Genomic DNA, 56,542 nt, shown 5'->3' on the forward strand with positions numbered 1-56,542 from the left:
AGTAACAATGCGCCATCAGCGGTCACAGCACGTGGTCACCAATTCCCAATGGCGTTCTTAGCGCTAGTGGGTGGTCTAGACAAACACGGCTTAGACTCGGAGCAACCATTACCTTATGTGCACATGGACATTGCAGGTTCTGGTGTTGAAGGCGGTGATTGGCAGCACGGAAAGCCAACGGCTGCTACAGTCGCGAGTTTATTTGCTAGATACTGTTTATAGATTGATAAACGTGAAAAAGGCGCATCATGCGCCTTTTTTTGTTTTTGTATGAGAACTATAACCAGCGGAGCGCTTGTTGTACGTCTTCTTGATAGTCATTGACTGGTGAGTTTCTGTCAGCAACCAAGATCATATTGGCTTTATCTTCACTTGAGATCACACCTGTAAAACGCGCATCGTTAAACTTACCCAGTTGCTTGTCTTGAACGTCACCTGAGTGAGGAACAACAAATACAGTGACAGGGCCGTGATCAGATTGAAAAACCAAATGTAAACTGCGTTGTCCTTTAAAATGACAAAAAGTCGCGTAGGTCACTTTGCCAGGTAAGGACTCAAATTTTCCTCCTAACATAGCAAGCTTCTCGTTGACCGCTTGTAAGCCAACCTCTTTGTCACGCTCTAGCGCTTTTACTTCATAATAAACATGCGCTAAAGCATGTTCACCAGCTTGTAGGTCATTCGAGCCACCCACACTCAAGAAGTATAAGCTGACCGCTAATGTGATTGATGCTGCGGTCGCAAAAGGCTTGTTAAAACGGCCAAACCAGCCTTGCGTCACATTACTTGCAGGCGCCTCTTTGGTTTGCGTCATCAGCTTTTCAGTGAGATCTGGTGGCACAGGTATATCGAGTGCTAGGTTTATTTTGTCGTCTAACAACATCAACTCATCTAGCAGATTTTGATGTTCAGGGTTCTGTTGTGCAAACGCAATGACTTCTGGATCGTTGGGATCGGCAAATGCGCGACGACGAAATTCTAATTCATCCATCAGTTTGTGGCCCCCGTCATGGTTTGTGGTTGAGACATCAACGCCTCTTTTAATTGGTTACGAGCGCGATAAAGACGCGTCATTACTGTGTTTTTGTTCAGCTCTAAAATCTCAGCTATTTCATCACCAGAGCACCCCATGACAACCTGCAAAAGTAACGGCTCTCTGTATTCAATCGAGAGCTGACTTATGTGTCTTTGGATCACCGTTTGTTCCATCTCTGAATCTAACGTGGTGCTTTGGTTATCGACTATGGTGTCGTTGTCGACATCGGCATAATCGAATTGTTTACGTTCAAATCGTCTCGCATTTTCGCGACGCACTATGGTTAATAACCAAGGTTTTACCGCTTTCTCATCTTGTAAAGAATCTAAAGCTCGCCACGCACGCAAAAACGTCTCTTGTACTAAGTCTTCTGCTACAGTCGGATCTTTGCTAAGCCAGTAGGCAAAGCGATAAAGCTCCGTCTGATACTGCTTAACCAACTCTTCGTAGCGTTGTTGTTTTTTGGTCATACCCAATAGACCTTAGTAAGTAAGTTTTTCTTACACACTTTTTATAAAAATTTTCAGTACAGAGGCTGTAGCGAGCTACGTTTCTGATCTGCTTGGTTTTTCTCAATTTGAGATATGAGCTTAGCAATTTTCTCAAGATTTGCAGAAGCCGTCCCTTCACTATAAAGGGCTGCTTGTAAGTTTACAATTTCTGCTTTTAGCTCAGAGTTATCTAGCTCTTTTAGCCACTGGCTAAAAGAAGATGAAGTGAGCTCCGTAGTAACAAACTCACTCAATAACTGATAAAAGCGCGTTTTATCGTTCGCTTTAGCCGCTTGTGTAAGCAAACTCAAACTCATTCTTGGTTTGAATGTGTCATTGGTTTCAGTTTCAATTGCTTGGTTTTTTCGACCGATAAAACCAAGCCAAACAAAAATCAAAGTGAATATCCAAAGCACATAGCCCGATACCAAAATGCCCCAATCAAGCAGCGTCTTTTCAACGGGAACTTCAACAATCGTTGGCTCGATTGCCTGTTGATTTTGCAATGGTGCTGTCATGTTTGGTATTGCCGGCGCAGTTTGATTCGGATCGGCAATGACGGTCAGCGTTCGAGCTGGCAAGGTCGCATATTGCACACGGTTAATCACTGTATTAAACCAAGGCAACTTAACTTCGGGTAGGGTGTAAGTGCCTGGTGTTTGTGGCACCAGCGCATACGAGCTAACAAGTTGTGAGATCACTCGACCATCACGTGCCAGTTGGTTACGCTCGCTCTCATCAGGATAGCTTCTAAAGCCATCAACTTCTGGCAGGCGAATTTCAGGCAACTGCTCTTTGGTCACGCCTAAAGCGGTCAGGGTGATAGTACGCGTGATGGGTGTACCAACTACCACTTCATCAGAGATAGGCTGAAACTCTTCACTTAAATTGACTAATTCACTGGGTAACCACGGCCCATTATAATTCTCAGGGACGGGTTGCACATCAATTGTTTCAGCTTTGCCCATGGCAGAGACTGACATACGGCGATAATTCTCTCTAACTTGACCATTAAAAATTGGCGGCTCGATTGTATATTCACCACTTTTTTGAGGTTGAAGTAGATACTCTCGGCTAATGACCATATAACGGCGGCCATCAACCACTTCATAGTCTTCTTTTTGCTTACCAAGAAGTGTGACTTGCGCGTCTTCCATAGCGGGCGCTGACAGTTGTCCGTCTAATAGGTCTTTACCTAAATAAAGTTTAACCGTGTAAAGTCCTGCTTGTTGAACAAACAGCTTGCTTGGTTTTAACTCAGCTTTGATAAAGATGTCTTTTTGTTCATCGGCATCGTTACTGCGTGCAACCACTTTTAGTTTGATTGGGTCGCTACTTTTACCAGAAACCGTAAATGCTGGAATCTTAATGTCGCCCGCTTTACGAGACATGAGTTGCATTTGCCAAGTGGTTTCACTACTCGCCTGGCCATTGATGATGCGGGTGCTTGAGCCGGTATTGATTGGGCCCATCACAAATTGTCTCGCTAAAGCGCTGGTATCTGGCTGCTGGCCTGATACACGACCATCCGCTGAAATAGTTAGTGTAAAATATTCACCCACTAAAACAGGGTTTCTGTCGACCGATGCGGTTAACTTGTCAAAAGCGACGCTCGCTGTGCTAAACAGTAAAAATACACAGGCAATATAAAAACGGGTTACCATGATTGTTTAGATCCTCCAAGGCGACGTTGTTGGGCTCTTTTCTGGGCCTCTAGGCGCATTTTGTTTCGTAACAGAATGGCAGGGTCATCAGGTACTTTCCTGAGTAGCTGGTTTAACTGCTGCGCTTTTTCTTTTTCTTCAGGGGTCATTGGCTTCGCTTGAGCCGATTGCATCATTTGCTGCTGACCTTGTTGTTCATTGTTTTCTGTGGCTTGTTGCGGCTGAGGCTGGGCTTGTTGCTCAGATTGCTCGCCGCCTTTTTGCTCAGCTTGATTTTGCTGCTGTTGAGCATCAGCTTGCATATCAGGCTTGTTTTGCTGTCCCGAGTTTTGTTGTTCGGCATCTTGTTCAGATTGTTCGCCTTGTTGCTGGTCAGATTGCTCGCCAGACTCGCCTTGCTGCTGGTCTTGTTGACCTTGCTCAGATTTGTTTGATTGACCTTGTTGATCCGACTGTTCGCCTGATTGCTGATCTTGATCACTCTCACCATCTTGAGATTGATTTTGTTGTTGCTGCTGTTGCTTCATTTGCTCTAACAGGGCTTTGTTTTCTTTGGCTTGGTCAAAATCAGGATTTTGCTTTAGTGCTTGCTCATAGGCGGCAATGGCTTCATCCAGTTTGCCGAGCTGGGCAAGGGCATTACCATAATTGTACTGACCAATCGCCGAGGGGCTGTTCTTCAGTGCCGCGGCGGCTTGCTCATACTGACCTTGCTTATAAAGTGCTGCGCCTTTTAAGTCAGTGTTATCTGCGACAGCCGCTTTTTCAAACTCTTTAGATTGATATGCCGATAAGGCATTTTGGTCGGTATTTTTAAACCATGACTGCCAATCTGCTGCATAAACAGGTTGAGAAAGAGGCAGCATAAAGAACATTGCACATAATACCAAGGCTGATTTACGCAGAAGTAATAATGCCAATGGGATTAATACAATTAAGCCATATTTACCCGCATCAATGCGCCAAAGTATTTTATTTTCTTCATCGTTTAGATCGGCTTCGCTGGAGCTAGCCTTTGGCGCAAATACTTGAATATCTTCAGCACCGGGTGTGTAAGCTGAAAATTGACCACCACTGATGGCGGCTAGATTTCTAAGGGGCGCCACATTCAACCTTGGAATGACTATTTCACCGCTGCGACCTTTCATAAATCCGCCTTCTGGTAATGCAATCGGCGCACCTTGAGCGGTGCCGATGGCATAGATGCTTAATGTAAACTTACTGCTTTGCATGGCTTCTCGGACTTCGTCGACATCACTTTGATCCAGCCCATCAGTAATTAAAATAATCTCGCCTTGTAAGTAACCGGCCTGAGACAACAGTTGCATAGCCTGGTCGATACCTGCATACACATTTGAGCCTTTGCTAGGCATAATCTCAGGGCTAAGGCTTGGAATTAAATTACTTAATGTACTGGCGTCAGAAGTCAGTGGAGATACGGTAAACGCATCACCCGCGTAGGCAACCAATGCGGTTTCGCCTTCTTTAAACAGCTCGACCATGTCGAGTGCTTTGAAACGCGCTTGGGTGAGTCTGTCAGGTTTAATGTCGGTGGAGTACATCGAATAAGACATGTCCATCACAACCACACGCGCTTGCTTTGACTTAAATACCGGCACTTCTTGTTTTTCAAAGCTAGGGCCTGCAATAAAAATAATGCATAGCAAAGTAAATAGCGCCAGCAGCCACGGGTTTGTTTGTTTGCTTGCTTTACCTTCGGTTAGCATCGCATGGGCTAAATGCGGCGCAATTAATCCTGATTTATTGCTACGACTTTTATTTAGCACTTGTACCGTGGTTAAAATGGCCCAAGGGATAATCAAAAGTAACAGTAGGGGTCTTAAAAATTCAAATTCCATTATTAAGCCTCCTTACCAGAGCGTGAAAACAGTCGGGCAAGATTTACGTACAGTTGATTAAGCATGAGTAATGCCAGCGCCGCTGCCAGAGGCCAAAAGAATAAGGCGATTTGCGGTCTGAAGGTTTCGTTTTCGTCGCTGATAGGCTCTAGCTTATCGAGCTCTTGATAGATTTGCTGAAGCCCTGCGACGTCTTTTGCTCTAAAATATAAGCCGCCAGTTTCGGTGGCAATTTTATTTAACGTGGTTTCATCAATGCTGCTACCGCCAAGCCCTCCCATGCCAAACAGACTAAAGCCGCCACGGCCATCAGAGCCAACACCAACGGTGTAAACCTTAATGCCTTCTTCACGCGCCAAAATAAGTGCTTCATCAGGCTCAAGGTTACCCGCGGTATTTCGACCATCGGTCAGTAATATGAGAATACGGTTACTGTCTTGTTTTTGGCTAAAGCGTTTTACGGCTAGACCCAAAGCGTCACCGATTGCAGTGGCACGACCCACTAAGCCTATTTGTGATTCGCTGAGCATTTGACTCACCGTATCTAAGTCACGAGTAAGGGGAGTTTGTAAAAAGGCGGTATCGGCGAATAAAATCAATCCAAGGCGATCACCCTGACGCTGCTCGATAAAGTCACCTAAAACCGCTTTTACCACTGATAATCTGTCTACATAACGACCTTGGTATTCCATATCTTGTTCTGTCATTGAACCCGATAAATCCACGGCCAGCATAATATCGCGGCCTTCATTAGGTAAAGTAACTGGGTCATCTAAGTATTGCGGGTTAGCCGCTGCAATGATCAAACATACCCAAACGAGGGCTTCGAACCAGTTGGTTTTTTGTTTTGACTCTTTGAGGCTAGGCGCCAGTTTAGAAAACTGGGCAAACATAGGCATACGCAGCCTTTGTTTAGCTTGCTCAGTACTGGCGGTAAATCGCCTTAAAATCCAAGGCAGGGGTAACAGTAAAAACGCCCAAGGCCAGCTAAATTCAAACATCAATGGCCTCCTTGAGTTTTAGATTTTTGATGGCGTTAAAGAGTTGCTTGGCTAATTCTGGGTTGTTCTTTGGGCCATATAAGCTGTGTAACGCCTGCTCAGAAAACTGTTCGCCACTGAGTGTATTTAAAATGCTTTGCCACTTTTTAGTAGGCAATGAAGTCAAAGGCGCACCGTAATAATGTTTTACGAGGCGCTTTAAGATTATATGTAGTTGCTGCGCATCATCACTTTGTTGTTTAGCCAGCTCTATAGCGGCTTTTTTGGCTTTTAAAAACTGCTTACGCTTATAAAGCCACATGCCAAGGGCGATAAGCAAAATAAGTGAAGTGATTATCACCGCCCAAGTTGGCAGCGACAATGGCCACCAAGCCACTTGCTCGGGCGGTAAAACATCATGAAGTGCGTCGAGTGGTGAAGCTTGCATCGGTTAAAGTCTCACTACTTGCTGTTCAATAGGGTGGGCTGCTGAAAAGTTCAACATACTCATGCCTGTGCGTTGTAATCGTTGAAAGCGTTGGTTAAACACTTGCGCGGTTTGCTCAGCAAACTTGTCTCTAAATTGTTTGTTCATCAGTGGCAACGTCCAAGATTGGCCTTCGGCATCGACTTTGATGGCATCTTGGTAGGCAGGCAACTGATGTTCGAACGGATCACTTATCTGACAACCAATCAGTTCACAGTGGCGCGCTAGACGCTCAAGTTGTTTGAAGTCGGCTTCTTGTAGGTGATTAAAGTCAGAGATGAGGTAAATTAAGCTGCCCGGTTTGGCTAAGTGCGTTAAGCGTTTTAAGTTATCGGAAAAGCGATTCTCAGCGTTTTGTTCACGATTAGCAAAGGCGTGTTTGTGAATGTCGACCAATTGATGACTTAATGACAGCACGCCTTTGTCGCGCGCTGTGGGCTTTAATTCATGGTGGGCATATTCACTAAAGACAATACCACCTAAACGGTCGCCACGTTGACATGCTGACCAAGCCACAAGCGCACTTAAATGTGCCGCTTGCACAGACTTCAGTAAAAGCTGCGAGCCGAACAACATACTGTTTGATAAATCGGTGAACACAAACACTGGTCGCTCTTTTTCTTCTTGATAGAGCTTAGTGTGAGTGATGCCTGTACGGGCCGTGACACGCCAGTCGATGGCACGAATGTCGTCACCATATTGATATTGGCGAACTTCAGCAAACTCCATCCCGCGGCCTTTGTGTGGCGCAAGGTATTGGCCTGCTTGGCTGCTTTGAATGCGTTTTTTCGGTTTTAACGACAAAAGGTGTGCTTTAGATTTGTAGTAAAGCAATTCTTTTAAGTCGAGCTCGGCGCCATTACTGTGACACTGAGCTAACCATTGTGCGGTATCGAATACGGCTTGTTGCATCATTATGGCACTGGGACAAGTTCAAGAATACGGCTGATCACTTGGTCTTTACTGATACCATCAGCCTGCGCTTCGTAACTTAAAATAATGCGATGACGCAATACATTATGCAGTACAGCTTGAATATCATCTGGCGTCACAAAATCACGTTCATGTAACCATGCGTGTGCGCGGGCACATTTATCAAGGGCGATAGTGGCACGCGGGCTGGCGCCAAACTCAATCCAACGACCCAGTTGCTCATCAAGTTTTGCAGCTTCACGAGTTGCTATGATCAGTTGCACAAGATACTGCTCTAGCGGCTCAGCAAGATGCATCGATAACACTTTCTTACGTGCTTCAAATAAGGTGTTTTGACTAATGGCGGTGAAATCAGCTTGATGCTCTTCTAACGCTTCGCCTCGGGTTAAACGAAGGATGGCAAGTTCGTTTTCAGCACCCGGGTAGTCGATGTTTAAATGCAATAAGAAGCGGTCTAATTGTGCTTCCGGCAGCGGATATGTCCCTTCTTGCTCCAGCGGGTTTTGCGTTGCCATAACCATGAACAGATCTGATAGCGGATAGGTGTTCTTACCAACCGTCACTTGACGCTCAGCCATAGCTTCTAACAGCGCTGATTGTACTTTGGCTGGTGCACGGTTAATTTCGTCGGCCAAGATCAGGTTGTGAAACAGTGGACCACTTTCGAAAACGAATTCGTTGGTTTGCTGACGGTAAATGTCAGTACCTGTGACATCCGCTGGTAATAAGTCTGGGGTAAATTGCACACGTTGGAAGGTGCCTTCTATGCCTTTAGCGAGGGCGTTAACAGCACGGGTTTTTGCAAGTCCCGGCGGGCCTTCAACCAATAGGTGGCCGTCTGCAAGCATCGCAATAAGTAGCGCTTGGGTCAGTTCTGGTTGACCAATAATCTGCGTATCTAAATATTTTTTCAGAGCTGAGAATTCATTTACTGCCATGGTTTGTCCTTTGCTGACAAAATTTTTTGCTTAATTTATAAGGATTCTATCGTTACTTCTCAAGTGTTTGTTATGAATAAACACAAAATTTGAAGGAAAGAATGTTATAGGGCCTGTTTATCTTTGCTCTTCGAATTTGAAAAATTTACAGGCCCTAAATTAGACTGCGCTAAATCAAATAGTTCCCTTGTTTTGTAAAGATATTTTGCGTCTGGTTAAAAAAACATCTAGGGTTGAGTTTGGTGCTCAATTTATAGCCGAATTAAAATTTTTATTGGCATATTTTTGTTGGTTGTTTAGAATCGATGTAAATTCAACAGGTCAGACCTGTCAGCGGGAGAGCAAATTCAATGTCTGAACAAAACATACTAAAAACAAGAAAAGGCGATAGAATCGCGATTGTCAGCGGTCTTCGTACCCCATTTGCCAAGCAGGCAACAGCATTCCACCATGTTCCAGCGCTAGACCTAGGCAAACTTGTCGTTAATGAGATGCTTGAGCGTCTTAACTTTGATAAAAATGAAATTGACCAATTGGTTTTTGGTCAAGTAGTACAAATGCCTGAAGCGCCAAATATCGCACGTGAAATCGTATTAGGTACTGGTATGCCAGTATCGGTAGATGCTTATTCAGTATCTCGTGCGTGTGCGACCAGCTTCCAAGCCATTGCAAACGTTGCTGAGTCAATTGTGGCGGGTAACGCCCATGTTGGTATTGCAGGTGGTGCTGATTCTTCTTCTGTATTGCCAATTGGTGTAAGTAAAAAGCTAGCTGGTAGCTTAGTTGATTTAAACAAAGCGCGTACATTAGGCCAGCGCTTGAAAATCTTCAGCAAACTTCGTCTTAAAGATTTATTACCTGTACCGCCAGCTGTGGCTGAGTATTCAACTGGTTTATCTATGGGCCAAACGGCTGAACAGATGGCTAAAACGCATGGTATTAGCCGCGCGGATCAAGACGCATTAGCACACCGTTCTCACTCATTAGCAAGTAAAGCTTGGAACGACGGCCTACTAGCTGATGAAGTGATGGCGGCACATGTACCACCTTACAAGTCTTTCATCGATCAAGATAACAATATTCGCCATAACTCAACCATTGAAGGTTATGCAAAGCCTCGTCCTGTGTTTGATAGACAACACGGCTCTGTAACTGCTGCAAACGCAACACCATTAACAGATGGCGCAGCAGCCGTACTTATGATGAGTGAAAGCAAAGCCAAAGCGCTTGGCTATGAGATCCTTGGTTATGTTCGTAGTTTTGGTTTCTCAGCAATTGGCGTACACGAAGACATGCTAATGGGTCCTGCGCACTCAACGCCTATCGCGTTAGACAGAGCGGGGATCACCTTACAAGATTTAGATTTAATTGAAATGCACGAAGCATTTGCTGCGCAAGCACTTGCGAACATGAAGATGTTTGGCAGTGATAAGTTTGCGCAAGAAAAACTGGGTCGCTCTAAAGCGATCGGTGAAATTGATATGGATAAGTTTAACGTTAACGGTGGTTCACTGGCTTATGGTCACCCATTTGCAGCGACTGGCGCACGTCTTATCACACAGAGCTTAAATGAATTAAAACGCCGTGGTGGCGGGTTGGCACTGACAACTGCATGTGCTGCAGGTGGTCTTGGTGCGGCCTTCGTATTGGAGAGTGCATAATGTCAGTATTTAATTATGAGCTAACGGATAGCAAGGTTGCAGTTGTAACCATTGATGTTGCCGATGAGAAAATGAATACCTTGCGTGCAAGTTTTGCTGATGACCTATCGGCAATCTTAAAGCAAGGCCGTGATGATAACATTACAGGTATGGTGTTCATCAGTGGTAAAAAAGATAACTTTATCGCAGGTGCTGATATCAAGATGCTAGATAGTGCAAAAACGCGTAATGATGCGCTAGAGCTATCTGAAATGTGTCAGCAAGCTTTCTTCACTATGGCAAATCAAGCATACCCGACGGTTGCTGCAATCCATGGTGCAGCATTAGGCGGCGGTCTAGAGTTTGCACTTGCCTGTGATTACCGTGTATGTACAGACAGCGACATCACAAAACTAGGTTTACCAGAAGTACAGCTAGGTTTATTACCAGGTGGTGGCGGCACACAACGTTTACCAAAACTAGTGGGTATTCAAAAGTCGCTAGAGTGGATGCTTACAGGTAAGCAAGTACGTGCTAAGCAAGCTAAAAAAGCAGGCCTTGTGAATGACTGCGTACCACAAAGCATTCTGCTTGATGTGGCAACCAAGTTTGCTAAAAAAGGCAAAGCAAAACCATCTCAGCCTAAGTTAGATAAGTTAAGCTGGGCGCTTGAGTCAAACCCATTTGGTCGTAACATCATTTTCAAAAAAGCAGAAGAAGGTGTGTTAAAGAAAACCGGCGGACATTACCCTGCACCAATTAACATCATTAAAGCTGTGCGTGCCTCTGTTGAGCTTGATCCAATGAAAGCATACAAAACAGAAGCAGAAGGGTTTGCTGACCTAGTAATGACTGAAGTGTCAAAGTCACTACGTGGTATTTTCTTCGCGACCACTGAAATGAAAAAAGACTACCAAGACGATGTCGCAAAAGTGAAGCGTACAGCGGTACTTGGTGGTGGTTTAATGGGCGCAGGTATTGCCCATGTAAGTGCGGTTAAAGCGAAAGCCTTAGTGCGCGTAAAAGACGTTGCGCAGCAAGGTGTGAGCAATGCACTTAACTACAGCTACAAGATTTTATCTAAGCGTCAGAAGCGTCGCATCATGTCTCATGCCGATGTGCAGCAAACTATGAACCGCATTACGGGCACAACCGATTATTCGGGCTTTAAGCACGTTGATATGGTGATTGAAGCGGTGTTTGAAGACTTAAACCTTAAGCAAAGCATGGTGGCAGAAATTGAACAAAACTGTTCACCTGAGACTATTTTTGCTAGTAACACGTCGTCACTACCGATTGCGCAAATTGCTGAAAAAGCAGATCGCCCTGAGAACATCATTGGTTTGCATTACTTCTCACCGGTAGAAAAAATGCCATTGGTTGAGATCATTCCTCATGACGGCACATCTGAGCAAACTATTGCGCGTACGGTTCAATTTGCCCGTAAGCAAGGCAAAACACCTATCGTGGTAAAAGACAAAGCAGGTTTCTACGTAAACCGTATTTTAGCGCCTTACGTGAACGAAGCGGCAAATCTATTGCTAGCAGGTGAGCCAATCGAGAAGATTGATGCCGCACTGGTTGAATTTGGTTTCCCAGTTGGCCCACTGGCATTACTTGATGAAGTAGGTATCGACATCGGCTCTAAGATTGCACCAATTCTTGAAAAAGAGCTGGGCGATCGCTTCAAAGCACCAGATGCGTTTAATCGTTTAATCGACAGCAAACGTTTGGGTCGCAAGACTAGTCGTGGTTTTTACAAGTACGACAAAAAAGGCAAGAAAGTCGATGAGTCTGTATACGAGCTCCTTGGTGTAACGCCAAGCCCACGCTTGAATAAGAAAGAAATCGCAGATCGCTGTGTGTCTTTAATGCTAAATGAAGCAGCACGCTGTTTAGATGAAGGCATTATTGCTAACGAGCGCGATGGTGATATCGGCGCAATCTTTGGTATTGGTTTCCCGCCATTCTTAGGTGGTCCTTTTACTTACATGAACAAGATGGGGATTGAAAACCTATGTTCACAGTTAGCAACGTTTGCAAACGACAACCCGGTATTCATGCCTGCTGAGTGCTTAGTGCCAGCAGAGACTGCCAAGCCTGAGCTTGAAGTAGTTGCTGAAGCAGAAGAAGTTATCGAAACGCCAACTGAAGCAGTTAAGACTGAAGAAGAAAAAGTTGAAGCGGAGCCCGAGGCTATAAAAGCGGATGAATCTAGCGCTGATGACAACTTAAAGACGACAGAAAAACCAGCTTAATAGCAAGATAACTAAGTTATACAACCAGTTATTTCCCTACATTGTTTTGAATCTAAAGGCGTCGTCAGACGCCTTTTTTCGTATCAGCAGAAATGGGTGAGGCTCATTTTTACTTTCACGGTAAAAAACCTTACAATGCGGCGCAATTATCGACATCAGCATTTGGATCTCTAGCCCTTTTGATACACCCAATGACAAACCCAATATCACACCATATTTCGGATCTGACGCATATCTTTGATGACCTGTTTTCTGAGGCGTACAACACGCGCTTGATAAAAGGTGAGCATGAGCCGATTTATCTACCTGAAAATGCCGATACCTCATACAACCAAGTGGTTTTTGCCCATGGCTTTTATGCCAGTGCGCTGCACGAAATCGCCCATTGGTTAGTTGCAGGAGAGCGTCGCCGCGAGCTTGAAGATTATGGGTATTGGTATTGTCCTGATGGTCGAAGTGCAGAGCAACAACATGAGTTTGAAAAAGTAGAAATCAAACCACAAGCTATTGAATGGGCGTTAAGCGCAGCTGCCGGGTTTGATTTTAACGTGTCGGTCGACAATTTGAATGGTGAGCAAACCTGTCGTTTTAGCTTTCAAAAGCGCGTACAGGCACAAGTGTTCGAGCTATTAGAAAAGGGCTTTAACATTCGCACCGAACAATTATTAAAAGCACTGAGTGACTTTTATAAAACCCCATGGCCGTTAACTGAAGCACAGTTTGATTGGCAGTGCCCAGAGGAGTTTTTAGATGCAGTTTAAACTAGGATTGATCGTTAACCCAGTTGCAGGCTTGGGTGGTAGTGTGGCGCTAAAAGGCAGTGATGGCAGTGATACCGCAGCCAAGGCGATGGCACTAGGTGCTGAGCCAAAAGCCAATGCTCGTACGGCATTAGCCCTTGAACAATTAAAAGAAAACCAAGCAAACATCCATGTTTATACCGTCAATGGTGAAATGGGCGAGCGTCTGGCTAAAGAAATGGGATTTGAGACGTATGTGGCTTATCATAGTGCTACTCCGACAACCCCTGAAGACACTGAAGCAGCGGCAAAAGCGCTGTTAGCCGAAGGTGTTGATATGATCTTATTCGCAGGGGGCGATGGCACTGCGCGTAATATTTGTGCTGCCGTTGATGATTCAATTCCTGTATTAGGTGTACCAGCGGGCTGTAAAATTCACTCTGGCGTATATGCAATTACACCAAAAGCTGCGGGCCGAGTCGTCGATATGCTGGTAAAAGGCGAGCTTGTCACTTTGGGTGAAGCTGACGTAATGGACATTGACGAAGATGCATTTCGTCAAGGTACAGTAAAAGCGAAACGCTACGGTGAAATGCAAGTACCGAGCGAGTTGCGCTATGTGCAAAGCGTTAAAAATGGTGGTAAAGAAAGCGATGAATTGGTGCTTGCCGATATTGCCGCTTACGTGATCAGCGAAATGGAAGATGACGAGCAATATATCATGGGCTCAGGCTCAACGGTTGCAGCTGTTATGGAAGAGCTCGGCCTTGAGAATACCCTATTAGGCGTAGACCTTATCTGTGATCATGAGCTCATTGGTCAAGACATGATCGCCGCAGATTTATTGGCTGCTGCTGAAAAAATGCCAACCAAATTAGTGATCACCTTAATAGGTGGGCAAGGTCATATATTTGGTCGCGGTAACCAACAATTAAGCCCAGCGCTTATTCGCAAAATTGGCAAAGAGAATATTATGGTCATTGCTACAAAGACCAAGCTGCAAGCGCTAAATGGCAGACCGCTTATCGCTGATACAGGTGATGAAGCATTAGATAAAGAATTAAGTGGTTACATCAAAGTGATCACAGGCTATAACGACCATGTGATGTATGCCGTTGGCCACGAAGAATTAAACTAGGAGATAAGATGTTATTTCAACAATACGTAGAGTCAGCGCAGCAGTTTTTTGATGATTTAGTAGATAGAGCCAGTGACGATGAGCTATTCGCTGGTGGTTACCTACGTGGTCACTTTGATTTGGCTGTCGGTTACGCACAGGTTGAAGGTGAAGATTTAACACCGGAAGAGCTAAACGAGCAAATCGAAAAAAGCTTGGTCAAAGCGTATCGTAATGGCGAACTGACAGAAGATGACAAAACCCATGTAGTTAATATCTGGGAACAAGTTAAAGCCTTAGCTTGATCTGAGTTTTAACTGTCAGATTAAAATAAAAAACCGCGATCATTTCGCGGTTTTTTTGTTTTTGCGATAGGGTAGAGTCATTAATAGAGCTTAGTAGGGGACTAAATGGCAACTAAAATCACTTTGGCGCAGTTTGTAAAACTACGTAATGGCGTGCCCTTAGGCCATGCTGATTCTTTAAAAAACATGTTATCTCGCTCTCTCGGTGCAAGCTCTTTTGCTCAGTTCTGGCAATATTGGAATCCAGTGTGGGGCTACTACTTATCCCAATTTGTTTATCAGCCAATTAAACGCTTCTTTGGTAAATCAATTGCGGTTGTTATGACCTTCTTCGTTAGTGGCTTTTTACACGATTTGGCCATTATGCTGGTAAAACAACAAAGCAGTATTTTGCTGACGGCCTGGTTTACTATCATGGGGCTCAATGTCGTGCTGAGTGAAGCCGTAAAACTGAGATATGGCGCATTACCTTGGTTTGTCAGAGCACTAATAAATGCAGGCTTTATAGGTGCTAGTTTTTATGTCGCTAAGCAACTATTGAGTTGGGTGCTTTAAAAAGTAAAAAAAGGCCATCTACTTGCGAAGATGGCCTTGAATACACTGTAATGAACAATGTTAACTCAAAGGGAAATTGCTTAATCTTGCTGCTCAGCTTTTAGCGCATTTTCATGCCAGTACTGCCAATGCATATGTGCTTTGTCTTCAGCTAAATGTTTAGGTTGTAAGTAATCTTTGTACGTATAGCGATAAAACTGACGCGGCTTTTTCGGATCTGTTTTCGCTTCGTCTTTTGTTTGCTCTGCTTTGTGTGCTTGCAACCAAGTTTTGAATTCAGCGCCATATTTTTTACCAGACTCATCTAGCAGCTTTTTATAGCCATCGAAGAAGTCGGTGCGTAAGAAGTGCGCCAGCTTTAAATACTCTTCACGGTGCTTTTCAAACATAAAGCGCACCGCTAAATAACCCCATTTATACACGCGGTCTTGCCCATCTTTATATTCAGTGTCGAACACCTCTTGTAGGCTCGGCCAATCTTTCTCATCAAGCTCAAACGCTTTTTTAAATGCGCGCGGATTATTGTCGCCTTCAGCAATATATTCGGCTAAGCCCTCAGACCACCAAACCATGTTGCTTGGGAAATGGTTAAACGTGTCGTACTTATTGAAGCGGCCATCTAAATAATGCACAAACTCGTGATTTAGATTCCATACCGCAAACTTAGGGCGCACCCAAAAGTGCTCGAAAGTATAGAAGGTTGCGATGTTATCAGGGTCTTGGGTTGTACCTTCGATATACATGCCGCCATTGTCAGTGTGAATATCAAAGATAAGTTGGCCCCAGCGGTTGTACTCGGCGTGGTTGTCAAAGATCACGATACGAAGTTGGTCGTTGAAATCATTCGCTACAGGTTGGCGTTGCGTTGCGAGTTTCTCATGGAAGGTATCAACTTGCTCATTTAGACGCTGACATGAATTATTGAGCTCTTTGTTGCTCATCGCTTGCGCTAAGATGTAAGCACTTTTTGAGCACTCGTGCTTAATCGGTAATACATCGGCAATTTTAGGTTCAATACAACGTCCTTCTAAGGGCGCTTCACTGCACTCTGACTTACCTCTAAACGACGTTACCACATACGGAATGCTGTAAAGGGTCTGCTTTTCTAGCTCTGAAAGCGTGTTGTCTTTGCCAAGCGCTTGCCATACTTGGTTGTCGAGCTGCTCTAGTTTTGCTTCAACAGGTAAACTGGTTTTATCATCGTTGAGGCTCTTTTGGGCTTCTTCGTCTAAGGTGTAGTATTCGTTCCAATATTGTGTGACGTATAAGTTGTAATGCTGTGCCAATGCCCATAGTGCATGTTGCTTAGGCCAATCATCTCCCTCTCGCACTGCATTTTTGCTACTAATAAAATTAACCAATGTGGTTTGTAAAAGGCTTTGTTGTTGAACGGCAGCCGAAAATGTTTCTTTGTTTTTACGTCTTGCTTCATAAGGCAGTACTGCGCCGGCTCTAAGTACTTCCCACATCGCGTAATCGACAGCTTTGCCTTTAGATGTATTGCCTTGAGGTAACGCACTTTCACCATAAAGCGTTATTAGCTGAGAGAGTGGTTGAATATGTTCGGCAGTTTTACCTTGTAGCGCCTCATTGAAGTACAAGCGAAATAGCGCAGTGGCGTAGTTTTCATGAATGCGAGCAACCGTCTCGTCGATGGTGTAAAAGTCACTATGCTCAGCAATGGCAAGTAAAGCTTTGTTTAATGATTCAGCAGTGCCAGCTTGCCAGTCTTTGGCTGGGCCAAAACTACTAAAAATACGCAGGTAATAGGTTAAGCGTTCTAATTTTTGGCTTGTTAAGCCATATAGTTTTACTTCTTCACGAATGGCTTCTGAGACAGCAAGCAACAAACCTGCTTGGTGGTGATCAAATTGAGTACTCCATAAGTCATCAAGCTCGGCGTTAATAATGTTTTGCACCGCAACTTGGGCTTCATCACTTACGATGACAATAGGCGTTTTTGGTTCATCTGATGTGTTTTTGGTATCAAGGGTATTACAGCCAACAAGGCCAAGTGCGACACTGGTCGCTAATGCAAATGTTCTTATTTTCATTGTTATCTGCTCAATAATAAATATTGAATACAATATACATATTTTTGCTGTAGTAGGAAACCTTGTTGGGATAAATTGTCTAAAGTAACAGTTCAAAGAATATGTAATGCGGGAAGGTTGAGAATAGAGCTAACTTGATTGTCAGCTCTAACTTTCTGAAATATTAAGCATAGTAAAGAGGCTAGCCAAACTTCTCTTGAAAATAATCTTCAACATCTTCTTTGATGTCTTGGTAATCATCTTCATCCAGTTGCAGTGCGTTTAATACTTTGTCTTTAATAAACGGCCAATCTGGGTCGGCAATAAAGCGTTTTTGCGTATGTACAAGGTTTTCAGCCATTTTAAGTGTTGCCAAAGTCATGTGCTCTTCATCAGTGTGCTTTTCGGTGAAATACTCGGCATCGTGATGGCGCAAAATAAGCTGGCAGATACTTTTTGGCAAATGCCAACTACTCGCTAAAAAATAGCCAATCACTGCGTGGTTAGTTTTGTAGGCATCTTCTTCGTGTTGTACAAGGTTTTTATCATAATCACGGTTTGCTGCACCAAGCACTTTTACATAGTCATCATATTTTACTGCAAGCGCTGGAATACCCGCATCATGGAATAACCCCAGCATATGTAGGTTTTCGGTTGGTACCTTGGATTTTATTTTCTTGCCGATTAGGGTGGCAACATCCGCAATTTCAGTCGCTGTATCCCAAAAACGTTCAAGTTTGATACAACATCTTTTGTTATCGAACGCTTGTTTAAGTAAGAATCCCGTTACTAGCGTGGCGATACTATTTAAACCTAAAAACATCACCGCTTGGCGAATATCGGTAATGGTTCTAGCAAGGCCATAACTTGGTGAGTTAATGACTTTGAGTACCGCAGCTGACGTTGCGACATCGGTCGAAATAAGATTCGCAATGTGATTTAAATCTGGCTCTGGGTTTTTGAGTGTCTGTTGTAGCTCAGTCAAAAGCTCAGGTTTTGGGGGGAGGTTAAACCCAGCTTTAATATCTTTAAGCACTGAATCATCAATATCTATCATGGTAAGTCGGATCCCTTTAATGATTTGAGCTAAGTGTAGTGGAGTTTTTATTCTTAATTATTGCGATAACGCAAAAAAATAATTATATGGTCATTAACTAAGCGAACTGTGCTTCCTTTGGGGACGTTATCTTGCTTGAGAGTAGCAATCTAAGTTAAGGTTAAGTAATTTTGTTTTATTGGAAGAAAGCATGACTCAACAAGCGAATACGGCTCAGCCAACCGGTGCTGTGGCCAAGTTTCTTAATGGCATTGAGCGGGTAGGTAATAAACTGCCAGATCCAGCCATTATCTTTTTATCTGCCATGTTACTTATATGGTTACTCTCTTGGTTATTTTCAAGTACCACATTCGATGCAATCGATCCGCGCACAGGCGAAGCAATCGTTGTACATAACTTGCTAAGTGGTGATGCACTTGCAGGTTTCTTAGCTTCTATGGTTAAAACTTTCACAGGCTTCGCACCATTAGGTGTTGTGTTAGTGGCTATGTTAGGTGTGGGTGTTGCTGAGCACTCAGGTTATATTAATGCTGGTTTAAAAATGATGCTTAAGCGCACACCGCAGGCATTACTTACACCGTCAATTATTTTAATCGCTATTGTGAGTCACACAGCCACTGATGCAGGTTATGTATTGGTTATTCCAATTGCGGGTGTAATTTACTATGCCATGGGTCGTCACCCTCTAGCGGGTATTGCTGCGGCTTTTGCAGGCGTAAGTGGCGGCTTCAGTGCCAACTTCGTACCATCTGGTATTGACCCATTACTACAAAGCTTCACCCAAAGCTCTGCGCAAATCATCGACCCAACCATTGCGGTTAACCCACTAAATAACTGGTTCTTTACCTCTGCATCGAGCGTATTTATTATCCTACTAGGTTGGTACATTACTGATAAAATAATTGAGCCACGTTTACAAGCTACTAAAGTAGATGGCGATACTGACAACCTTCCTTCTTTTGATGAAGTAACTTCCAAAGAGCGTAAGGCATTCATGGTTGCGTCTTCTGTGATGATCGCAGGTCTTGCATTATTAGCCTATGCATCAAGTGGTGAAGACTCTGCACTGCGTAGCCCGAATGGGTCACTGACTGACTTTAGTGCACCGCTTATGCAATCAATTGTGCCACTTATCTTCTTACTATTTTGGATCCCTGGTGCCATCTTTGGTTTTATGGTCGGTACTTTCAAGTCATCGAAAGACATGATTGATGCCATGAGCAAAGCTATGGGTAGTATGGCTTACTATATTGTTATGGCGTTCTTCTGTGCGTTATTTATTGCAGCGTTTAGTCAATCAAACCTTGGTGCATTATTGGCAATTGAAGGTGCGGAAGTATTAAAAGCAATGGCACTGCCAAGTTATATCACAGTGATTGGTATTATCTTCTTAACGGCGTTTGTTAACTTATTTGTTGGCTCAAGTTCAGCGAAGTGGGCACTATTAGGTCCAATCTTTGTACCTATGTTAATGCAACTTGGTATTTCACCAGACTTAAGTCAAGCGGCTTACCGTGTTGGTGATTCAAGCTCAAACATCATTACACCGCTGATGCCTTACTTCCCGCTGGTGGTTGTATACTGTCAGAAGTATGTGAAAGACACAGGTATCGGTACGCTGATTGCGATGATGTTGCCTTATTCAATCGCTTTCTTAATCGGTTGGAGCTTATTCTTATTAGCTTACTGGGGTCTAGGTATTCCACTAGGTCTGCAATCAAGCTACACCTACCCAGGTTAAAGTTTAAGAGATATAAAAAACGCGCCAATAGGCGCGTTTTTTGTGGCAATAATACTTAGAAAGTTTCAGGGCTATGCTATGGTTATGCAAAGAGTGAGGGAAGGTGTATGTTTTATTGGATTGTGATTGTTATCAGCTGTATATTGTCATTTAAGGGTTTTGCAAGTGCTCATAAAGTTGATGTGATAGCGATTGATTATCCGCCTTTTATTACGCAGTCAGAACCAAGCCTCGGTATCACCTTTGAGCTTTTAGAAAAAAGACTGGCTGAACTTAAGCTACTTGAATTGCGCCCCAACATCCTCCCACCTGCAAGAGCACAAACTGAGCTGACTAAATCCGATTGGTGCCTAAGTTTTTACCCGCCAGCACCAAGCGAATTTATTGAACGCATTCCCCTCAGTGAAGATAAAGTTTTGCTCGGTTTTGTTAGCAAACAACAGTTGGTTGCTTGGCAGGATTTCAAATACTTTAAACAGAAACGCTTAGCCATGTTAAGAGCGATCATTACCGAAGGTATACAAGGGCAATTAAAACAAGCTGGTGCAGTTATTGTGCCTGTGGAAACCGTTGAACAGGGCATAAATCTGTTGCTAAAGGGACGTGTTGATTTTGCATTTACAGATAATATGAGTTTTTTGGAAAAGCAAAAGACCAATAAAGAATATACTCAGCTCGCTTTTGCACAAACGCCCTTGTTAGAAGTGCAATTAGGCGTGTATTTCAATACCCAATGTAAATATGCGGGGCTACTTGCCCCACATCTTCGTAAAGTAGAAATCAAATATTAGAAATGCCAAACAACATGGAGTTGCGGTGAAGACTCAGTGATATCTGTGCCGAGCTTGTTACGCCACCACTGCCACTCAACGCCAAGCATAAGCTGTTTTTCTTTGCCCATTAAAGCATGGCCTATATCCCAACGCACAGCAGGCTGAGCTAAGATCCAACCTTTTACATCATTGCCAAATTCATCTTCACGACTGGCAATGTATTCCACGTGACCGGTAAAATAAAACTTATGTTCAGCGATATTAAATGGCATGCCCCAAGCAATATCGAACATCCAGCTGTCACTTTGGGTAGGCGCGCCGCCTTTTGCAACGCCTTCACTGTCATCAATATACGCCGTAAAAGTCGTTGAAAGAAAATCAAATCCCGATGCCTTCCAGTTTAACTTTACGCCCGGTAAATACTTAATGACTTTAGCATCGCCAGACACATTAATACCTGCCACAAAGCTGGCACTTTGCATTGCTGAATTCGCATTTGGTTGCCACGCTTTTGGCATTAAGAAGCTTGAATACCACTCGCCATAAAAGTCGTTGTTATTAAAGCCGTCATCTAAATCATCTTTAGTAAAGTCGATAAAAAAGAAGTTATCACCATAGTCATATCCAGATGCATGCTGCACTGAATAAATTTGCGTTTGCGCACTTTGCTGGCTAAATGGGTTTTTTACATCGCCAGAGTTAAAGTGAAATTGCGTGTCGCTCCAATTCGCTGCAGCAGCAGAAAAAGAGCTACACAGCGCGAGAGAGGCTAATAAGCGGATGTTTTGATTCATGATAAATTATTCGCAGAGGGTAGATGATGTGAATTATATACCCAAATTACTTCAAGTGACGAGGTTCAGCGAGAATTGATTGGCTTTAAGACATGGTTCTAAATCGAAAATAGATGACGCAGTATGAAAGTCAGTCAAACTCGTCCAAGGAAGCGCTTATTTACTTATATTAAGTATAAAAAGAGCATTGAAATAGTAAGACATTGCATTTTATAGAGCTACTAAGAAGCGCTCTGAACATTGTTTTGAGGTATTTTGGGTATACATATAGCCCCAAAGAAATAGGGGCTATAAATCTAGAAAAGTGGTTTTATTGGTCTTTATGCTTTATTTCTGCGCAAGCAGATAACAGCTACTGCTGTGAATGCCAAAATGAAGCAATAGAAAGATGACGTTGAGACATCCCACGGACTGATCTTGAAGGTCGCGCCAAGTAATAATGCTTGCGCACCGTAAGGCAATGACCCTTGCATTACACAAGCAAAAATATCGAGTAAGCTTGCTGAGCGTTTCGCAGAAATTTTACCATCTTCAGCTAGCTTTTTAGCCACTGGGCCTGCAACAATGATACTTACTGTATTGTTAGCAATACACAGGTTAGAGGTAAGAACTAATGCAGCAATGCCTAATTGATCAGCTACTTTACGGTGAAACTTTGCAATAAACGCCGTTAAACCTTGGATTTTATGTGCAAGATAATCAAGACCGCCATTTACACGAATGAACTCAGACAGACCGCCAATGAACATAGATAGCAAGAAAATCTCTTGCATATCACTAAAGCCTTTATAAACGTCTTTCGCGAAACTGCCGACTTCATAATTAGCTGTAAAGCCCATCGCTGCGGCGAAAATAATGCCACTAAATAGCACTACGAATACATTTAGACCCGCAACAGCCAGCACTAAAATAAATGCATAAGGTAGTACTAACAACCAATCAAAGTCTTTGGTTTCTACAGCCTGTGGTTCAGGAGTTAGGAAAGTCAGTAGGGCGATAGTTAAAATAGCTGCTGGGATGGCAATCTTTAAGTTTTCTTTAAACTTATCTTTCATTTCACAGCCCTGCGTACGCGTTGCAGCAATGGTGGTGTCAGAAATAATAGATAAGTTATCACCAAACATCGCACCCGAAACTATGGTGCCCGCCATAAGCGCTGGGTCGATACCAGTTTTAAGTGATACGGCATACGCAATCGGACCGATGGCACCTATGGTACCCATTGATGTACCCATCGCCGTTGAAACTACGGCAGCAATTAAAAATAGACCTGGTAGTAACATTGAAGGTGGAATAAGCGACAAACCGGCATTGACAACCGCATCAACACCACCGGTTGCGCCAGCAACAGCAGAAAACGCACCTGCTAGTAGGTAAATTAAACACATGGTGATGATGTTTGAGTGACCTGCACCTTTTATAAAGGTTTCAACACTGTCATTGATTGGTTTGCGGTTAACCCAAAATGCGATAACGATGGCAGGTAAAATTGCTACAGGCGCAGGCAACTGGTAGAACGCATAATCTACGCCTTGCGATTGTAGGTATAAGCCTGCACCTAAAAAGAGTGCCACAAAGGTTAGTAAAGGCAGTAGCGACAACTTGGCTGCTACCTTGTTTACAGACGCCTGCATGTAAACCTCATATTAAGAAATAGTTATTTTTATTATGCAACCATTGTTCACACAATTGCGTGCATAATTCAAGCGATAAAAAGGATGTGTGAATGTATAGATGGCTAGATGTTTTGTCAAACTTAATCCATGAAAAAAGCCGCAGAGTGCGGCTTTTATCTCTTTCTCTCATTAAAATAGAGAAAATTTATGCTTAGAAATTATATTGGTACGTGAGAGCAAAGCTTCTGCCACGGCCTTTATGGTCATATAAGCTCTCAGGGCCATATTTCGGGCTATAGAAGTAAATTGCACGTTTACCCCATTGTGTCGTGTAAGTTTTGCTGAATAAGTTGTTAACAGCAAACTGCACTTTACCATTAGCCAGTGGGTAGTCGGCGGTTAAATCAAATAAGGTGTAACCATCGATTTCACCATCAGCATCGTCTTCTAAATCAAGCATGGTTTTGCTTTGTAAACGCACGTTTAAATCGTTACCTTGCCAAGCTAAATAACTAGTAAATTTAGAGCTTGAAGCTTGTGTTACGCCAACTTTTTTCCAATCACCTTCTTTGTCTTGTGCCTCTGAAGAAATTAAGTGTGTTGAAATACCCGCTCGCCAAGCGGCGTTAATATCGTAGTCAAGCTGTGCTTCGATACCTTGAGTACGAGTTTTTGAGTCTGTTACTGAAATAAGTAATGTTTTCTTATCATAAGAAATCTTGTGATCTGAGCTGCTGTAGTAAGCTGCAATTTGTGCGCTGAAAGCGCCTTCACTAAAACGCCAGCCTAGTTCCATTGAATCAGTTTTAATACCAGCAAGTGCGGAGTTATTCACATCAACTACCGTACCTTCAACTAAGGTTAGGCTGTTTGCGCCCTCTTTTTGCTCATAACTTCCTTTTCCATAGAATTTCGCTACATTAGGTAATTCAAAGGCTTCGGCTGAGTTGAACCAAATTTGCTGGCTGTCATTTAGGTCATACACTAAGCCAAGGTTGAACAAGTTAACACTATAATCTGTACTGCCTCCTTTAATGGCCTCAGCAGAAGGTACCGCACCTGTTGTCACTTTAATTGCTGCGCTAGTACCGACAAAATCATGGACTGTGTTATCCATATTTTGACGGCGGTAACCGGCCGAAACTGCAAGGTTGTCTAACGCTTGATATTGAAGTTGTGCAAATAAAGCACTGGCATCAACTTCAAAACCTGGATAACGGTCTACGGCATAAATAGACTTCATTACAAGGCCACCAGAGTTTTGTGCAATGTCAGTGTCGTAATACGTTTGCAATGCATCAAACTTTTCAGTGTCGTAATCAAAGCCATAAGCGAAACTTAATTTGTCAGCCTGACCTGATAATACAAATTTGAAACCGGATGCATCGGTGTTTTGCTCTGAGCTTGAGAAATTCGCAATCGTACCTTTACTTAAACGTGGGCGAGGATAGAAATCAAAAATCTCTTCACGATCAAATGCTTGAATATTCAGCGTCTGTGAGAAAAAGTCGCTGTTAACATAGTTAAGGTTGATTAAAGTACGTTCAGTTTTTGGCGTGTGTGCAGAGTCTAACCCTTTGCGGATCTCAACGCCTGTCATATCACCAAACAACGCATTGGCCTGTGGACCAAAATACAAGCCATGTTCGCCATCGCTTTCATTATTATACTTTTGCACCATGGCTGATACAGTTTGTGAGTCAGTAAATTTATGGGATATGGATGCCATCAAATCTAAACTATCTGTGTATTGCAAGCCGCTTTGTGTGGTGTCCATAACAATCGCGTCGCCGTCGCCATCGTAGAGTGCATTCACTTTAGTATAAGCAAGTGACACACGGGCTTTGGTTTGAGCGTTTGCAAAACCATAGGCGCCTGCAATTGACGTATCAAAATCATCACTGCCAGCAAAGCCTGAGTGAATACCCACTTTTAGAGCATTATCTTCATTACCTTGCTTGGTGATGATGTTGATAACACCACCGGTACTACCGCCACCGTAGATTGCTGTGGTACCAGAAAGTACTTCAATACGAGAGATATTAAATGGGTCAATGGCATCAAGATGACGACTAATACCGCGTGAAGAGTTCAGCGACACACCGTCGATCATCACGACCATCTTTCTGCCACGCATATTTTGGCCATAGTTGGTTCTTGTCGTACTTGCTAAGTCTAAGCTTGGGATCAATTGCGCCAACGAGGTTTTAAAGTCATGGCCTGAATTGATTTGTGATTGAAGTTCTTCAAGATCGACCAGCCATACTGTGCCTGCAATATCAGAGATTTTTTGCTCAGTACGGTTAGCTGTAACTAAGATACGCTCATGATCATGGGTAGCTTGGGCGTCATCCGCAAGTACCACATTAGAGTTAAGCGCACATAAAAGGCTAGAAGCGATAAGAGTTAAGGTCGTTTTTTTCATATCCATGTTTATTAAACTGCTGTAGTTAAGGTTAAAGGTTGGGTGGATTCGGGCAGTGTCCAATCAATGAAATTCTGCGTTTCACTTAAATCGAACACATTTTTCCCTGCTAAATGATTAATAATTTTGGCGCTACGCCATGCCATTAGACTGAGCTGTGGCTCGGCAATACCATGACTGCTCAAGCCCGCGTTTACGGCATAGATCTGGTTGCCAGCTTGGTGCTGCCATTGCACGTTAAAATGACGGTCAAGTTGTAGTCCGCCATCTTTACTTAAATGTAATAGAGGTTTTAGTGGCTCAAGATATTGCGGCAGCACTGACTCAAAACCGGTGGCTAAGATGACATAATCGGCATCAAGCACTTCTTCGCTTTGATTTAATGAGTTGTAGCATTGCACCGCATAGCCATCGTTATGAGGCGTTAATTGTTGAGCGGTACGATTCGGTAATAAATGCACCCATTTACGTTCACCATTTACTTCGAAATGCTGATACAAATATTGGTAAATCTGTTTTAAGCATTCTGTTGTGATGCCATCACTGGCCAGCTTTTGTGCTTTTACTTCACGCTTTTTACTCAACTCAGGAAGTTCGAAGAAGCACTCAGTATATTGTGGTGTGAAGAACTCATTGGTAAAAGTGGCTTCATCTAATGGCTGGTAGTTTGGTCTGCGAGAGATCCAATAAAGCGCTTTAGGTTGACCCCAATAGTGCTGCAAAGTATTAAGCACTATGTCAGCACCGGTTTGACCACCACCAATCACTGCAACGCGCTTGTTGGTTAAATCGAGCTCTTTGCCCATGATCTCGCAAGCATGAAACACTTTAGTACCAAGTTGGGTCTTAAACTTCTCAGGTACATGTGGTTTTTTACCAGTACCAAGACAAATGTTTTTAGCTTGATACTCACCTTGCTCTGTGGTGATAACAAAATGATCTTGATGGTAATGAATGCTTTGTACACCTTCATTAAAATTCAGATTCTGTAATTTGCTCGCCGCCCACGCCATGTAATCTGAAAACTCGGTACGGCTGATCATGCTGATGTCAGTAGATAAAAAACGATAAAAGCGTTTTTTATCTACCAAATAGGAGAGAAAGCCAACACGACTAGTCGGTACAACCGCAGTTACTAGGTCTTTGAGGTAACAAGTTTGCATATGTGCCTCCGGTAGGAGTAAACCTGGATGCCATGCAAATTCAGCTTTGTTATCAAAGAAGCGATACTCTAGCTCGTTGGTTTCATTGAGTAGGGCAGCAATACTTAAATTAAATGGACCAATTCCGATCCCAGCAAGATCTAACATTGAAAATTCTCCTTGTAGAATTTAACTTTTTCGATTGAAACAAGCGCTGCGCGCTTATGTGGAAACTCGAATTCATATTCCTTTATGAATCCCAGTTTTGTAATTTGATTAAGTAATCTTTGATTATCGTGTCTTGGCTCGAGCACAATTTTTTGTGTCTGAGAACAATCTAAAAATATGAAGTGACTGATAGCAGTGCACCAAGCCTTAAAGTAACGGCTGCCTCTAAAAGCTTCATTACCGACCAATAAGTGCAAACCTCTGTCGTGGGCTTGCCACGGATAATAAGGTGCGATTCGGTCTTCACCTGCCCAGTACACTTCAAAATAGCCAAAAGCTTGGTCGTCGAAGTAGCCGATTAATGGTAAGTTAAAGGGAGTATGAAGTTTATTAGCTAAATAACTTTGCAGTTTTTCTTTTGACCAGTCTTGCTCCCAAAATTTGCTGACTCTTGGGTTGTGCATCCAGGTGTGGAATACATCTAAATCAGCAAGGGGATCTACTACTTTAAAACTAATGAATTTGCCAATATCTTGATTAAAGCGGCGATACACCTCACCACTTAAATTTACTGGGCGAGTAGGGCAAGCTCTATCTTCAAAGCGCTCTGTAAATAGAGCTCTTGTTTGTACTTTTAAACCATTAATGGGGTTTGCGTAAAATTCAAAACGAGAAAAGCTTTCACTGTCGAATGCGTTAATCAACCCTTGCCAAGCTTGTGATACATGCCATTGAGACGTTGGCAACTGAATATGTTGAATACTCGGGTGGTGGTAAAACACACCATCGATTAAAAATATCAGTTGCTCTAAGCTATTAATTCGCTCATCGAATTGCGCCACAAAGCAATGGCCAAAGGTAATTTCACCTTGTAAGGCGAGTTTTTGGGCGTGACTTATGACACCCGACTCAGACTTTTCGAGCGGGAAACTATGTTCTAATAACATCTCAATTCACCTTTTGCTGAGTCTGGGCCAGTAAATTTGCTATGTCGAAATAAATCACAGCAGGATCTTCTATGGTGTTCTCGTTATCACCGGTGAGATAGCAATAGAAATTACCTTTGCACTGGAAAGCGGCTTGCTCGAGAATTTGTTGTAAACATTGCTTGTCTTTTGCTGTGCTTAAAATACCCGATAACGATGAATGCAACTTTTGGCACCAAGTATGTTCATCTTTAAAACCTAGTTGGCTTAAAGCGGCAATCACGGCATAGCCACTATTGATAATCACATAGTAAGGAAAGTATCGGGTGATCTGTGCTTGGCTCCAGTGGTGTTCAATATCACTGTGAATGTCTTTACACTGAGCAGAGAACTGCGCGATCCCAAGTTCAGAAAAACCAAAGCCTTGGCAATCACGAATGAAGGTTTTACTAGGTAAACCTTGTGCAAATTCAATGACAATATTTTGCTGGTGAGCCAGACAAACTAGGCCTAAATTGGCTTGCAGGTCACATAATGGCAAGACGACTTTTTGACTAAAATCTTTAAACCATAGTTCAGCGGCTTCTTCTAAAGTCACTTGATAATTCTTGCTTACACGTTTGAGTTGCTCGAGTAACAAGTGACTTTGATCATCAATAGGGAGCTGACCAAGCGTAGCAAGCACTAAGCTCTCGCTATTTTGATTCAGTTGTTGGTTTTCTCTAAATAAGAAAATGCTTTCTTCGATCACTTCATCATTAAAGCTCAGTGCGCACCAAGCCGGTTCTTGCAATACCACAAATTCAGGGTAGTGTGACTGCCAGTCTTTAAAGGTGTCAGTTTGGCAGGCATCAAAAACGCGTAGACCTCGTTTACACTCTTTGACTGATAAGGTTCTGACTGAATTAGTCAGCTTAATATTTAAAGAGTATTTCAGTTGGTAGTCGACTTCGGGTTGGCAGATAGCACGAACTGATGATGTCGCTGACCAGGCAAGGCCATGTTCACCTAATTCACTGATTAACTTATCGCTTAGCAGTGTTTGAATACTGCCTAGACCTTGCAGGTATTGCCATTGCCATGGGTGCATAGGAATGACAGCAAAATCGTTGTTTACGTTTGCAGCTAATTTAGGGGCGCTTTGTGTCACAAGGGTGTCTAAATAACTTTCAAGTGCTTGACCTTCAGCATCCCCCACTAATACAGCGCGAGAGACCTTTAACCAAACCAACTGAAATTTCGCACCAAACTCAGGGCTATATTTGGCCCATTCGTCATGTGCTAATTGCTGACGACTCTTTGCTGCCGGATGAAAGTTATGTCCAGCGAGCAGTCCTTGCTCAGCTTCTATAAAATTCAAAGGGCCAGTTGTTAAGTGCGAGATATTTGGGTGATTTTGCAATGAGGCCTCAATAAACTTTTGGCTTTGTAATACCTGCGCACTGAACTGTTCAATTTGAGGGCGTGAGAAGGCTGCAATTTTATCTGCATGAGGTAGCAGTAAATGCAGGGCTTTTTCAAATGAGATGGTTTCAATTGAAGCAGACTGAGCATCTTTTAATAGGATCTCTCCAGTAAAATGATGAATGCCAACTTCTGAAAAATAATGAATGGGTAGCAAGATGTCATGATGATCATCAAGCGAAATCGTAATAGCAGGATGCTGCTGAAATTGGGTGTGCGCCCAATTGGTATTTTCTCGTAAATAGGCGTTGGCAAAACTCGACCAACTAAAGCTTTTATTTAACACCGTTTCAATCCTTGGGTTATAAAACTGGTTGCGAATGATAACGGTTTGCATTATCGTGTCAACAAAAATTTGACCCTAAGTTAAGAACATAATGAATAAACAGATTTCATGGCTAGTTGTCGGAGGCGGTTTGCTTGGTGTCAGCCAGCAAATTGCGCTGGTGGTATTACCTTTACTAGCCGACATCATGTCGGTGCCTTACGAAACCTTGGTTAATTGGCAGGCAGCAGGGTCTTTTTTATTTTTATTCTCAAGTGTCTATTGGGCCAAAATGATGGCCAAGAAAGGCGTCTCACATGTGGTTAAACTGACAACTGCAGGCTTCTTATTAAGTAATCTTATACTGCTGTTTTTATGGCTTGAATATGACTGGCTATCAGTGGAAATAATGTTAGGGATATTTATTGTCAGTCGTATCGTGCACGGTATTTTTAGTAGTGGAATTGTGCCGCAGTTACAGATCAGTGCCCTGATGTTGTATCCACAAAATACAATTGGCGCACTTGCTAAAGTGAGTCTAGGGGGCACACTGGCAAGATGTTTGACGCCTTTAGCTTGTATTGGACTCCTTATGATTTCACCGACCTGGGTGTTTGCACTGCCTTTATTACTAGGTTTATACGTGCTTTTGATTACCCCAAGTTTGTCAAAAGGCAAAAGCAAAGAAAAAGTAAGTGGCTCACCACACCAGCATTGGGGTTTGCTTGTTGTGGCGTTTATCTGCGCATTTAGCTTGTGCTTTGGCCAGTTTAGCTTGGTTCAAGTGCTCACACGCTTCATTCCAGATAATAGCGCACAAGTCAGTCAATGGGTGGCGATTAACTTAGCGATCACAGCATGCCTCAGTACCATTAATCAGGTTTACTTTATTAAAAAACAAAAAGTAGATTCAGAACGTTTACTGGTACTGAGTTTAGCCGTTGCATTTGTCATGGCTGGGGCGAGTAGTATGGCAAGTCATATAGTGGTTATGTGTATCACAGTCTCTTTGATATTTGTTGCGCTTAATAGTGCAACCTTGGCGTATACCAATGTCATTGTGGCAAAAGCAGGTAAACAATATACCAATTACATTACTACCACACACACTTTAGGTTATGCATTAGGTGCTGTGTTTGTGAACTTTTCTCTTACTCTGCCTTATGCTTTAGTTTGTGCAGCCTTGTTTATTGCATTTAGTTTTATTGTTCGTCGATTTATCCGCTATGTATATCCAAAACAAGCTGAAACGGCATAAATGCATGAGATATGAAATTTTTAAAGATGATTTATGGCTACAAACTCTGTATAAACACAGAAAATTTGAATGGGGATGAATATGACTAACATCGCAATTTTTGGCGCCAATGGCCGAATGGGCAAAGTGTTGTGTGAAGCAGCGCTTATTTCAGGTAATACTTCACTCGCGGCGGCTTATGTACGTGACCAACATGATTTAATTGGCACTAAAGTGCAGCATTTTATTAATCAGGGTGAAACTGACGTTGCTTTCTCAACAGAAGCTGTGATTGCCGAAGGCGTCGATGTAGCCATTGATTTCACTTTACCTGCGGGTATGAAAAAGCACTTAGCGACAGCACTAGAGCGTAAAACGCCTTTAGTGATTGGCACAACAGGTTTAACCACTGAAGATATGGCTGAGCTTGAACAAGCGGCGAAACATATTCCTATCGTGTTCTCTCGTAATTTCTCTGTTGGTATCAACTTATTAGAAAACCTTGTAAAACAAGCTGCAAAAACGCTGAGCGATGACGTAGATATTGAAGTGTTTGAGTTGCACCACAGACATAAAATCGATGCCCCATCGGGTACTGCTTTAATGATTGGTGAAGCGATAGCTGAGGCTAAAGGCTGGGATCATGATGAAGTTGCTATCTTTGATCGTAGTCAAGATGAGCATGAAAAATCTCAAAAAGAGATTGGCTATTCAGTTATGCGTGGCGGTGACATAGTAGGTGAACATACGGCTTATTTTGCTGCAGAAGGCGAAAGACTTGAATTAACCCACAAAGCAAGCTCTAAAATGACCTTTGCTAAAGGCGCTGTAAGGGCTGCAGCTTGGTTAAAAGACAAGCCAGTTGGACTTTATACTATGCAAGATGTGCTAGGATTTAGATAGAAAAGTTACTTTTTTAACCGTTTCAAGTAAAAAAACAGTTAAAGGGGATATTTTTAATTTTTTAAGGTTTTATCATAGACCTTTCTCAAGTTTTCATCTAAAATACTTGGAATTTGCCAAATTTTCATAAGTGGCGTGTTACCAAGCGCTTTTTAAACGGGTATTCCGGCTTTGTTGGCTGGGTCCCGTTTTTTACCATTAGGAGGTTAACTTGACTAAATCCGCTCTGTTAGTCCTAGAAGACGGCACAGTGTTCCGCGGTACAGCTATCGGTGCTGACGGTATGTCAGTTGGTGAAGTTGTATTCAACACTTCGATGACTGGTTATCAGGAAATTTTGACTGATCCATCGTACGCAGAACAGATCGTAACTCTGACTTACCCGCATATCGGTAATACGGGTACTAATAGCGAAGATGAAGAAGCGAACAAAATCTGGGCGAAAGGCCTAGTAATTCGTGATTTACCTTTGCTTGCTAGTAACTTCCGTAACGAGCAATCACTAGATGATTACTTAAAGCAGCGCAATATTTTAGGTATCGCAGATATCGATACACGTAAGTTAACGCGTATTTTACGTGATAAAGGCGCGCAAAACGGTTGTATCATCGCTGGTGATATTGACGAGCAAAAGGCACTAGAAGCTGCACAAGCTTTCCCGGGCCTAAAAGGTATGGATTTAGCCAAAGTTGTGTGTACAAAAGAGCAGTACACATGGAATGAGACAAGCTGGACGCTTGGCGAGGGCTTTAAAACACTTGCTGATGAAGATGCGAAATTCCACGTGGTTGCTTATGACTTCGGTGTGAAGAAAAACATCCTTCGTATGCTAGTAGACCGCGGTTGTAAACTAACAGTTGTTCCTGCAGAAACCTCCGCTGCAGACGTGTTAGCACTAAACCCAGATGGTATCTTCCTTTCAAATGGTCCTGGTGATCCAGAGCCTTGTACTTACGCAATCGAAGCAATCAAAACTTTCCTTGAAACAGACACGCCAATTTTTGGTATCTGTTTAGGTCACCAGCTTTTAGCCCTAGCTTCAGGCGCGCAAACGGTGAAAATGAAGTTTGGTCACCACGGTGGTAACCACCCGGTTAAAGACCTAGACCGTAATGTTGTTATGATCACTGCGCAAAACCACGGTTTCGCAGCAGATGAAGCAAGCCTACCAGAAAACTTACGTGCGACGCATGTATCGTTATTCGATGGCACATTACAAGGTATTCACCGTACTGATAAGCCAGCATTTAGCTTCCAAGGTCACCCAGAAGCGAGCCCAGGTCCTCACGACGCTGCGCCACTGTTCGACCATTTCATTGAACTAATGCAAGCACGTAAAGCGTAATTAGAGCGGAGTAACCATGCCAAAACGTACCGACATACAAAGTATTCTAATTTTAGGTGCAGGCCCGATCGTTATCGGTCAGGCGTGTGAGTTTGACTACTCAGGCGCGCAAGCTTGTAAAGCACTTAGAGAAGAGGGTTACCGAGTTATCCTAGTTAACTCAAACCCTGCAACTATCATGACTGACCCAGAAATGGCTGATGCGACTTATATCGAGCCAATTCACTGGGAAGTTGTTGAACGTATCATTGAAAAAGAAAAGCCAGATGCTGTACTACCTACAATGGGTGGTCAAACTGCGCTTAACTGTGCACTTGACCTAGACAAGCACGGCGTACTTGCAAAGCACGGCGTTGAGCTAATCGGTGCAACAGCAGATGCAATCGACAAAGCAGAAAACCGTGAGCGTTTTGATGCAGCGATGAAGGCGATTGGCCTTGAGTGTCCTCGCGCAGAAATCGCACACTCAATGGATGAAGCACGTGACACGTTAACGCGTATCGGCTTCCCATGTATTATTCGTCCTTCTTTCACTATGGGTGGTACCGGTGGTGGTGTTGCTTACAACATGGAAGAGTTCGAAGAGATCTGTACTCGTGGTCTTGACCTTTCTCCAACAAGCGAGCTTCTAATTGATGAAAGCTTACTAGGTTGGAAAGAGTACGAGATGGAAGTTGTACGTGACAAAAACGACAACTGTATCATCGTATGTTCTATCGAGAACTTTGACCCTATGGGTGTTCACACAGGTGACTCAATCACTGTAGCACCAGCACAAACACTAACTGACAAAGAATATCAGCTAATGCGTAACGCATCGATGGCGGTTCTTCGTGAGATCGGTGTTGAAACCGGTGGTTCAAACGTTCAGTTTGGTGTAAATCCAGATGATGGCCGTATGGTTATCATTGAGATGAACCCGCGTGTATCTCGTTCATCTGCACTTGCATCAAAAGCAACTGGTTTCCCAATTGCGAAAATCGCTGCAAAATTAGCAGTAGGTTACACGTTAGACGAGCTTCAAAACGACATAACAGGTGGCGCAACACCTGCATCGTTCGAGCCGTCAATCGACTACGTTGTAACTAAGATCCCTCGTTTCAACTTCGAAAAATTCGCAGGCTCTAACGACCGACTAACGACTCAAATGAAGTCGGTAGGTGAAGTTATGGCAATCGGCCGTAACCAGCAAGAGTCACTTCAAAAAGCACTTCGTGGCTTAGAAGTTGGCGCAACCGGTTTTAACCCAGTTGTAGCACTAGATGACCCTAGCGCGAAAGAAAAAATCGTCCGTGAATTACGTGAGCCAGGTGCCGAGCGTATTTGGTACGTTGCTGATGCAATGCGTCACGGTATGAGCGTTGAAGATGTGTTTGAGCTGACTAAGATTGACCGTTGGTACCTAGTTCAAATCGAAGACATCATCAAAGATGAAGCAAAAATCGCTGAAGGCGGCATGGCTGGCCTTAACAAAGATTTCTTACGCCGCTTAAAGCGAAAAGGTTTTGCTGATGCGCGTATCGCAGAACTACTTGGTGTAAGCGAGTCTGAAGTACGTAAGAAGCGTCACACGCTAGAAGTATTACCTGTATACAAGCGCGTAGATACGTGTGCGGCAGAATTTAGCTCAGACACAGCTTACATGTACTCATCATACGATGAAGAGTGTGAAGCGAACCCGTCTGACAAAGACAAGATCATGGTTATCGGCGGTGGCCCTAACCGTATCGGTCAAGGTATCGAATTCGATTACTGTTGTGTACACGCAGCCCTTGCTATGCGTGAAGATGGTTACGAGACTATCATGGTTAACTGTAACCCTGAGACAGTTTCTACAGACTACGACACATCAGACCGTTTATTCTTCGAGCCAATCACGCTAGAAGACGTACTTGAAATCGTTCGTGTTGAAAAGCCAAAAGGCGTTATCGTGCAGTACGGTGGTCAAACACCACTTAAACTAGCGCGTGAACTTGAGGCGAATGGCGTGCCTATCATTGGTACCTCTCCGGATGCGATCGACCGTGCAGAAGACCGTGAGCGCTTCCAACAAATGGTTGAGCGTTTAGATCTTCTTCAGCCTGAGAATGCAACGGTTACTTCACTAGAAGAAGCAATTGCTAAATCAGCTGAAATCGGCTTCCCACTGGTTGTACGTCCTTCATACGTACTAGGTGGTCGCGCGATGGAAATCGTATATGACGAAGACGATTTACGTCGTTACATGACAGAAGCGGTACAAGCGTCAAACGAAGCGCCAGTACTTCTTGACCGTTTCCTAGATGACGCGATTGAAATCGATGTTGATGCAATCTGTGACGGTGAGCAAGTGATCATCGGTGGTATCATGGAGCACATCGAACAGGCCGGTGTACACTCAGGTGACTCAGCATGTTCACTACCAGCTTACTCATTAAGCCCTGAAATCCAAGACCGCATGCGTGACCAAGTAACACGTATGGCATTAGAGCTTGGTGTTGTGGGCCTTATGAATACTCAGTTTGCTGTTAAAGATGGCGAAGTATACCTAATCGAGGTTAACCCTCGTGCTGCGCGTACTGTACCTTTCGTATCAAAAGCAACGGGTGTTGCACTGGCTAAAGTAGCTGCACGTTGTATGGCGGGTCAGTCTCTTGCAAGCCAAGGCGTGACGAAAGAAATCATTCCTCCATACTACAGCGTAAAAGAAGTTGTACTTCCATTCGCTAAGTTCCCTGGCGTTGACCCAATGCGTGGTCCTGAAATGCGCTCAACAGGTGAAGTAATGGGTGTGGGTGACACATTCGCAGAAGCATTTGCTAAAGCACAGCTTGGTGCAGGTAACGTATTACCTCGCGCTGGTCGTGCATTACTGTCTGTTCGCAACGGAGATAAGAAACGTATTGTTGATCTTGCTCGTAAGATGCGTGAACTTGGCTTTGAACTAGACGCCACTGGCGGTACTGCAAAAGCACTTGAAGAGGCGGGTATTGAAGCGCGTCGCGTAAACAAGGTTTACGAAGGTCGTCCTCATATTCTTGACCGTATCAAAAATGGTGAGTACAGCTATATTGTAAACACTACTGAAGGTCGTCAAGCAATCGAAGATTCTAAAGTGCTTCGTCGTGGTGCACTACAAGGCAAAGTGAACTACACAACAACGCTTAACGCTGCATTTGCTAACTGTAAAGCAAACTCTGCAGATGACCGTGCAACGGTTTCTTCAGTACAAGAGCTACACAAGCGCGTAAATTAATTGTCGAAGCATTGCCTAGTCTATGCATCGTGATATAGACTTAGTCAATTAATTGAAATATTAAAGCCCGGTATTACCGGGCTTTTACTTCTGTACTTCTGGGAAAGAATGACAATGCAACAAACTCCGATGACAGTACGTGGTGAGCAACTACTACGTGAAGAGCTAAACGAATTAAAAACAGTTCGTCGTCCTAAGATCGTGGCTGACATTGCGGAAGCCCGTGAACACGGTGACTTAAAAGAAAATGCTGAATACCATGCTGCACGTGAAGAGCAGGGGTTCTGTGAAGGTCGTATTCAAGAAATTGAAGCAAAACTGTCGACTGTACAAATTATTGACGTTACTAAGATGCAAAATAATGGCAAAGTTATTTTCGGTTCTACAGTGACAATCGTGAATTGTGACACAGACGAAGAAACAACTTATCGCATTGTGGGTGATGATGAAGCAGACATCAAAAGCAATCTGATTTCATTTAACTCGCCAATTGCACGTGGTTTGATAGGTAAAGAATTAGATGATGCGGTAACCATCAAAACGCCAAATGGTGATGTTGAATTCGAAATTATTGAAGTTGAGTACATCTAACTTTAATAACTTCTTGCTGTACATACTTTAAAAAAAGCCAAGCATTCGCTTGGCTTTTTTATGCCTGTAATACCGTGTAATTGCAAAGTCTGCATGATAATTTAAAGTTAACTTATAAAAGAAAGGTTCAATCATTTTTAGGGATTAAAGCGGTCACTCATAGTGTTAAGAATTGCCTATTCAAGACTGTATGGATACAGAAGATAGAGCAATGTAGCAGTAATTGCTAAGAACAACGAAATAGCAAAATTTTACTTTGCTAAAGACTTTTTTTCTTTGCTATGTATTGCTTACTTATTTAAAACAATTGGTACAGCAAGGAGCGTTAATTATGGTTGCAAATACTCATCTTCAATTTTCATTGCAGCATCAATTTTTTGATGCGTTGCTAGACAAAGTATCTAGTTTGATATCATTCGAATCCCTTACTCATTCTCACCAGCATAAATTTATTAATCAACGCCAAGGAAAAAATAGCTGGGGTGCTAGGGTGCTTCATGGTGGGAAGTTTTATAAAATATTGAACAGTGCTGAAGTGTCATATGAGGCGCTATTGATAAACGAACAAACTGAATATTTGTTTGCTTCGCTTGATGAAATAAAGTCTTATTTAAATCAGCATAATATAAAAGCCACTTTCATTGAGCTTGCACCAAACCAAACGGTGATACCAAGTTTTCAAAAAAAGAATATGAACTTAGTCACAGCTGCTTTGTTATTGCAATGGTTTAATTTTGGGCCATTTGGTTTTCATATTGAATGGCTTAAAGAAATGCCCAACTATAATGGCAGTTATATTACTAGAGCATTACTTTATTTAGACAAAAGCTTATCCGAAAAAGACTGGTTACTTGGTTATGGGATGCACTCCCAAATAATGCCTATCTCAGACAATCAGCCATCGATACATCAAATCATGAACAGTTTAGACATATGCCGACCAATTTGTATTTTAGATGCACATTTACCGATAGCTTACATTAATGATATCACTGCTGAACTGGTTTTTAATGAGCTAAAAAAGAAAGGAGATTCACCCTATACGGATTTCACTGCGTTTAAGAACCAATTAGATGAGCAAGGAGGGCTGTTTGAGAAGCAGTTACTTTGGCTGATTGATGTTCTTCCAGAAGAGCAGCTCCTGCAGCAAGTATCTCATTTGCTCTCAACCATAGATGATACTTTGTGTAAAAGTGAAGAAGCAGGGTTCAGTTCGATATTGGTGAATGACACACACACATTCTCTAGAGCGATTATTGATTATTACCAAGACGACTCATTGCCTGTAAAAATAGTGAGTGTTGAGCCAGCAACTGATAGCGACTACTACAAGGTTAAAATGGCCCCAGAGTATCCAATTGAGCCTTTATCTCCTTTTAGAGAGCTTTTCTCGGTAATGAAAGCCCAAGAATGGGACAAAGAACAACTTACCAGTACGCAAGCGTTTTGCACTGAGACTTTAGGGAGAGAGGGAGATTTTCAAAGTTACCTAGTTTTGAATGAGGACCCACTTAATGCCCATAGAGAGGATTTATTGTCAATTCAAGTGCTAGGCAAGACAGATACAATTGAAGGGAGCAGTTAACCCCTTCAATTGTGTTGCAGTTACCAGGAACCTGTATTTTCCATGTCTACCCATGGCTGTTGAGGTGGTAGAGAGTCACCTTTTTGTAATAGCTCGATAGAAATTCCATCCGGTGATTTAACGAATGCCATATGGCCGCAACGAGGTGGGCGGTTTATGGTGACACCCGCATCCATGAGTTTTTGACAAAGCGCATAAATATTCTCAACTGCAAATGCTAAATGCCCGAAATTCCTGCCGCCTGTATATTCTTCAGTATCCCAATTAAAAGTTAGCTCAATCGTTGGGCTAAAAGTTTGTTTAGCCGTTTCTAGCTGGCCAGGGGCCGCTAAATAAACTAACGTAAACCTACCAGCTTCACTGTCATAACGTTTGACTTCATTAAGACCTAATAGGTCACAGTAAAATGCTAATGATGCGTCTAAGTCTTTAACGCGCACCATAGTATGTAAAAATTCCATCATTGCTCCTAATCAACTTTGTGACAGACCTCATTAAACGAATAAAGCCTCAGGTTGGTTTGAAAAATCAGTTAAATGTTCTAACTTAAATTTAATACGCGTAGCTTAACGGACTATACTTATCTAGGGTAGCCCAGATGAGTATGCAAGGGATATAAATGGCCAAATTAACCATTACCAGTGATAACAATGTCATAGATAGCATGACTGACATTGTTGCTTGTTTAAATACCAGTGACTCAATTCAGAGATTTTTACTCGACATCCATTGTATTTTACAAAAAGTGACTTACGCAGATAATTTCTATGTGGTGTTATTCAAAAATAATGGTGAGCTGTCTTTTCCGTATTTTCATGATGTCAAAGACGATATTCGGGCAGAAGATTTAGAAGACATTAAGTTTGAACAAATTAAAAAGACACTTACAGCCTATGCTTTAGAGCAAAAGACAATCTGTAATTTTACTGATGTAGAAATACAGCAGTTAATTGATGCTGGCACATTACAAGTGCTAGGCACAATTCCTCAGCAGTGGCTTTGCTTTCCACTGAAAAATAGAAATCACTTTCTCGGTGCCTTCATAATTCAATCTTACCGTCGCAATGATGAATACTCTGGCGTTATTGTTGATGTACTTTACACCATTAGTCATGTCATCTCTTCTGCGCTAGATGCATTTAATAACCAACAAGCATTGCTCGAAGCCAATCAAACCTTGCAAGATTACCAAGCTGAATTAGAAAAGCATGTTGCAGCTAGAACCCAAGAGCTTCAGCAAAGCTTAGAAGACTTACAACATGAGGTTGAGAAAAGCGAAAAGCTGCAATCACAATTAGAATATGAATCTCTGCATGACAACCTCACAAACTTAGCGAACCGGAAATATCTATTCAAAGAGCTGTCACGGTTAGCCTCTAAATCCGAACGAAACAAAATTGAAGTATATGTGTTGTATCTAGACTTAGATGATTTTAAACCGATAAACGATGAGTTTGGTCATAAAAGTGGTGACTTAGTGTTAAGAACCGTTGCACAAAGGCTGACCAGTGAAGTGAGAGGGTATGACTTGGTTGCCAGAATTGGTGGTGATGAATTTGTGGTATTGCTGATGGAACCATTACACTTTGGTGTGCTCGACCAGCTTTGCCAGCGATTATTACGTAGTATTCAACAGCCGATTCAATTAGAGTCAGAGCTAGTGGCTAATTGTGGCTGTAGCATTGGTGTGGCAGGAAATTATACTCAGCAATTTACCGCTGAAAACTTACTACACCAAGCTGATCAGTCTTTGTATGCAGCTAAAAACAAAGGTAAAAACCAAGTCCACTTTGCTATGAGTCATGAGCAATAGGTTTAACTTGCTTTATCTTTTAGTTGCTTTAGGATCAAACTCAAACGTTTTTTAAATACCTTGATATGATCTTAAGACTGTTACTTCTTTTTTGTTTATTCTCTCCAAGCCTAGTCAAGGCAATTGAGGTTTTAGACCTTTATGAGAGTACGCTCTATATCGATGATAAAACGCGTGCTAGTCGCGTAGATGCCAGTAAAGCGGCGCTTACTAATGTGATCAAAAAGCTCACAGGTAAGTCTGAAGTAAACTCTCACCCTTTAATCCGCCAAGCGATGCGCTCTATTTCTGACTATATGTTGAAGTATGAGTATCTAGAAACGCGTGATGGTGAATTACAGATCAAAGTAAAGTTCGAAGCGCAAAAAGTTGAAGAGTTGGTTCAAGATGCAAATCTACCATTATGGGGTAATAGGCGACCAAAGATTGCCATTTGGCTTGCGATTGAAGATGGTTTTCGCAGAGACTTCGTGACTCAAGAAAGCTACCCTCAGTTAGAACGTCTCATTTATGATACGGCCCAAGATTGGGGCGTACCAGTGGTTGTGCCACTAATGGATTTAGAAGATAGAAGTAAAGTGGGCATAGCTGAAGTGTGGGGCAATTTTTCAGAACCGGTTGAAATTGCGTCGATGCGTTATCAAGCCGAGCGCGTGATCACCGCAAGAATGTTCAAACCAGAAGCCAGCGATTTCTGGCAACTTGAATGGCGCTATACCGATGCTGAATTATTTGAATCAAATCAATTGGTAGGCGACAAGCAGCAGGTGTTGATCCAAATGGTTAATAACTTTTCTGATGCTTTGGTCAAGCAGTTTGCTATTGATCCAAATAAAACGTATGCATCAGCAAGCTCAGTACTGACAGTTGATAAACTGTCGGACTTTGTGACCATAGAGCAGGCGAGAAGACAGCTTATTAGTATCAGTACCGTTGTTGAAGTGGACGTCATCGAGCGTACAAACGATGCGGTGAAGTTTTTAGTTGAACATACTTCTGATGTCACTGATTTAGTCAAAGCGATAAAACTAGAGCGAAGCTTTACACCGTTTGTAGACCCAAGAGCTTTTTATCAACTTGAAGATAGTCATAACCTCAAGTACTCATGGGTAGGCGAATAATGCAGTTAGAGCCAATGCAAATGGCTTTGCCAGTGACTTTACCTGATGATGAAACATTCAGTGCCTATTTTGGTGGGGAAGAATCTCTTGAGGTGAATCACTTAAAGGCGACATTAGAAAATCGCAATGAAGACTTTCAGTTTACCTATTTATGTGGCTTAGCTGATTCAGGAAAGTCTCACTTACTTTATGCCACTTGTATTGCGGCACAAGAGTTAGGCTTATCTACCATGCTGTTAAGCCTTCGCGAAGTGATCAGTTTTGGCCCTGAAGTACTCGATGGTTTAGAGTCTTTAGATGTTCTATGCATAGATGACGTGCATTTAGTTGCTGGTGTAGATACATGGGAAAAAGCGCTATTTAACTTTTTCAATCGTTTTAATGAAAAAGGTAAGTGTTTAGTGGTCACGGCAGATTTACTGCCTGATATGCTACATATCAATTTGCCTGATTTAGAGTCTCGTCTAAAGTGGGGTACAACTTTTCAAATTCGCTCTATGAGTGATGATGATAAGGCTGAAGCCTTAGTTAAACGCGCTAACATGCGGGGCCTTGAATTAAGTGATGAATGTGCGCGCTTTTTATTAACCAGGTTAAGCCGTGATATGCGCGCTTTACTCGATATTTTAGACAGACTTGATCATGCATCCATGGCTGCACAAAGAAAACTCACAATTCCTTTCATAAAAGCCACTTTAAAACTGTAGAAGGGCTAGAATCCAGCCCTTGCTTTCAGTTATCATTGTCGATTAATAAACAGCAAATTACCTCAATAAAGATCAGGTAGAAAATGAACTTAGAGAATATCTTAGCCGAAGCGCTTGAAGCCGTTTCGAGCGCGAGCGAAATTGCGCATCTAGAAGATGTACGCGTAAAATACCTTGGTAAAAAAGGTGAGATCACAGGTCTTTTAAAGACTTTAGGTAAATTAGCACCAGAAGAGCGTAAAGATGCCGGTGCTGTGATCAACAAAGCGAAAACGCAAGTACAAGACGCAATTAACGAAAAAAGAGAAGCATTGGTTGCTGCTGAGCTTGAAAAGAAACTAGCCGCAGAAACAATTGATGTGACTTTACCAGGTCGTGTAATGCCGACAGGTGGCATTCACCCAGTAACTCGTACAATTGAAAGAATTGAAACTTTCTTTGGTGAGTTAGGTTTTGCTGTTAAATCTGGTCCTGAAGTTGAAGACGACTTCCACAACTTTGATGCACTGAATATTCCTGAGCATCACCCTGCACGAGCTGATCACGATACTTTCTACTTTAACCCTAAGTTGGTTTTACGTACGCAAACAAGTGGTGTACAGATCCGTACTATGGAAACTGAACAACCGCCACTACGTATTATCTCTCCAGGCCGTGTTTACCGTAACGACTACGACCAAACACACACGCCAATGTTCCACCAAGTTGAAGGCCTAATGGTTGATACTGATGTGAGCTTTACTGAACTGAAAGGTATTTTGCACGACTTCCTACGCAACTTCTTTGAAGAAGATATGGAAATCCGTTTCCGCCCATCTTACTTCCCGTTTACAGAGCCTTCAGCTGAAGTAGACGTAAAAGGTAAAAACGGTAAATGGTTAGAAGTATTAGGTTGCGGTATGGTGCATCCAAACGTACTCAAATCTGTTGGCATTGACCCAGAAAAATACACTGGCTTTGCATTCGGCATGGGCGTTGAGCGTTTAACTATGCTTCGCTACGGTGTGAACGACTTACGTGCGTTCTTCGAAAATGACATGAAATTCCTAAACCAATTCAGATAAGAGCGAAAGAAATATGAAATTTAGTGAAAAGTGGTTACGTGAGTGGGTAAATCCAGCTATCGATACCGAGGCTCTTTCTGAACAACTTTCAATGGCTGGCCTTGAAGTTGATGGCGTAGACGCTGTTGCTGGTGACTTCAGTGGCGTTGTAATTGGTGAAGTGGTTGAGTGTGGTCAACACCCAGATGCTGACAAATTACGCGTAACAAAAATCAATGTAGGCGAAGACGAGCTGCTAGACATTGTGTGTGGTGCAGCAAACTGTCGCCAAGGTCTAAAAGTTGCAGTTGCTAAAGTTGGCGCAGTATTACCTGGCGATTTCAAAATTAAAAAAGCAAAGCTTCGTGGTCAACCTTCTCACGGCATGTTATGTGCGTTTGAAGAGCTAGGCATGGCTGAAAGCTCTGACGGTATTTTAGAACTTCCAGCAGATGCACCAATTGGCCAATGTATTCGTGAATACTTTAACCTTGATGACGTGACAATCGACGTTGACCTAACAGCGAACCGCAGTGACTGTTTAGGCATTAAAGGTCTTGCACGTGAAGTGGGTGTATTGAACAGCCAAGACGTGATTGAAGTTGCTATTGCCGCTGTTGAGCCAACAATTGAAGACACGATTAATATCGAGCTAGTGAACAGCCAAGCTTGTCCTCGTTACTTAGGTCGTATCATTAAAGGTATTAACCTTGAAGCGACAACACCGCTTTGGATGGTTGAAAAACTTCGTCGTTCTGGCGTACGTTCAATAGACCCGGTTGTTGACGTAACAAACTATGTGTTGCTTGAGCTTGGTCACCCAATGCATGCGTTTGATTTAGCAGCAATTGAAGGTGGTATTAAGGTTCGTAACGCAAACGAAAATGAAGAGCTAGTTCTACTTGATGGTAATACGGCAAAACTTAACCCTTCAACGTTACTTATTGCTGATGAAAACAAAGCGTTAGCAATGGCGGGTATTTTTGGTGGTGAAGGCTCAGGCGTTAAAGAAGGCACGCAAGACATCTTACTTGAAAGTGCATTCTTCGCACCACTGGCGATTGCTGGTCAAGCACGTAGCTACGGCTTACACACAGATGCATCACACCGTTACGAGCGTGGTGTTGATCCTAAATTGCAGCGCGATGCCATGGAGCGTGCAACAGCATTACTTCTTGAGATTGTAGGTGGTGAAGCAGGTCCAGTTGTTGAGGCTGTATCTGAAGCAGATCTTCCAGTTGAGAAGTCAGTAACACTGCGTCGTGAGCGTTTAGACCGTGTTATCGGTTATCACATTGAAGATGCTAAGGTAACAGATATCCTAACTCGTTTAGGTTTAACGGTTGAATTTGCAAACGACACTTGGAGCGCACAAGTGCCAAGCTATCGTTTCGATATCAGTATCGAAGAAGACCTAATCGAAGAAGTGGCGCGTGTATTTGGTTATAACAACATTCCAAATGTAGCACCGACAGCGGCGCTTAAGATGACAACGCACCAAGAAGCTAAGCTTCCTATTGCTAAATTCAGAAACGAGCTCGTTGCACGTGGCTACCAAGAAGCAATTACTTACAGCTTCGTAGACCCTAAAGTACAGCAGCAGCTTCACCCACAAAGCGATGCATTAGTATTACCACATCCAATTTCGATTGAAATGTCGGCAATGCGTGTAAGCTTATTGACAGGTTTAATCAATACGGTTGTATATAACCAAAACCGTCAGCAATCACGTTTACGCTTCTTTGAACATGGCTTAAAGTTCTTAAAAGATGAAACTGCAGAAAATGGTGTGAGCCAAATCGCGGTTCTTGGCGGTATCATTTACGGTAATACCCATAACGAGCACTGGTCAATCGAGTCTAAACCGGTTGATTTCTTTGACGCTAAAGGTGATGTAGAAGCGCTTATCGCTTTAACGAATGACGTAAGCCGTTTCTCATTCAAAGCCGAAGCAAATGATGGCCTTCACCCAGGTCAATCAGCGGCGATTTACCTTGATGACAAGAAAGTTGGTTTTATTGGTGCTGTTCACCCTCAACTTCAAAAGTCTCTTGGTTTAAACAATACGGCGTTTGTTTTTGAAATTGAAGCAGATGCATTAGTTGCTCGTAAGCTGCCAGAAGCGGTTAGCGTGTCAAAATTCCCATCAAATCGCAGAGATATTGCTATTTTAGTTGCGGATGACGTAAAAATAGGCGATATTTTAAATAGCATTGAGAAAGTTGGCGGAAATCAATTAGTTGACCTAAACTTATTCGATGTGTACAAGGGCAAAGGTATTGAGCCGGGCTTTAAGAGCCTAGCGATTGCTCTTACATTGCAAGCAGCTGATAAAACGCTCGAAGAGAATGATATCAATAGGCTTGTAGAAAACGTGGTGGCAGAACTTGCCAACAAATTTAATGCATCGTTGAGGGACTAGATATGGCGCTTACTAAAGCAGACATAGCTGAACACCTATTTGAAAAATTGGGGATGAACAAAAAGGATGCCAAAGATATAGTTGAAGCGTTTTTTGAAGAAATCCGCTCAGCGCTGGAAAAAGGAGAGCAGGTAAAGCTTTCTGGTTTTGGCAACTTTGATCTAAGAGACAAGAAAGAGAGACCAGGACGTAATCCTAAAACTGGAGAAGATATTCCGATCTCTGCGCGTCGTGTTGTAACTTTCCGCCCTGGGCAGAAGTTAAAGACACGTGTAGAAGTGGGAACAAGCAAAGAATAGCTTATCTAGTCTCACCTGATTTTTTGATAAAACCCTAGCGCAAGCTGGGGTTTTTTATTTTGAAAAGCTAAAAGCTAAAAGCTAAAACGTAAATTAAAGCGTAGCAAGATTTGCTTGTTATAGGTGGAATTAAACAGGCATAAAAAAACGCCTCATTAAGAGGCGTTTCCAGTATTTATTGCTAATTAATCAATTAGGTCTTCAACACCAACGATTAACCAAGGTGCATCACCTTGAGTTTGGCGCTCTAAGTGCCAAATCTCATGAATTGGCTCTTCTTGATTGTCACCAAGGTCACGGTATTTACCTTTAAACATAATGCTCACTTCCCAAACATGTGGGTGCGTGTCTGCACGAACTAGTTGTGCATCAACAAACATGACTTCGGTTGCAACACTGTCATGTTGTTCACGCTCAGCTTTAAACTCTTCAACTAATGCTGGGCTTAGGTACTCGGCCATTTTGCCGTAGTCTTTGTCGTTCCATGCCTTTTGAACAGTGTGGTAGTGCTCACGGGCACCTTGTAAAAAGCCATTAACGTCAAAATCTTTTGGCAAGTTGAACGGCACATCATTTTGTTGTCCGAAACCGCCTGAAGATTGCATAGGCTGCTGTGCTTGGAACTGCTGCGGCTGCTGTTGGAATTGTTGCTGTTGACCAAACTGAGGACCACCTGCCATTTGTGGTTGCTGGCGCTTTGCCATCATACCTTTGATTAGCTTGAAAATAACAAATGCTGCAATCGCTAGCAGGATCATTTCTAAGAACTGAAAGCCTTCAAAATCATCACCCATCATGGCTGCAATTAAACCACCTGCTAATAAACCACCAAGTACTCCGGCCATAATGCTTTTTTTACTTGATTTACCAGCTGTTTTTGCAGGAAGGCTTTTTGTATCAACTTGTTGTTTTTGCTGAGTAGTTGAAGTGCTGTGCGTTTTTCCTGATTTCTTTTTACCGAACTTCTTACGGGCTTCAGCATCGAAGCTAGTTGCGAATAAAAGTGAGATCAGTGAAAAAATAACGAGAAAGTTTTTCATACTATTCCTATTAAACTGAAATTTTGGTTAGTTTAAATAATGAATAGTTAAAGTTAAATAAAATTTTATAAAAAAGTGCTCATAGACAGTTTTAATCGAACTAAATGTCAGCAAATATGGAATTTAGTAACACTCAGTGATCCCCATATCGACTATTCTGTCTGTTTCACCACTGTTATTGAATTGGTATAGGCTTTTGTTGAGATCGCGAAGCAGCTTTCGCCAACGAGGAGATTGCTTGCTCAATGCAAAATAGAGGTTATTGTACTGAAGCGAATGGGTTTCACGTTCTATATTCCTTAACAGGGTCGCTTTTTCTGGTCGTGGTAGTTCAGAGTAACTGACGGTAAATTTTAGCACTTTGGGGTCACCAATTATGAGGTCAACACGTTTGCCAACCAATAGCTTGACCAGTTGTAAGTCGTCGACGGCTTCAATTATGGTAAACTCATTGTTGTCCATCATGGCGTCAAATTCTGGGGTATTTTGATACCCTCTGACAACCCCAATTTTTTGTCCTTTAAGTGACAGTAAGTTGCCGTTAAACCTGTCAAGATCGCCTTTGCGTTTTAAAAAGCCAATCTCCCCGCCGGGGAAGGGGTTTGAAAGCGCGAGGAGTTCTCGCCTAGTTTTGCCCTCAACCGTGTCTGAGGGGGCTGAGTCTTCAATGTAGTACTCAGGCATGAGAATATCAGCTTTGCCGAGTTCAGCGGCTCTTACAGCCCTAGCCCAAGGTAAAAACTCGATATAAACACTGTAACCTCTCTCAACAAGTAAAGCGACGGTAAATTGAAAAACCCAGCCTTTATTACATAGTTGGTTACCAATATAGGGTGGCCAATCAAGTGTTACGATGTGAACAGGTTCTGAGTCATTAGCATTAAACAACAAGCCATTTTTGTATGTTTTGCCTTGAACAACTTGATAGATGTTATCTTTGAAGTAGCCAACATTCATGCTGGCAAAAGCATTGGCGCTAAAAAAGAGAAGTATAAAAATAAATAGTCGCATGAAGACTTTAGTTTGATAAAAACTTAATTCTAAGTTTAGGAAGCCCAGATGAAAACGCAAAGTTAATACCACCCCTCAATAATACTCAATCATTTTGAGGGACTAAAACTAACACTAGCTTCGTTAAAAATTTCTCATATAGAACAACTAAATAGCAAAATTTTCGCCTAGCTATCGGCTAGTTTTTCTTGCCTCAAAATAGAACGCTTAATTAAAAGGGGTGGTATAAAAACAAAGAAAGCCGACAATTGTCGGCTTTCCTATGTGTCAAAAAGTCAGTAATTGAATTACTGAACTAATTCTTGATCGCTGAACTTGTCTGCAAATAGAGGGCTTGATAGGTAACGCTCTGTTGCACTTGGTAAAATAACAACAATGTTTTTATCAGCGTTCTCAGGCTTCTCAGCAAGGCGTTTAGCTGCAACAACAGCAGCACCTGAAGAAATACCCACTAGGATACCTTCATCACGCATTAGCTGGTGTGCCATTTCAATTGCATCTTCATTTGACACTAGCTCAGTACCGTCAATAAGTTCTAGGTCAAGGTTTCCTGGAATGAAGCCCGCACCAATACCTTGGATTTTGTGAGGACCTGGCTTCACTTCTTCACCTGCAAGTGTTTGCGTGATAACTGGAGAATCAACAGGCTCAACCGCGATAGCTTTTACATCAAGACCTTTCTCTTGCTTAAGGTAACGTGTAGTACCAGAAATTGTTCCACCAGTACCAACACCCGCTACGAAGAAGTCAACTTTACCTTCCATCGCTTCAAAAATTTCAGGACCCGTTGTTTCGAAGTGAATTTTCGGGTTAGCTGGGTTCTCGAATTGCTGAAGTAATACGTACTTTTCAGGATCGCTCGCTAGGATCTCACTCGCTTTTTCAATCGCGCCTTTCATACCTTTAGCGCCTTCAGTAAGAACTAGGTTAGCACCTAATGCTTTAAGTAACTTACGACGCTCAAGGCTCATTGTGTTTGGCATAGTTAGCGTTAGTTTATAACCACGAGATGCAGCAACAAACGCAAGTGCGATACCTGTGTTACCAGATGTTGGCTCGATGATCTCTTTGCCTTCAGTTAAAGTACCTGATTTTTCAGCTTCCCAGATCATTGAAGCGCCAATACGACACTTAACACTGAAGCTTGGGTTACGTGCTTCAACTTTAGCGAAAACGTTACCACCTGTTACACGGTTTAATTTAACGATCGGAGTATTGCCAATAGTTAGGCTATTATCTGCAAAGATTTTAGACATTGTGTTCTCTTTCATGATCTAGATTTAATTAGTGTTCACTTTACTGAGGTCGAACAAAAACAGAAGGAAAGATTGGCTATAAGATATATCAAATATGCTTATAGCCGAAAAGTATAAAAAGTTTGTTTTATATGCTTTACATTACATTAACCAAGCATAGCTAAACTTCATAAAGAAAGTCTTTGAATCCTTAGTAATTTCTTCTAATTCATCATCTTGATAGCCACTATCAGAGAAGCCTGCAAAGAACACAGTTTGAGGGTTTAACTTATAAGAATAAAGTAGCTGTGTGCTCAAGCCTTTATAAGTGGCATCAACTGAGTCGATGTAATTACTCGGGTTGCGTTCAATGTCTGTTTTAATCACAGCCAGTCTTAAATAGCTATTTAAATTAAACTGATAGGTCATTCGTACATCTGTCAAATTGGCAGTGAATACATCAGCGCCATCTGCTTCTAATGTTTGATAAGTATGTCTGAATCGCAGTTCAAAATGCTTGCCTAAATTCAGATTAATGACAGGACGTACCCTGAACTGTTCACCTAGACGGTTGTTAGCAAGGTCAACTTTATTGCCATTGCTAATATTAAGGCTGGTAAACACACCAGATATCGGCTTCATTTCCATGTAGGTCCACAGGTTGTTTTCGGTAAACAAGTCTGTGTTTCCGTCAATGGCAAGACTGGCTTCGTTATGGCGAAGACCAGTGCGTTTTCTGTGTTCTACCCCTGTATTAATATGACTTTGCAGCGGGCCATTGATAGAGAAGTTAGTTTGTACTTCTTTCTCTAACAACTCGTCATTATCGTTATGCGTGATGTCCCAATCCGTGTACCAATTAGCACGGTTCCACCAAGTGTTCTCATCGCCATACCAACGATACTCGTAACCGGCCAAAAACTTATTGAAGTCGATTTGCGACATAAAGCCTAAATCAGAACGCAGGCCTTTATCTCGGTATTGGTAGCTTGTAAAAGCACGCCAATGCTTTTCGTTATGCTCATAATTTAATAAGTAACCTAGACCTTTAGTATCTTCTTTATTAAGTACACGTAATGTACTTTCATTTAAATCACAGTCAGAATCGATTTCACACTCTGGCTGAGATGGTTTTTGGCAGTCGCCTTGTTCACCATTACACAGTTCATCAACAAAAGCTTGGGTATAGTCGGTATCAGAAAGCAACACTTGTGCTTTAAAAATATCGTTATTGGTGAGCTTATACTTGCTGTCTAAGCTAATCACTTGGTTACTATAATCATCACTTTGCCTTGCCGTTGTTGTGGTACCGACAGATAACGCATTATTAAAGTCATAGCGGTACCTTAATGCTAGGTTCTCGCTTTTTTGGTCAAATGAAACAACGCGAGAGCCTAAGTTACCCGGGATCATCACATTTAGCTTTTCATCGTTAGCGATGAAGGCACCAACAGTATGACCTTGCTTATTACTGGTAAACTTCATGCCATAATCAGGTGCAGCAATGTTTCTAGTGTGGATCAGGTTTAAATGTGATGAGAAGTAGTCTGCGTTATCTAAGAAGAAAGCACGCTTCTCAGGGAAGAATAAACTAAAGCTATTGTTAACACTCAACTGGCCTGTATCGGCTTCCACTTGAGAAAAATCAGGATTCAGAGTCGCGTTAAGTGTCATATCTGGGGTGATAGCCCACTTTACATCTAAGCTTGGCTCGATATTATCGTCATCAATCCATTCGCCAGCATCATTGCCATCAATATCTCGTGTTTGTTGTTTACCGGCAACCAGTGATGGAATAAGTGCAAAATTGTTTCCTTGTTTGGCTTGCTCAAAACCTGTGTATTCAGGCATTTGGCAAATCCAACAATTATTGGCATGTTCAATTTGCATACTCGAAATACGAAGACGTTGGTCTCGTGGATAGAACCTTAAAAACTCCATCGCCATGGTTTTTGTGTCTATACTGTCATCAAAGTTCAAAACCCTTAAAGGAATTTCAACCTCCACGTAATAACCACCCTCATGGATGCTCCCAGCGCTATCCCAAATACCATTCCAAGAGCTATTTTCGCTTTTCGTTAGTTCATTTTCGATAGAGTCTTGTTGTACGCCGAGTGGGTTAATAAATAATTGATAAGCACTTAAGCTATTGTTAAATGAATCAATTTTGATACCAACAAGGTCATCATTCCATGCACTGTCACGGTCTCGATAGAAGGCGCGGATAAGTTCAGGGTTTGGGTCTTTTGCATCGAAAGCAATGAATAATGAAGTACCATTTTCAAATACGTAAGCCGTTGTTTCAATTGGACTCGCAATGTTTTCTTGCGGCCATGTAACATTGTTAATGGTTATTTTTTTAGCTTGTTGCCAAACGGCTTCGTCAAGTTTGCCATCTATTTCAGCCTTAGCGTTAATAAAAGGTAGTGACTCAGAAGCAATTGATTGACTAGAAGCAGCGAGTAATGCTGCACTGATAATCGACAGAGAAGTTTTTAACATTATTGCGGTAATTTGTAGCACCAGAAATTAGCATAAATTAAATAGCACTCGAGGTTTGTTAACAATGCATAATCGTTAGAGGCACTTATTTTTAAGTTAAGTGCGTATAGGGTGTACCTAATTTGGTAATAGTGATGAAGAATAACGAATTTATAACAAATTCTCTGTAAAACATGTTAAAACGGCGCATCGTTTTTATCAGGGATAATTTATGTCGTTAATTTTGAAGTTACTTGCCGGTATCGCCGCAGGTATTGTGGTGGGCTCATATCTACCTTTACCGCTAGTAGAGCTACTTTACACATTTAAAGTGATTGTCGGTCAATTAATTAGTTTTACCATTCCTTTAATTATCTTGTTTTTCATTGCCTCAGGTATTGCAGGATTACCTAAAGGTGCAGGGCACCTATTAGGTAAGACGGTCGGCTTTGCCTATGGCTCAACTATTTTAGCGGGTACCTTAGCCTTTTTATTAGTAAACGCATTCGTGCCATTTTTCGAGGGTACAACGACTTACCAAGCCGTTCAGGCAACTGAATTGAAAAGCTTTATTAATATTGAAATCCCACCTTTGATGGGCGTAATGACTGCACTGGCAGCTGCATTCATATTTGGCATTGGTATTAGTCAGCTGGCACTGAAAGACTTACAGAATGTGGTTGATCAAGGTCGTGATGTCATTGATGCCTTACTTGCTAAAGTGATTATTCCTGCTCTTCCTTTTTACATTGCGGGTGTATTTGCTGAAATGGCGGTTGCAGGCACAGTGGCTGATACTTTAAGCACGTTTGGTATCGTTTTAGTTGCCGCGGTTGTTATGCACTGGTTATGGTTATCAGTGCTATTTATTGGTTCGGGTATTCTACTAAAGCGCAGCCCAATTGAATTAGTCAAAAACATGTTACCAGCTTACTTTACAGCAATTGGTACGATGTCTAGTGCGGCAACTATTCCAGTTTCTCTTCGTGCGAGTAAAGCCAATGGTGTAAAAGATGAAGTGGCAAATTTCTCAGTGCCACTTTGTGCGACTATCCACCTTTCAGGTTCAACGATTACGATCGTAACTTGTGCGATGGCAGTGATGTTACTGTCACCAGAGATGTCGATGCCAAGTATTACCAGTATTTTGCCGTTTATCTTTATGTTAGGCGTGGTGATGATCGCAGCGCCTGGCGCGCCGGGTGGCGCGGTAATGTCGGCTCTGGGTTTACTGACTTCAATGCTTGGATTCTCAGAGGGAGCAGTTGCACTTATGATTGCACTCTACCTTGCTCAAGATAGTTTTGGCACTGCTTGTAATGTCACCGGCGATGGTGTGATTGCCTTATGGGTAAATAAGTTCTCAGAGCAGAGTAAATAATCTAACAATTATTTGTTTTTGAACACCAAAAGGTCAGGAGTCACATTCTGGCCTTTTTTGGTTCTTTAGTATGATTTTTTAACTAATACAAAAGTTTAATCGTTATTTTTTACATAATTATGTGTTAACCTCAAATTGCTATTTTTAGTGATTGCGATTACCAAATTTTCTGTGAGGGTGTGCCATTGATTAATGTGTTATTAGTTGATGATCATGAGTTAGTTAGAACCGGCATCAAGCGAATTCTCGATGATGTTCGTGGCTTTAAAGTCATCGGTGAAGCTAAAACGGGTGAAGAGGCAGTTAAATTCTGCCGTGACAATAACCCTGATATTGTATTAATGGACATGAATATGCCGGGGATTGGCGGTCTTGAGGCGACAAAAAAGATTTGTCGATACAACCCTGATATTAAGGTAATTGTATTAACGGTTCATTGTGAAGATCCGTTCCCAAGCAAAGTGATGCAAGTGGGGGCACAGGGCTATTTGACCAAAGGGACGGGCTCTGACGAAATGATCAATGCCATCCGTGCTGTAAACTCAGGGCAGCGATATATCGCGCCTGAAATTGCTCAACAAATTGCGCTTGCGCAGTTTAGCGGTCGTAATGATGAGAACCCATTTCAGTCTTTGTCTGAGCGTGAACTGCAAATCATGCTGATGATCACTAAAGGTGAAAAAGCGCAAGATATTGCAGACAGACTTAACCTGAGTTCAAAAACAGTGAACAGCTATCGTTACCGTATGTTCGAAAAATTAAATGTTGGCGGTGATGTAGAGCTGACACATTTGGCTATTCGCCATAAAATGATCGATATAGACACATCGAACTAATCATTTTTAATGGCAGTATTTGATTCAAAAGCCTTTTTAAAAACATTATCTACAGAGCCTGGTGTTTACCGTATGTACGATGCGCAACACCAGGTTATTTATGTTGGTAAGGCGAAAAATTTAAAAAAACGTGTTTCGAGTTACTTTCGTAGCAACATTCCCGACGCTAAAACCCGAGTATTGGTAAGTAACATTGCCAATATAGAGGTAACGCTCACCAATACTGAAACCGAAGCACTGCTTCTCGAAAATAATCTCATTAAACAGTATCAACCTAGATACAACATCTTGTTAAGAGACGACAAGTCTTATCCTTATATTTTTTTAAGCGGGCACAAGCACCCCAGATTAGCTTTTCACCGAGGAAGCAGAAAACAAAAAGGGGATTACTTTGGCCCTTACCCGAGCAGCGCAGCCGTGTCTGAAAGTTTGCGTTTAATGCAAAAGATTTTCCCCGTGCGTCAATGTGAAGATGCCTATTATCGAGCCCGAAGTCGTCCTTGTCTGCAATACCAATTAAAGCGTTGTTCAGCGCCTTGTGTGGGTAAAGTCTCTGAAGGTGAATACAAAGAGCAGGTTGAACTGGTAAAACAGTTTTTATCAGGCAAATCACATCAAGTTATCGCGACCTTAGTTGAGAAGATGGAGCAGGCCAGTATGGCCTTGAATTTTGAGCTCGCGGCAAAAGTCCGAGATCAAATTGCAATTTTAAGACAAATGCAAGAGCAGCAGTTTGTAGCTGGTAACCTAGGCGAAATAGACATAATTGGTTTCCAACAGCAAAATGGCATTTGTGCTATTCACCTATTAATGGTGCGAGACCATAAAGTATTGGGCAGTAAAACCTACTTCCCTAAGGTGCCTAAAGACTCGCAGCAAGACGAAATCGTCACGTCATTTATTGGGCAATATTATGTAGGTGCGGGCACGCAACGGCAGATCCCTAAAGAAATTGTGTTGCCTTTTGAATTACAAGAGCAAATCGAACTCATCAATGCGCTATCGCAACTGGCCGATAAAAAAGTAGAGTTAAAGGCTTCTGTTCGCTCTGAACGTGCGCAATATCTCGCACTTGCAAATAAAAATGCATTAAACAGCATTGTTGTAAAACAAAACGCACAAGATTCGATTACTAAACGCTATGCGCTATTAAAAGAAGCACTACAGCTGAGCGATATCAACCGCATGGAATGTTTCGATATCAGTCATACCATGGGTGAAAATACCATTGCTTCATGTGTGGTATTTGATGGCAGTGGACCAAATAACAAAGAGTATCGTCGCTACAACGTTACGGGGATCACACCTGGTGATGATTATGCGGCAATGGCATTTGCTTTAAATAAACGCTATGGCAAGTTAAAAGATGAAGAAAAAATTCCAGACGTTATCTTTATAGACGGTGGTAAGGGTCAGCTTAATAAAGCAGAAGCATTTTTTGAAGATTGGCCGCACAGCAAAATGCCATTATTAGTTGGTGTTGCGAAAGGCACAAGCCGAAAGCCCGGTCTTGAGACGTTACTAATAGATGGCGGCAGACGAACCGTGAATCTTGACTCTGACTCGCCTGCTTTACATTTAATTCAGCACATACGTGACGAGTCACACCGTTTTGCCATAGCAGGACATAGAAACAAACGACAAAAACAGCGAACTCAATCTCTGTTAGAAGAAATAGAAGGAGTAGGGCAGAAACGCCGACAAGCCTTGTTAAAATACTTAGGTGGTATGCAAGGTGTAAAATCGGCTACTATAGCGCAGTTAAATCAAGTGCCTGGGATCAGCCAAGATATGGCTGAAAAGATATTTAATCATTTGCATGACAAAGCCTAATTGATCATGCAACACTATAAAAAAAGATACACAAAGTAGTTATGTGGAATATTCCTAATACCTTAACAACATTTAGATTGTTACTTATCCCTGTTTTTGCAGTGGTGTTTTATTTGCCTTACTCATGGGCTTTTTTTGCTGCCGCCTTTATTTTCTGGCTAGCATCGGTAACCGATATTCTTGATGGCTACTTGGCACGAAAACTCGATCAATCAACGCCTTTTGGGGCATTCTTAGATCCTGTTGCAGATAAAGTTATGGTCAGTGTGGCTTTAGTTGTTTTAGCAACCCACTATCAAAATATTTTTATTACTTTGGCTGCGCTGATCATTATAAGCCGCGAAATTGTGATATCTGCACTGAGAGAATGGATGGCCGAGCAAGGCAAGCGAGGCAATGTGGCAGTGAGTAATATGGGTAAGTTTAAAACTGCTGCACAAATGTTAGCCATCATTGGTTTGATTTGGCAATATGCACCTTGGATGACCATGTTAAGTTATGCGCTTTTAGCTATTGCAACACTATTAACTGTGACGTCAATGCTGGCATATTTGAATGCAGCAAAGTCTGAATTGATTAAATCTTGATATTTTACGGCTATATAGGCAGCAGTTTAGATAAAAATTGAGCAAACGATTAAAAACATTCATTTTTTATATTGACGCATTATTAAAGATCTGTAGAATGCGTCCGTGTTGAGAGGGCAGTATGCCTCAAAACGATAAAAGAAGTGAGTGAATAACTTACTTTGGAATGCGAGTATAGCTCAGCTGGTAGAGCGCGACCTTGCCAAGGTCGAGGTCACGAGTTCGAACCTCGTTACTCGCTCCAACTTTTATACGTCGGCGGAATGGCAGAGTGGCCATGCAGCGGATTGCAAATCCGTCTACCTCGGTTCGACTCCGGGTTCCGCCTCCATTTCTCAACACTCCACATGCGTAAGCAGCCCGATGCCCGGGTGGTGGAATTGGTAGACACAAGGGATTTAAAATCCCTCGTCAGTAATGACGTGCCGGT

46 protein-coding genes and 2 tRNA genes (1 of these 48 only partly in view) are annotated in these 56,542 nt (G+C 42.4%); 27 read left to right on the forward strand and 21 right to left on the reverse strand.

Going from position 1 to position 56,542, the window contains the following annotated elements; translation table 11 throughout:
• Window positions 1–222: the end of a M17 family metallopeptidase gene (locus tag AC1HJP_RS07020; RefSeq protein ID WP_480361199.1), read on the forward strand. 1,311 nt of this gene lie to the left of the window's left edge; the window shows 222 of its 1,533 coding nt (coding positions 1,312–1,533); its start codon lies off the left edge, out of view; its stop codon occupies window positions 220–222.
• A 55-nt stretch (window positions 223–277) separates the two neighbouring features.
• Here AC1HJP_RS07020 and AC1HJP_RS07025 read toward each other — a convergent pair whose 3' ends face one another.
• Genes AC1HJP_RS07025 through AC1HJP_RS07060 form a run of 8 tightly spaced genes read right to left on the reverse strand, consistent with a single transcriptional unit; the run spans window position 278 to window position 8,388 of the window.
• Window positions 278–991 carry a DUF3379 family protein gene (locus AC1HJP_RS07025; RefSeq protein WP_480361200.1) on the reverse strand — a complete coding sequence of 238 codons (714 nt, stop codon included), beginning with the start codon at window positions 989–991 and terminating at the stop codon, window positions 278–280.
• The gene (locus AC1HJP_RS07030; RefSeq protein ID WP_480361201.1) at window positions 991–1,506 is read right to left on the reverse strand and encodes a sigma-70 family RNA polymerase sigma factor; all 516 of its coding nucleotides are present in this window, start codon (window positions 1,504–1,506) and stop codon (window positions 991–993) included. The genes AC1HJP_RS07025 and AC1HJP_RS07030 overlap by 1 nt, the downstream gene beginning before the upstream one ends.
• 53 nt (window positions 1,507–1,559) lie before the next feature.
• Entirely contained in the window at window positions 1,560–3,191 is a 1,632-nt protein-coding gene (locus AC1HJP_RS07035; RefSeq protein ID WP_480361202.1) for a BatD family protein, read from the reverse strand.
• A complete protein-coding gene (locus tag AC1HJP_RS07040) occupies window positions 3,185–5,050 on the reverse strand; it encodes a vWA domain-containing protein (protein WP_480361203.1) in 1,866 nt (621 codons plus the stop codon). Before AC1HJP_RS07040 ends, AC1HJP_RS07035 begins: the two co-directional genes overlap by 7 nt.
• 2 nt (window positions 5,051–5,052) lie before the next feature.
• Window positions 5,053–6,051 (reverse strand): vWA domain-containing protein, encoded by a 999-nt coding sequence (locus AC1HJP_RS07045; protein WP_480361204.1) that lies wholly within the window; start codon window positions 6,049–6,051, stop codon window positions 5,053–5,055.
• Window positions 6,044–6,478 (reverse strand): DUF4381 domain-containing protein, encoded by a 435-nt coding sequence (locus AC1HJP_RS07050; RefSeq protein WP_480361205.1) that lies wholly within the window; start codon window positions 6,476–6,478, stop codon window positions 6,044–6,046. Before AC1HJP_RS07050 ends, AC1HJP_RS07045 begins: the two co-directional genes overlap by 8 nt.
• A 3-nt stretch (window positions 6,479–6,481) precedes the next feature.
• Complete coding sequence (locus AC1HJP_RS07055; RefSeq protein ID WP_480361235.1) at window positions 6,482–7,429, reverse strand: DUF58 domain-containing protein; 948 nt, start codon at window positions 7,427–7,429, stop codon at window positions 6,482–6,484.
• 2 nt (window positions 7,430–7,431) lie between these two features.
• Window positions 7,432–8,388, reverse strand: a complete 957-nt coding sequence (locus AC1HJP_RS07060) for an AAA family ATPase (protein WP_130255485.1) — start codon at window positions 8,386–8,388, stop codon at window positions 7,432–7,434.
• A 350-nt stretch (window positions 8,389–8,738) separates the two neighbouring features.
• On the opposite strand from AC1HJP_RS07060, the gene fadI reads away from it, so the two are divergent.
• From fadI to AC1HJP_RS07090, 6 genes are all read left to right on the forward strand, one after another.
• On the forward strand, window positions 8,739–10,049 hold the full coding sequence (gene fadI, locus AC1HJP_RS07065; RefSeq protein ID WP_404393883.1) for an acetyl-CoA C-acyltransferase FadI: 1,311 nt from the start codon (window positions 8,739–8,741) through the stop codon (window positions 10,047–10,049).
• Window positions 10,049–12,286, forward strand: coding sequence for a fatty acid oxidation complex subunit alpha FadJ (gene fadJ / locus AC1HJP_RS07070; protein ID WP_480361206.1), 2,238 nt, complete (start codon window positions 10,049–10,051; stop codon window positions 12,284–12,286). Before fadI ends, fadJ begins: the two co-directional genes overlap by 1 nt.
• A 191-nt stretch (window positions 12,287–12,477) precedes the next feature.
• Entirely contained in the window at window positions 12,478–13,047 is a 570-nt protein-coding gene (locus AC1HJP_RS07075; protein WP_480361207.1) for an elongation factor P hydroxylase, read from the forward strand.
• Window positions 13,037–14,164 (forward strand): ATP-NAD kinase family protein, encoded by a 1,128-nt coding sequence (locus tag AC1HJP_RS07080; protein WP_480361208.1) that lies wholly within the window; start codon window positions 13,037–13,039, stop codon window positions 14,162–14,164. Before AC1HJP_RS07075 ends, AC1HJP_RS07080 begins: the two co-directional genes overlap by 11 nt.
• An 8-nt stretch (window positions 14,165–14,172) precedes the next feature.
• Window positions 14,173–14,448 (forward strand): YfcL family protein, encoded by a 276-nt coding sequence (locus AC1HJP_RS07085; RefSeq protein WP_058030579.1) that lies wholly within the window; start codon window positions 14,173–14,175, stop codon window positions 14,446–14,448.
• 105 nt (window positions 14,449–14,553) lie between these two features.
• Complete coding sequence (locus AC1HJP_RS07090; RefSeq protein WP_480361209.1) at window positions 14,554–15,003, forward strand: MBOAT family O-acyltransferase; 450 nt, start codon at window positions 14,554–14,556, stop codon at window positions 15,001–15,003.
• Between the two features lie 80 nt (window positions 15,004–15,083).
• On the opposite strand, the gene AC1HJP_RS07095 is transcribed toward AC1HJP_RS07090, so the two are convergent.
• Together AC1HJP_RS07095 and AC1HJP_RS07100 are read right to left on the reverse strand one after the other, a co-directional pair.
• Entirely contained in the window at window positions 15,084–17,057 is a 1,974-nt protein-coding gene (locus AC1HJP_RS07095; protein ID WP_480361210.1) for a collagenase, read from the reverse strand.
• Between the two features lie 181 nt (window positions 17,058–17,238).
• Window positions 17,239–18,093, reverse strand: coding sequence for an HDOD domain-containing protein (locus AC1HJP_RS07100; RefSeq protein WP_480361211.1), 855 nt, complete (start codon window positions 18,091–18,093; stop codon window positions 17,239–17,241).
• Window positions 18,094–18,283: 190 nt separating this feature from the next.
• On the opposite strand from AC1HJP_RS07100, the gene AC1HJP_RS07105 reads away from it, so the two are divergent.
• Window positions 18,284–19,834, forward strand: coding sequence for an AbgT family transporter (locus tag AC1HJP_RS07105; RefSeq protein ID WP_480361212.1), 1,551 nt, complete (start codon window positions 18,284–18,286; stop codon window positions 19,832–19,834).
• Window positions 19,835–19,941: 107 nt separating this feature from the next.
• Window positions 19,942–20,625 carry a hypothetical protein gene (locus tag AC1HJP_RS07110; RefSeq protein ID WP_480361213.1) on the forward strand — a complete coding sequence of 228 codons (684 nt, stop codon included), beginning with the start codon at window positions 19,942–19,944 and terminating at the stop codon, window positions 20,623–20,625.
• Here AC1HJP_RS07110 and AC1HJP_RS07115 read toward each other — a convergent pair.
• From AC1HJP_RS07115 to AC1HJP_RS07140, 6 genes are all read right to left on the reverse strand, one after another.
• Entirely contained in the window at window positions 20,622–21,401 is a 780-nt protein-coding gene (locus AC1HJP_RS07115; protein WP_480361214.1) for a nucleoside-binding protein, read from the reverse strand. The genes AC1HJP_RS07110 and AC1HJP_RS07115 overlap by 4 nt on opposite strands.
• 320 nt (window positions 21,402–21,721) lie before the next feature.
• Entirely contained in the window at window positions 21,722–23,035 is a 1,314-nt protein-coding gene (locus AC1HJP_RS07120; RefSeq protein WP_480361215.1) for a Na+/H+ antiporter NhaC family protein, read from the reverse strand.
• Window positions 23,036–23,228: 193 nt separating this feature from the next.
• Window positions 23,229–25,448 carry a TonB-dependent receptor gene (locus AC1HJP_RS07125; protein ID WP_480361216.1) on the reverse strand — a complete coding sequence of 740 codons (2,220 nt, stop codon included), beginning with the start codon at window positions 25,446–25,448 and terminating at the stop codon, window positions 23,229–23,231.
• 5 nt (window positions 25,449–25,453) lie between these two features.
• The gene (locus AC1HJP_RS07130; RefSeq protein ID WP_480361217.1) at window positions 25,454–26,752 is read right to left on the reverse strand and encodes a lysine N(6)-hydroxylase/L-ornithine N(5)-oxygenase family protein; all 1,299 of its coding nucleotides are present in this window, start codon (window positions 26,750–26,752) and stop codon (window positions 25,454–25,456) included.
• Window positions 26,746–27,699: a GNAT family N-acetyltransferase gene (locus tag AC1HJP_RS07135; RefSeq protein ID WP_480361218.1), complete on the reverse strand. Its 954-nt coding sequence runs from the start codon at window positions 27,697–27,699 to the stop codon at window positions 26,746–26,748. The genes AC1HJP_RS07130 and AC1HJP_RS07135 overlap by 7 nt, the downstream gene beginning before the upstream one ends.
• Window position 27,700: 1 nt before the next feature.
• A complete protein-coding gene (locus AC1HJP_RS07140) occupies window positions 27,701–29,479 on the reverse strand; it encodes an IucA/IucC family protein (RefSeq protein ID WP_480361219.1) in 1,779 nt (592 codons plus the stop codon).
• Window positions 29,480–29,519: 40 nt separating this feature from the next.
• On the opposite strand from AC1HJP_RS07140, the gene AC1HJP_RS07145 reads away from it, so the two are divergent.
• From AC1HJP_RS07145 to AC1HJP_RS07170, 6 genes are all read left to right on the forward strand, one after another.
• The gene (locus tag AC1HJP_RS07145) at window positions 29,520–30,665 is read left to right on the forward strand and encodes a hypothetical protein (RefSeq protein ID WP_480361220.1); all 1,146 of its coding nucleotides are present in this window, start codon (window positions 29,520–29,522) and stop codon (window positions 30,663–30,665) included.
• A 75-nt stretch (window positions 30,666–30,740) separates the two neighbouring features.
• Window positions 30,741–31,547: a 4-hydroxy-tetrahydrodipicolinate reductase gene (dapB, locus tag AC1HJP_RS07150; RefSeq protein ID WP_480361236.1), complete on the forward strand. Its 807-nt coding sequence runs from the start codon at window positions 30,741–30,743 to the stop codon at window positions 31,545–31,547.
• 211 nt (window positions 31,548–31,758) lie between these two features.
• The gene (gene carA, locus AC1HJP_RS07155) at window positions 31,759–32,892 is read left to right on the forward strand and encodes a glutamine-hydrolyzing carbamoyl-phosphate synthase small subunit (protein WP_058030558.1); all 1,134 of its coding nucleotides are present in this window, start codon (window positions 31,759–31,761) and stop codon (window positions 32,890–32,892) included.
• A 16-nt stretch (window positions 32,893–32,908) separates the two neighbouring features.
• Complete coding sequence (gene carB, locus AC1HJP_RS07160) at window positions 32,909–36,127, forward strand: carbamoyl-phosphate synthase large subunit (RefSeq protein WP_480361221.1); 3,219 nt, start codon at window positions 32,909–32,911, stop codon at window positions 36,125–36,127.
• Window positions 36,128–36,241: 114 nt separating this feature from the next.
• Complete coding sequence (greA, locus tag AC1HJP_RS07165; protein WP_130256981.1) at window positions 36,242–36,718, forward strand: transcription elongation factor GreA; 477 nt, start codon at window positions 36,242–36,244, stop codon at window positions 36,716–36,718.
• A 331-nt stretch (window positions 36,719–37,049) separates the two neighbouring features.
• A complete protein-coding gene (locus tag AC1HJP_RS07170; protein WP_480361222.1) occupies window positions 37,050–38,303 on the forward strand; it encodes a hypothetical protein in 1,254 nt (417 codons plus the stop codon).
• Window positions 38,304–38,323: 20 nt separating this feature from the next.
• On the opposite strand, the gene AC1HJP_RS07175 is transcribed toward AC1HJP_RS07170, so the two are convergent.
• On the reverse strand, window positions 38,324–38,764 hold the full coding sequence (locus AC1HJP_RS07175) for a VOC family protein (RefSeq protein WP_480361237.1): 441 nt from the start codon (window positions 38,762–38,764) through the stop codon (window positions 38,324–38,326).
• A gap of 158 nt (window positions 38,765–38,922) precedes the next feature.
• Here AC1HJP_RS07175 and AC1HJP_RS07180 point away from each other — a divergent pair, with 158 nt between their 5' ends.
• The 6 genes from AC1HJP_RS07180 (at window position 38,923) to ihfA (ending at window position 45,708) form a co-directional block, all read left to right on the forward strand.
• The gene (locus tag AC1HJP_RS07180; protein WP_480361223.1) at window positions 38,923–40,116 is read left to right on the forward strand and encodes a GAF domain-containing protein; all 1,194 of its coding nucleotides are present in this window, start codon (window positions 38,923–38,925) and stop codon (window positions 40,114–40,116) included.
• 65 nt (window positions 40,117–40,181) lie between these two features.
• On the forward strand, window positions 40,182–41,237 hold the full coding sequence (locus AC1HJP_RS07185) for a DUF2066 domain-containing protein (protein ID WP_480361224.1): 1,056 nt from the start codon (window positions 40,182–40,184) through the stop codon (window positions 41,235–41,237).
• Window positions 41,234–41,944 (forward strand): DnaA regulatory inactivator Hda, encoded by a 711-nt coding sequence (gene hda / locus AC1HJP_RS07190; protein WP_480361238.1) that lies wholly within the window; start codon window positions 41,234–41,236, stop codon window positions 41,942–41,944. Before AC1HJP_RS07185 ends, hda begins: the two co-directional genes overlap by 4 nt.
• Window positions 41,945–42,027: 83 nt before the next feature.
• Entirely contained in the window at window positions 42,028–43,008 is a 981-nt protein-coding gene (gene pheS / locus AC1HJP_RS07195; RefSeq protein ID WP_058030551.1) for a phenylalanine--tRNA ligase subunit alpha, read from the forward strand.
• 13 nt (window positions 43,009–43,021) lie between these two features.
• Entirely contained in the window at window positions 43,022–45,409 is a 2,388-nt protein-coding gene (gene pheT, locus AC1HJP_RS07200; RefSeq protein WP_480361225.1) for a phenylalanine--tRNA ligase subunit beta, read from the forward strand.
• 2 nt (window positions 45,410–45,411) lie between these two features.
• Complete coding sequence (gene ihfA / locus AC1HJP_RS07205) at window positions 45,412–45,708, forward strand: integration host factor subunit alpha (RefSeq protein WP_058030549.1); 297 nt, start codon at window positions 45,412–45,414, stop codon at window positions 45,706–45,708.
• A 185-nt stretch (window positions 45,709–45,893) separates the two neighbouring features.
• Here the strand turns inward: ihfA and AC1HJP_RS07210 are convergent, their stop codons facing one another.
• The 4 genes from AC1HJP_RS07210 to AC1HJP_RS07225 form a co-directional block, all read right to left on the reverse strand.
• Window positions 45,894–46,748 (reverse strand): Tim44 domain-containing protein, encoded by an 855-nt coding sequence (locus tag AC1HJP_RS07210; RefSeq protein WP_480361226.1) that lies wholly within the window; start codon window positions 46,746–46,748, stop codon window positions 45,894–45,896.
• Between the two features lie 123 nt (window positions 46,749–46,871).
• Complete coding sequence (locus tag AC1HJP_RS07215; RefSeq protein WP_480361227.1) at window positions 46,872–47,759, reverse strand: substrate-binding periplasmic protein; 888 nt, start codon at window positions 47,757–47,759, stop codon at window positions 46,872–46,874.
• Between the two features lie 287 nt (window positions 47,760–48,046).
• A complete protein-coding gene (gene cysK / locus AC1HJP_RS07220; RefSeq protein WP_480361228.1) occupies window positions 48,047–49,015 on the reverse strand; it encodes a cysteine synthase A in 969 nt (322 codons plus the stop codon).
• Window positions 49,016–49,156: 141 nt separating this feature from the next.
• Window positions 49,157–51,496, reverse strand: coding sequence for a carbohydrate binding family 9 domain-containing protein (locus tag AC1HJP_RS07225; protein ID WP_480361229.1), 2,340 nt, complete (start codon window positions 51,494–51,496; stop codon window positions 49,157–49,159).
• 211 nt (window positions 51,497–51,707) lie between these two features.
• On the opposite strand from AC1HJP_RS07225, the gene AC1HJP_RS07230 reads away from it, so the two are divergent.
• From AC1HJP_RS07230 to AC1HJP_RS07255, 6 genes are all read left to right on the forward strand, one after another.
• Window positions 51,708–52,856 (forward strand): dicarboxylate/amino acid:cation symporter, encoded by a 1,149-nt coding sequence (locus tag AC1HJP_RS07230; RefSeq protein WP_138478035.1) that lies wholly within the window; start codon window positions 51,708–51,710, stop codon window positions 52,854–52,856.
• A gap of 185 nt (window positions 52,857–53,041) precedes the next feature.
• On the forward strand, window positions 53,042–53,692 hold the full coding sequence (gene uvrY, locus AC1HJP_RS07235; RefSeq protein ID WP_058030543.1) for a UvrY/SirA/GacA family response regulator transcription factor: 651 nt from the start codon (window positions 53,042–53,044) through the stop codon (window positions 53,690–53,692).
• A 9-nt stretch (window positions 53,693–53,701) separates the two neighbouring features.
• Window positions 53,702–55,525, forward strand: a complete 1,824-nt coding sequence (gene uvrC / locus AC1HJP_RS07240) for an excinuclease ABC subunit UvrC (protein WP_480361230.1) — start codon at window positions 53,702–53,704, stop codon at window positions 55,523–55,525.
• Between the two features lie 41 nt (window positions 55,526–55,566).
• Complete coding sequence (gene pgsA, locus AC1HJP_RS07245; protein ID WP_058030541.1) at window positions 55,567–56,112, forward strand: CDP-diacylglycerol--glycerol-3-phosphate 3-phosphatidyltransferase; 546 nt, start codon at window positions 55,567–55,569, stop codon at window positions 56,110–56,112.
• Window positions 56,113–56,280: 168 nt separating this feature from the next.
• A tRNA-Gly gene (locus tag AC1HJP_RS07250) sits at window positions 56,281–56,356 on the forward strand.
• Between the two features lie 13 nt (window positions 56,357–56,369).
• Window positions 56,370–56,443 (forward strand) — tRNA-Cys (locus AC1HJP_RS07255).
• Window positions 56,444–56,542: the final 99 nt, after the last annotated feature.

This window comes from Pseudoalteromonas sp. NFXS53 (assembly GCF_056629255.1).

What these genes read in the sequence shown, in the direction of transcription:
- AC1HJP_RS07025 (WP_480361200.1), bottom strand. Translation starts at nt 991, where the DNA reads ATGGATGAATTAGAATTTCGTCGTCGCGCATTTGCCGATCCCAACGAT.
- AC1HJP_RS07030 (WP_480361201.1), bottom strand. Translation starts at nt 1,506, where the DNA reads ATGACCAAAAAACAACAACGCTACGAAGAGTTGGTTAAGCAGTATCAG.
- AC1HJP_RS07035 (WP_480361202.1), bottom strand. Translation starts at nt 3,191, where the DNA reads ATGGTAACCCGTTTTTATATTGCCTGTGTATTTTTACTGTTTAGCACA.
- AC1HJP_RS07040 (WP_480361203.1), bottom strand. Translation starts at nt 5,050, where the DNA reads ATGGAATTTGAATTTTTAAGACCCCTACTGTTACTTTTGATTATCCCT.
- AC1HJP_RS07045 (WP_480361204.1), bottom strand. Translation starts at nt 6,051, where the DNA reads ATGTTTGAATTTAGCTGGCCTTGGGCGTTTTTACTGTTACCCCTGCCT.
- AC1HJP_RS07050 (WP_480361205.1), bottom strand. Translation starts at nt 6,478, where the DNA reads ATGCAAGCTTCACCACTCGACGCACTTCATGATGTTTTACCGCCCGAG.
- AC1HJP_RS07055 (WP_480361235.1), bottom strand. Translation starts at nt 7,429, where the DNA reads ATGCAACAAGCCGTATTCGATACCGCACAATGGTTAGCTCAGTGTCAC.
- AC1HJP_RS07060 (WP_130255485.1), bottom strand. Translation starts at nt 8,388, where the DNA reads ATGGCAGTAAATGAATTCTCAGCTCTGAAAAAATATTTAGATACGCAG.
- fadI (WP_404393883.1), top strand. Translation starts at nt 8,739, where the DNA reads ATGTCTGAACAAAACATACTAAAAACAAGAAAAGGCGATAGAATCGCG.
- fadJ (WP_480361206.1), top strand. Translation starts at nt 10,049, where the DNA reads ATGTCAGTATTTAATTATGAGCTAACGGATAGCAAGGTTGCAGTTGTA.
- AC1HJP_RS07075 (WP_480361207.1), top strand. Translation starts at nt 12,478, where the DNA reads ATGACAAACCCAATATCACACCATATTTCGGATCTGACGCATATCTTT.
- AC1HJP_RS07080 (WP_480361208.1), top strand. Translation starts at nt 13,037, where the DNA reads ATGCAGTTTAAACTAGGATTGATCGTTAACCCAGTTGCAGGCTTGGGT.
- AC1HJP_RS07085 (WP_058030579.1), top strand. Translation starts at nt 14,173, where the DNA reads ATGTTATTTCAACAATACGTAGAGTCAGCGCAGCAGTTTTTTGATGAT.
- AC1HJP_RS07090 (WP_480361209.1), top strand. Translation starts at nt 14,554, where the DNA reads ATGGCAACTAAAATCACTTTGGCGCAGTTTGTAAAACTACGTAATGGC.
- AC1HJP_RS07095 (WP_480361210.1), bottom strand. Translation starts at nt 17,057, where the DNA reads ATGAAAATAAGAACATTTGCATTAGCGACCAGTGTCGCACTTGGCCTT.
- AC1HJP_RS07100 (WP_480361211.1), bottom strand. Translation starts at nt 18,093, where the DNA reads ATGATAGATATTGATGATTCAGTGCTTAAAGATATTAAAGCTGGGTTT.
- AC1HJP_RS07105 (WP_480361212.1), top strand. Translation starts at nt 18,284, where the DNA reads ATGACTCAACAAGCGAATACGGCTCAGCCAACCGGTGCTGTGGCCAAG.
- AC1HJP_RS07110 (WP_480361213.1), top strand. Translation starts at nt 19,942, where the DNA reads ATGTTTTATTGGATTGTGATTGTTATCAGCTGTATATTGTCATTTAAG.
- AC1HJP_RS07115 (WP_480361214.1), bottom strand. Translation starts at nt 21,401, where the DNA reads ATGAATCAAAACATCCGCTTATTAGCCTCTCTCGCGCTGTGTAGCTCT.
- AC1HJP_RS07120 (WP_480361215.1), bottom strand. Translation starts at nt 23,035, where the DNA reads ATGCAGGCGTCTGTAAACAAGGTAGCAGCCAAGTTGTCGCTACTGCCT.
- AC1HJP_RS07125 (WP_480361216.1), bottom strand. Translation starts at nt 25,448, where the DNA reads ATGGATATGAAAAAAACGACCTTAACTCTTATCGCTTCTAGCCTTTTA.
- AC1HJP_RS07130 (WP_480361217.1), bottom strand. Translation starts at nt 26,752, where the DNA reads ATGTTAGATCTTGCTGGGATCGGAATTGGTCCATTTAATTTAAGTATT.
- AC1HJP_RS07135 (WP_480361218.1), bottom strand. Translation starts at nt 27,699, where the DNA reads ATGTTATTAGAACATAGTTTCCCGCTCGAAAAGTCTGAGTCGGGTGTC.
- AC1HJP_RS07140 (WP_480361219.1), bottom strand. Translation starts at nt 29,479, where the DNA reads ATGCAAACCGTTATCATTCGCAACCAGTTTTATAACCCAAGGATTGAA.
- AC1HJP_RS07145 (WP_480361220.1), top strand. Translation starts at nt 29,520, where the DNA reads ATGAATAAACAGATTTCATGGCTAGTTGTCGGAGGCGGTTTGCTTGGT.
- dapB (WP_480361236.1), top strand. Translation starts at nt 30,741, where the DNA reads ATGAATATGACTAACATCGCAATTTTTGGCGCCAATGGCCGAATGGGC.
- carB (WP_480361221.1), top strand. Translation starts at nt 32,909, where the DNA reads ATGCCAAAACGTACCGACATACAAAGTATTCTAATTTTAGGTGCAGGC.
- greA (WP_130256981.1), top strand. Translation starts at nt 36,242, where the DNA reads ATGCAACAAACTCCGATGACAGTACGTGGTGAGCAACTACTACGTGAA.
- AC1HJP_RS07170 (WP_480361222.1), top strand. Translation starts at nt 37,050, where the DNA reads ATGGTTGCAAATACTCATCTTCAATTTTCATTGCAGCATCAATTTTTT.
- AC1HJP_RS07175 (WP_480361237.1), bottom strand. Translation starts at nt 38,764, where the DNA reads ATGGAATTTTTACATACTATGGTGCGCGTTAAAGACTTAGACGCATCA.
- AC1HJP_RS07180 (WP_480361223.1), top strand. Translation starts at nt 38,923, where the DNA reads ATGGCCAAATTAACCATTACCAGTGATAACAATGTCATAGATAGCATG.
- AC1HJP_RS07185 (WP_480361224.1), top strand. Translation starts at nt 40,182, where the DNA reads ATGATCTTAAGACTGTTACTTCTTTTTTGTTTATTCTCTCCAAGCCTA.
- pheS (WP_058030551.1), top strand. Translation starts at nt 42,028, where the DNA reads ATGAACTTAGAGAATATCTTAGCCGAAGCGCTTGAAGCCGTTTCGAGC.
- pheT (WP_480361225.1), top strand. Translation starts at nt 43,022, where the DNA reads ATGAAATTTAGTGAAAAGTGGTTACGTGAGTGGGTAAATCCAGCTATC.
- ihfA (WP_058030549.1), top strand. Translation starts at nt 45,412, where the DNA reads ATGGCGCTTACTAAAGCAGACATAGCTGAACACCTATTTGAAAAATTG.
- AC1HJP_RS07210 (WP_480361226.1), bottom strand. Translation starts at nt 46,748, where the DNA reads ATGAAAAACTTTCTCGTTATTTTTTCACTGATCTCACTTTTATTCGCA.
- AC1HJP_RS07215 (WP_480361227.1), bottom strand. Translation starts at nt 47,759, where the DNA reads ATGCGACTATTTATTTTTATACTTCTCTTTTTTAGCGCCAATGCTTTT.
- cysK (WP_480361228.1), bottom strand. Translation starts at nt 49,015, where the DNA reads ATGTCTAAAATCTTTGCAGATAATAGCCTAACTATTGGCAATACTCCG.
- AC1HJP_RS07225 (WP_480361229.1), bottom strand. Translation starts at nt 51,496, where the DNA reads ATGTTAAAAACTTCTCTGTCGATTATCAGTGCAGCATTACTCGCTGCT.
- AC1HJP_RS07230 (WP_138478035.1), top strand. Translation starts at nt 51,708, where the DNA reads ATGTCGTTAATTTTGAAGTTACTTGCCGGTATCGCCGCAGGTATTGTG.
- uvrC (WP_480361230.1), top strand. Translation starts at nt 53,702, where the DNA reads ATGGCAGTATTTGATTCAAAAGCCTTTTTAAAAACATTATCTACAGAG.
- pgsA (WP_058030541.1), top strand. Translation starts at nt 55,567, where the DNA reads ATGTGGAATATTCCTAATACCTTAACAACATTTAGATTGTTACTTATC.